The organism is Neolewinella agarilytica, assembly GCF_900110645.1.
GTDB classification, from domain to species: Bacteria; Bacteroidota; Bacteroidia; order Chitinophagales; family Saprospiraceae; genus Neolewinella; species Neolewinella agarilytica.
Genome location: NZ_FOFB01000031.1, coordinates 1 through 57,671 on the forward strand (window position 1 = coordinate 1; position 57,671 = coordinate 57,671).

43 protein-coding genes (1 of these 43 running past the window's edge) are annotated in these 57,671 nt (G+C 52.9%); 23 read left to right on the forward strand and 20 right to left on the reverse strand.

Annotation, left to right across the window (positions count from 1 at the left end):
• The 7 genes from BM123_RS24305 to BM123_RS20625 all read left to right on the forward strand — a co-directional run.
• Positions 1–600 (forward strand): hypothetical protein (locus BM123_RS24305; protein WP_175489491.1); only part of this gene is annotated, 600 nt, incomplete at its 5' end.
• 108 nt (positions 601–708) lie between these two features.
• Entirely contained in the window at positions 709–2,532 is a 1,824-nt protein-coding gene (uvrC, locus tag BM123_RS20600) for an excinuclease ABC subunit UvrC (RefSeq protein WP_090172455.1), read from the forward strand.
• A 404-nt stretch (positions 2,533–2,936) separates the two neighbouring features.
• On the forward strand, positions 2,937–3,944 hold the full coding sequence (locus BM123_RS20605; protein ID WP_090172457.1) for a DUF4249 family protein: 1,008 nt from the start codon (positions 2,937–2,939) through the stop codon (positions 3,942–3,944).
• 468 nt (positions 3,945–4,412) lie between these two features.
• On the forward strand, positions 4,413–6,326 hold the full coding sequence (gene dnaK / locus BM123_RS20610; RefSeq protein ID WP_090172459.1) for a molecular chaperone DnaK: 1,914 nt from the start codon (positions 4,413–4,415) through the stop codon (positions 6,324–6,326).
• 748 nt (positions 6,327–7,074) lie between these two features.
• The gene (locus BM123_RS20615) at positions 7,075–9,972 is read left to right on the forward strand and encodes a sensor histidine kinase (RefSeq protein WP_175489492.1); all 2,898 of its coding nucleotides are present in this window, start codon (positions 7,075–7,077) and stop codon (positions 9,970–9,972) included.
• Entirely contained in the window at positions 9,953–10,702 is a 750-nt protein-coding gene (locus tag BM123_RS20620; protein ID WP_090172462.1) for a LytR/AlgR family response regulator transcription factor, read from the forward strand. Before BM123_RS20615 ends, BM123_RS20620 begins: the two co-directional genes overlap by 20 nt.
• A gap of 212 nt (positions 10,703–10,914) precedes the next feature.
• Positions 10,915–11,220, forward strand: a complete 306-nt coding sequence (locus tag BM123_RS20625) for a response regulator transcription factor (RefSeq protein WP_090172464.1) — start codon at positions 10,915–10,917, stop codon at positions 11,218–11,220.
• A gap of 192 nt (positions 11,221–11,412) precedes the next feature.
• On the opposite strand, the gene BM123_RS20630 is transcribed toward BM123_RS20625, so the two are convergent.
• The 3 genes from BM123_RS20630 to BM123_RS20640 form a co-directional block, all read right to left on the reverse strand.
• The gene (locus tag BM123_RS20630; protein ID WP_090172467.1) at positions 11,413–13,305 is read right to left on the reverse strand and encodes a peptidoglycan-binding domain-containing protein; all 1,893 of its coding nucleotides are present in this window, start codon (positions 13,303–13,305) and stop codon (positions 11,413–11,415) included.
• A 3-nt stretch (positions 13,306–13,308) separates the two neighbouring features.
• Entirely contained in the window at positions 13,309–13,680 is a 372-nt protein-coding gene (locus BM123_RS20635) for a hypothetical protein (protein WP_090172469.1), read from the reverse strand.
• A gap of 146 nt (positions 13,681–13,826) precedes the next feature.
• Positions 13,827–14,663 carry an aminotransferase class IV gene (locus BM123_RS20640; protein ID WP_090172472.1) on the reverse strand — a complete coding sequence of 279 codons (837 nt, stop codon included), beginning with the start codon at positions 14,661–14,663 and terminating at the stop codon, positions 13,827–13,829.
• Between the two features lie 252 nt (positions 14,664–14,915).
• Between BM123_RS20640 and BM123_RS20645 the strand changes: the two genes are divergently transcribed.
• Complete coding sequence (locus BM123_RS20645; protein WP_175489493.1) at positions 14,916–16,136, forward strand: LysM peptidoglycan-binding domain-containing protein; 1,221 nt, start codon at positions 14,916–14,918, stop codon at positions 16,134–16,136.
• 5 nt (positions 16,137–16,141) lie between these two features.
• Here the strand turns inward: BM123_RS20645 and BM123_RS20650 are convergent, their stop codons facing one another.
• Both BM123_RS20650 and BM123_RS20655 read right to left on the reverse strand, forming a co-directional pair.
• The gene (locus BM123_RS20650) at positions 16,142–16,681 is read right to left on the reverse strand and encodes a TPM domain-containing protein (protein ID WP_090172475.1); all 540 of its coding nucleotides are present in this window, start codon (positions 16,679–16,681) and stop codon (positions 16,142–16,144) included.
• 75 nt (positions 16,682–16,756) lie between these two features.
• Positions 16,757–18,004 carry a 1-acyl-sn-glycerol-3-phosphate acyltransferase gene (locus BM123_RS20655; RefSeq protein ID WP_090172477.1) on the reverse strand — a complete coding sequence of 416 codons (1,248 nt, stop codon included), beginning with the start codon at positions 18,002–18,004 and terminating at the stop codon, positions 16,757–16,759.
• Between the two features lie 86 nt (positions 18,005–18,090).
• Here BM123_RS20655 and BM123_RS20660 point away from each other — a divergent pair, with 86 nt between their 5' ends.
• From BM123_RS20660 to BM123_RS20670, 3 genes are all read left to right on the forward strand, one after another.
• Positions 18,091–18,870: a HipA family kinase gene (locus BM123_RS20660; protein ID WP_090172479.1), complete on the forward strand. Its 780-nt coding sequence runs from the start codon at positions 18,091–18,093 to the stop codon at positions 18,868–18,870.
• The gene (locus tag BM123_RS20665; protein WP_090172481.1) at positions 18,860–19,243 is read left to right on the forward strand and encodes a DUF3037 domain-containing protein; all 384 of its coding nucleotides are present in this window, start codon (positions 18,860–18,862) and stop codon (positions 19,241–19,243) included. Before BM123_RS20660 ends, BM123_RS20665 begins: the two co-directional genes overlap by 11 nt.
• A 77-nt stretch (positions 19,244–19,320) precedes the next feature.
• Complete coding sequence (locus tag BM123_RS20670) at positions 19,321–20,472, forward strand: hypothetical protein (RefSeq protein ID WP_090172483.1); 1,152 nt, start codon at positions 19,321–19,323, stop codon at positions 20,470–20,472.
• Between the two features lie 61 nt (positions 20,473–20,533).
• On the opposite strand, the gene BM123_RS20675 is transcribed toward BM123_RS20670, so the two are convergent.
• The 3 genes from BM123_RS20675 to pyrR all read right to left on the reverse strand — a co-directional run bounded on the left by BM123_RS20675 (position 20,534) and on the right by pyrR (position 23,923).
• Positions 20,534–22,303 (reverse strand): glycosyltransferase family protein, encoded by a 1,770-nt coding sequence (locus tag BM123_RS20675; RefSeq protein WP_090172485.1) that lies wholly within the window; start codon positions 22,301–22,303, stop codon positions 20,534–20,536.
• A gap of 75 nt (positions 22,304–22,378) precedes the next feature.
• Positions 22,379–23,323, reverse strand: a complete 945-nt coding sequence (locus tag BM123_RS20680; RefSeq protein ID WP_090172487.1) for an aspartate carbamoyltransferase catalytic subunit — start codon at positions 23,321–23,323, stop codon at positions 22,379–22,381.
• 57 nt (positions 23,324–23,380) lie between these two features.
• A complete protein-coding gene (gene pyrR / locus BM123_RS20685; RefSeq protein WP_090172489.1) occupies positions 23,381–23,923 on the reverse strand; it encodes a bifunctional pyr operon transcriptional regulator/uracil phosphoribosyltransferase PyrR in 543 nt (180 codons plus the stop codon).
• Positions 23,924–24,278: 355 nt separating this feature from the next.
• Here pyrR and BM123_RS20690 point away from each other — a divergent pair, with 355 nt between their 5' ends.
• Complete coding sequence (locus tag BM123_RS20690; protein WP_090172491.1) at positions 24,279–26,411, forward strand: GNAT family N-acetyltransferase; 2,133 nt, start codon at positions 24,279–24,281, stop codon at positions 26,409–26,411.
• A gap of 96 nt (positions 26,412–26,507) precedes the next feature.
• Here BM123_RS20690 and BM123_RS20695 read toward each other — a convergent pair whose 3' ends face one another.
• From BM123_RS20695 to BM123_RS20705, 3 genes are all read right to left on the reverse strand, one after another.
• On the reverse strand, positions 26,508–27,305 hold the full coding sequence (locus BM123_RS20695) for a shikimate dehydrogenase family protein (RefSeq protein WP_217642199.1): 798 nt from the start codon (positions 27,303–27,305) through the stop codon (positions 26,508–26,510).
• Between the two features lie 154 nt (positions 27,306–27,459).
• Entirely contained in the window at positions 27,460–28,413 is a 954-nt protein-coding gene (locus BM123_RS20700) for a DUF368 domain-containing protein (protein WP_090172494.1), read from the reverse strand.
• A gap of 1 nt (position 28,414) precedes the next feature.
• Positions 28,415–28,897, reverse strand: a complete 483-nt coding sequence (locus tag BM123_RS20705) for a hypothetical protein (RefSeq protein WP_090172496.1) — start codon at positions 28,895–28,897, stop codon at positions 28,415–28,417.
• A 312-nt stretch (positions 28,898–29,209) separates the two neighbouring features.
• Between BM123_RS20705 and recN the strand changes: the two genes are divergently transcribed.
• The 5 genes from recN (at position 29,210) to BM123_RS20730 (ending at position 36,771) form a co-directional block, all read left to right on the forward strand.
• On the forward strand, positions 29,210–30,871 hold the full coding sequence (gene recN / locus BM123_RS20710) for a DNA repair protein RecN (RefSeq protein WP_090172498.1): 1,662 nt from the start codon (positions 29,210–29,212) through the stop codon (positions 30,869–30,871).
• A gap of 148 nt (positions 30,872–31,019) precedes the next feature.
• Positions 31,020–34,121, forward strand: a complete 3,102-nt coding sequence (locus BM123_RS20715) for a VPS10 domain-containing protein (RefSeq protein WP_090172500.1) — start codon at positions 31,020–31,022, stop codon at positions 34,119–34,121.
• Between the two features lie 599 nt (positions 34,122–34,720).
• A complete protein-coding gene (locus BM123_RS20720) occupies positions 34,721–35,605 on the forward strand; it encodes a hypothetical protein (RefSeq protein WP_090172502.1) in 885 nt (294 codons plus the stop codon).
• A gap of 154 nt (positions 35,606–35,759) precedes the next feature.
• The gene (locus BM123_RS20725) at positions 35,760–36,020 is read left to right on the forward strand and encodes a hypothetical protein (protein ID WP_090172504.1); all 261 of its coding nucleotides are present in this window, start codon (positions 35,760–35,762) and stop codon (positions 36,018–36,020) included.
• 151 nt (positions 36,021–36,171) lie between these two features.
• Positions 36,172–36,771, forward strand: a complete 600-nt coding sequence (locus tag BM123_RS20730; protein ID WP_090172505.1) for a dioxygenase family protein — start codon at positions 36,172–36,174, stop codon at positions 36,769–36,771.
• A 4-nt stretch (positions 36,772–36,775) separates the two neighbouring features.
• Here the strand turns inward: BM123_RS20730 and BM123_RS20735 are convergent, their stop codons facing one another.
• From BM123_RS20735 to BM123_RS20755, 5 genes are all read right to left on the reverse strand, one after another.
• On the reverse strand, positions 36,776–37,603 hold the full coding sequence (locus tag BM123_RS20735; protein WP_090172507.1) for a DUF2306 domain-containing protein: 828 nt from the start codon (positions 37,601–37,603) through the stop codon (positions 36,776–36,778).
• A 366-nt stretch (positions 37,604–37,969) separates the two neighbouring features.
• Positions 37,970–41,929, reverse strand: a complete 3,960-nt coding sequence (locus BM123_RS20740; RefSeq protein WP_090172509.1) for a caspase family protein — start codon at positions 41,927–41,929, stop codon at positions 37,970–37,972.
• A gap of 53 nt (positions 41,930–41,982) precedes the next feature.
• Positions 41,983–42,873 carry a 5-oxoprolinase subunit C family protein gene (locus BM123_RS20745; RefSeq protein ID WP_090172511.1) on the reverse strand — a complete coding sequence of 297 codons (891 nt, stop codon included), beginning with the start codon at positions 42,871–42,873 and terminating at the stop codon, positions 41,983–41,985.
• Entirely contained in the window at positions 42,858–43,547 is a 690-nt protein-coding gene (gene pxpB / locus BM123_RS20750; RefSeq protein WP_175489494.1) for a 5-oxoprolinase subunit PxpB, read from the reverse strand. Before pxpB ends, BM123_RS20745 begins: the two co-directional genes overlap by 16 nt.
• A 14-nt stretch (positions 43,548–43,561) precedes the next feature.
• Entirely contained in the window at positions 43,562–44,707 is a 1,146-nt protein-coding gene (locus tag BM123_RS20755; protein WP_139212008.1) for a glycosyltransferase, read from the reverse strand.
• A gap of 64 nt (positions 44,708–44,771) precedes the next feature.
• Between BM123_RS20755 and BM123_RS20760 the strand changes: the two genes are divergently transcribed.
• The gene (locus BM123_RS20760) at positions 44,772–45,668 is read left to right on the forward strand and encodes a glycoside hydrolase family 16 protein (RefSeq protein WP_175489495.1); all 897 of its coding nucleotides are present in this window, start codon (positions 44,772–44,774) and stop codon (positions 45,666–45,668) included.
• Positions 45,669–45,677: 9 nt separating this feature from the next.
• Here the strand turns inward: BM123_RS20760 and rfbC are convergent, their stop codons facing one another.
• Together rfbC and BM123_RS20770 are read right to left on the reverse strand one after the other, a co-directional pair.
• Positions 45,678–46,208 carry a dTDP-4-dehydrorhamnose 3,5-epimerase gene (gene rfbC / locus BM123_RS20765; RefSeq protein WP_090172518.1) on the reverse strand — a complete coding sequence of 177 codons (531 nt, stop codon included), beginning with the start codon at positions 46,206–46,208 and terminating at the stop codon, positions 45,678–45,680.
• A gap of 58 nt (positions 46,209–46,266) precedes the next feature.
• Complete coding sequence (locus tag BM123_RS20770) at positions 46,267–46,836, reverse strand: DinB family protein (RefSeq protein ID WP_090172520.1); 570 nt, start codon at positions 46,834–46,836, stop codon at positions 46,267–46,269.
• 88 nt (positions 46,837–46,924) lie between these two features.
• On the opposite strand from BM123_RS20770, the gene BM123_RS20775 reads away from it, so the two are divergent.
• Positions 46,925–47,779 carry a hypothetical protein gene (locus BM123_RS20775; protein WP_090172522.1) on the forward strand — a complete coding sequence of 285 codons (855 nt, stop codon included), beginning with the start codon at positions 46,925–46,927 and terminating at the stop codon, positions 47,777–47,779.
• A 93-nt stretch (positions 47,780–47,872) separates the two neighbouring features.
• Complete coding sequence (locus tag BM123_RS20780; RefSeq protein ID WP_090172524.1) at positions 47,873–48,571, forward strand: M48 family metalloprotease; 699 nt, start codon at positions 47,873–47,875, stop codon at positions 48,569–48,571.
• Positions 48,572–48,658: 87 nt separating this feature from the next.
• On the opposite strand, the gene BM123_RS20785 is transcribed toward BM123_RS20780, so the two are convergent.
• Positions 48,659–49,621 carry a hydrogen peroxide-inducible genes activator gene (locus BM123_RS20785; RefSeq protein ID WP_090172526.1) on the reverse strand — a complete coding sequence of 321 codons (963 nt, stop codon included), beginning with the start codon at positions 49,619–49,621 and terminating at the stop codon, positions 48,659–48,661.
• A gap of 169 nt (positions 49,622–49,790) precedes the next feature.
• Between BM123_RS20785 and katG the strand changes: the two genes are divergently transcribed.
• Entirely contained in the window at positions 49,791–52,022 is a 2,232-nt protein-coding gene (gene katG, locus BM123_RS20790; protein ID WP_090172528.1) for a catalase/peroxidase HPI, read from the forward strand.
• A 164-nt stretch (positions 52,023–52,186) separates the two neighbouring features.
• On the opposite strand, the gene BM123_RS20795 is transcribed toward katG, so the two are convergent.
• Positions 52,187–53,455: a glycosyltransferase gene (locus BM123_RS20795; protein WP_090172530.1), complete on the reverse strand. Its 1,269-nt coding sequence runs from the start codon at positions 53,453–53,455 to the stop codon at positions 52,187–52,189.
• Between the two features lie 399 nt (positions 53,456–53,854).
• Here BM123_RS20795 and BM123_RS20800 point away from each other — a divergent pair, with 399 nt between their 5' ends.
• Together BM123_RS20800 and BM123_RS20805 are read left to right on the forward strand one after the other, a co-directional pair.
• Positions 53,855–54,667 carry a hypothetical protein gene (locus tag BM123_RS20800; protein WP_139212010.1) on the forward strand — a complete coding sequence of 271 codons (813 nt, stop codon included), beginning with the start codon at positions 53,855–53,857 and terminating at the stop codon, positions 54,665–54,667.
• Between the two features lie 59 nt (positions 54,668–54,726).
• Positions 54,727–57,671: the 5' portion of a VCBS repeat-containing protein gene (locus tag BM123_RS20805; protein ID WP_090172535.1), read on the forward strand. It continues 430 nt past the right edge of the window; the window shows 2,945 of its 3,375 coding nt (coding positions 1–2,945); the start codon lies at positions 54,727–54,729; its stop codon lies off the right edge, out of view.

The following is a 57,671-nucleotide window of genomic DNA, read 5'->3' on the forward strand; positions in this document are numbered from 1 at the left end:
GTCGAGGCCGGCGGCCCGGACAACCTTTGTCAGACAGACAGCCCGCAAGCACTCACGCTGAGTGGCGCCAGCATTGGCGGCGGTGCGAGCACGGCAGCCTGGAGCATTGTCTCCGGCGGCGGCACCCTGAGCAGCACGGCACAGACGGCTACTCCTCAGGCGGTGACTTACACTCCGGCAGCAAACTTCAGCGGTACGGTGGAACTGCTGCTGACGACGAATGATCCCATGGGGGCCTGCCCTGCCGTAACGGCTACCCGCACGATTACGGTCGACGAGGCGGCGACGGTGGAAGCCGGTGGCCCGGAAACTGTCTGTCAGAACAGTAGTCCGTTCGTTGTGCCGCTTACAGGAGCATCGGTTGGCGGGAGCGTAAGCCTTGCCTCCTGGAGTATTATTTCCGGCGGTGGTACTCTGAGTAATACCGGGTTGACAAGCGATCCGGCATCCGTTTCTTATTCACCTGAAGCAAACTTTACGGGGACGGTTACTTTACAACTCACTTCAGCCACTCCGCCGGGCGTTTGTCCTGCCGTAATAGATGTCCGCATTCTTGAAGTACTAAACGTAGGTTGCGGAACCTTTCCCTGGAACAGATAATGATGGGTGGGTTCACTGCTTTACTAAGAAACACTGCACCCGCGGCCGCGCCCAAAAAAAGCCCGGATTTCCACCCAACGATTTGTTGGTAAATGTGTTTCCTTGTCAATGACCACCGACGACTTTAAGAAAATTGCCGATACCATCCCGAAACAACCCGGGGTGTACCGCTTCATTACCGCTGACGACACGATCATCTACGTTGGAAAGGCAAAGGTTTTGCGAAACCGCGTGGCCAGTTACTTTGGCGAACGGAAAGGCCGGCTGAACCGTACCCGCGTAATGGTTAAAAACGCTGCGCGAATTGAGTTTACCATTGTCGAAACGGAAGCCGATGCGCTACTACTGGAAAACGCCCTGATTAAAACCAATCAGCCGCGCTATAACATTAACCTGAAGGACGATAAGAACTACAGTTACATCTGCATCAAAAAAGAGCGTTTCCCCCGGGTATTCATCACCCGGCAGGTCCGCCGGGACGGAAGCTATTACTTCGGTCCCTTTACCAGTAAAGGCCGACTGAAGATCATCCTCGACCTCATCAAACAACTCTTCCCGTTACGGACTTGTAACCTGAACCTGAATCAGGCAGATATTGAGGCCGGGAAATACAAGGTCTGCCTTGAATACCACATCAAAAACTGCGAAGGCCCCTGCGTCGGAGAGGAGGCCGTAGAGCACTACGATGAGAAGATCGCTCAGGTGAAAAACATCCTGAAGGGAAATTTTGCAGAGGTGAAGCGTCACTTCCAGGGAGAGATGGAGCGACTGGCCGCCAACATGGAATTCGAGCGTGCCCAACAGATTAAAGAGAAGCTAACGGCTTTTCAGAATTACCAGAGTAAGTCGCAGATCGTATCGACTACCATTCGGGATGTTGACGTTTTTGGTCTCGCCATTGCGGAAAAGGAGGCGTTCCTGAATTACATGAAGATCGTCAACGGAGCCATCATCCATACCCATACGCAGGAGATCACGATGAACCTCGACGATGATGCCGAGAGCCTGCTGACTTACGCTATCCCGGAATTGCGTGACCGCTTCAACAGTATTGCCGGCGAAATTATTCTCGACGAGGAAATTGCCCTGGCAGGCGTGGATGCGGAAATCGTTGTGCCTAAAATCGGTGACAAGCGAAAGCTGCTCGACCTCAGCGTCAAGAACGCCAAATACATGCTGCTCCAACGCAAAAAACAGCGGATCAACAACGCCAACCGGCAGACGCCCGCCGAGCGCATTTTGCGGACGCTGCAGTCTGACCTGCAGATGGACGAGCTGCCCATGCACATCGAATGTTTCGATAATTCCAATATTCAGGGAACCAACCCCGCCAGCGCCTGTGTCGTTTTTAAGAACGCCAAGCCCAGCAAGAAGGACTACCGCCATTACAACATCAAAACGGTCGTTGGGCCGGATGACTTTGCCAGCATGACGGAGGTTGTCTTCCGGCGCTACCGCCGGCTGCGGGACGAGAATGAGCCCCTGCCACAGCTCGTCATTATTGACGGAGGTAAGGGTCAGCTCAGCCATGCCATGGAGAGCATCGATCAGCTGGGGTTGCGTGGTAAGATGGTGGTGGTGGGCATCGCCAAGCGTCTGGAAGAAATTTACTTCCCTGACGATGCCGTTCCTCTCCACATCAACAAGAAATCGGAGTCGCTGAAACTCATTCAGCAGTGCCGGGATGAAGCTCACCGTTTTAGTTTGCGTCATCACCGCAACAAGCGGAGCCTGGGTATGGTCGGTACCGAGCTGCACACCATTCCCGGTATTGGAGATAAGACGGTGCAAAAGTTAATGGCACACTTCGGCAGCCCCAAAAAGGTGAAGAATGCCCTGGCCTCTGAAATTGCTGAGGTAACCAACCTGAGTGTAGCGAAGAAAATTCAGGACTTTTACCGGCAGAAGGATAACCTGAAAGGGGAGGACTGAATCCACAATAGCCTTGTGGCTATGCAATAGTCGATGGCTTACTTTTCCGGAGGAGCAGGAGGAGAGACTCCCCAATCGCCAAAAACCTTGTCTTCCTACCCGAGATGCAAATGCTGAGTGAGCGTAACAAGCTGAATTGAACGTGCAGTAAGCTCAGTGCCCCCCGCGCCGACGGTGTTTGCAGCTCCTGATTCGGGCTAAAAGCCTACTGGATTAACGGAACGGTCAGGAAAGGTGCACCTTGTTGCCAACCTGCAACCTGCAACCCGCAACCTGCAACCCGTAACCTGCAACCCGCAACCTGCAACCTGCCCCATTTCGTCCTCCAACCACCAATTCTGTAATTAGACCAGCTTTCCTACGGATAGCCATTTATCTTTGTGCCTTCAAAATATACCACCAGTATGCTGCTTCGAATTTCTGCTTTTATTTTACTGACGATTGCTCTCCTTTCCTGTCGTGATGACTTCAGCCTGGAAGGGGATTATCAGGACATTCCGGTAGCCTACGGCTTTCTGAACGCTGATGATGACCGTCACTTCATACGGGTGGAGAAAGCCTTTCTGGAGTCTGGTGGAAATGCAAACGCTAATGCGGGTATTGCGGACTCCATATACTACGGAGATAATGAAGCCACCGTTATTCTGCAGAACAAGACAACGCTGGAAGACATCGAGCTGGAGCGCGTAAATGCAGAACAATTTGGTCTTGATCGGGAGGACGGCGTTTTTGCTGAAAGCCCCAACATCCTGTACACCTTCCGGGATAGTGAACTGCGGCTTAGCGCAGGTAACGAGGTGATGCTTTCCATCCAGCGCCCCGGCCAGGAAGATGCCGTTGCGGAAACGGTGCTGCTTCGCGAAATTGAGATTAACCGACCCGCCGAAACGGTTCGGGTAGACGATTACCGCCGGCCATTAGTGATGAGCTGGACGAAAGGTGATAACGCAAGGGTTTATGATGTGCGGATCATCTTTAATATCCGGGAACTGTTCCCGTCAGACGCTTCGCGCAACCGGGATATTTCCCTGGAGTGGGTTTTATCCAATGCTTACGTGCCTTCTGGCGATCAGGAGAGTGGAAACCTGGTGCGCTTTGAGGTTGATCCCGAAGGGTTCTACTCCTTTTTGGGGGCAAATCTGGAACGTGATGACGATATCGTTCGCCGCTTCGTCGACTTCGATGTACGCATTTCCGCTGCCGGGCAGGAAGTTCTCGATCGCCGAAATCTTGAAAATGCCAATTCCGGTATCACCAGCTCGCAAAGTCTGCCGCGGTACACCAACCTGAGCGGCGGAATCGGGATGGTTACCAGTAACACGACAACGCTAAAGACCGGTGTTGACTTTGACAACAACAGCCGGGACAGCCTTGTTAACGGTAGTTATACCAGAGATCTAGGCTTTCTGTAGCTGGTAATTTTAAGATCAGTTTTCCAGTTGCCAGCTTTTTTTGGCGCGGCCGCAGGTGCAAGGGAAGGCTTTCAAAGAGCAAAGGAAGTAAAGGGTAGGGTGTTCTGTATTGCTGTAACCCTTTGCAACAGTTTCTGTTCTCCTAGCTCGCAGAGCTTCGTAGCGCAGGCTGCGGCTTCAGCCGTAGTAAGGCCAGCCCCAAAACGCCGTGCCCTTAGGCCTGTAAACCGAACATTCTAAGGTGAAGGGTTACGCTTGGCATAAATGCCTGGCTGGCGACACCGGTATGAACGCCAATACTCCAAACTGACATTTTGTCTTTTTTTACCGATCCGACTGACACCAATTGTGCCACTTTCACGTAACGACTGACCAAAAGACATCCGGCCGGCCTTCAGTTGTTCTGGCATACCAATTGCTTATGTGAGTTGACAATTACAACTTACAACCATTAAAATATACTGACACATGAGTAAGATTATAGGTATCGACCTCGGTACAACCAACTCTTGCGTGGCGGTGATGGAGGGCAACGAGCCCACCGTGATCTATAACGAAGAAGGCCGCAATACCACGCCTTCTATCGTAGCGTTTCTGGACGGCGGCGAGCGTAAAATCGGTGAGCCAGCCAAACGCCAGGCCATCACTAACCCAACGCGTACTGTAGCCTCCATTAAGCGATTTATGGGGATGCGCTATGACGAAGCTAAAAACGATGTTGGCCGCGCTGCATATCAGGTAGTGAAGGGAGACAACGGACTGGCTAAAGTCGACATTGACGGCCGTCAATACACCCCACAGGAAATTTCTGCCATGATTCTTCAGAAGATGAAGAAGACGGCCGAAGACTTCCTGGGCACGGAAGTAACGGAAGCCGTAGTAACGGTTCCTGCTTATTTCAATGACTCTCAGCGTCAGGCTACCAAGGAAGCCGGCGAAGTCGCCGGGCTTAAAGTGCGCCGGATTATTAACGAGCCTACCGCGGCTGCTTTGGCCTACGGCCTGGATAAGCGCAGTAAGGACATGACGATCGCCGTGTATGACCTCGGTGGTGGTACTTTCGATATTTCTATTCTTGACCTCGGTGACGGTGTCTTTGAAGTTAAATCAACCAACGGTGATACCCACCTCGGTGGTGATGATTTCGACCGGGTATTGATTGATTTTCTTGCCAACGAATTCAAGAGCCAGGAAAATATTGATCTCACCAAGGATCCCATGGCTCTGCAGCGCCTGAAAGAAGCCGCTGAGAAAGCTAAAATTGAACTCTCCTCCAGCCAGGAAACGGAAGTTAACCTTCCTTACATCACGGCCGTTGATGGTGTGCCTAAGCACCTTGTAGTAAAAATCAGCCGTGCCAAGTTCGAGCAACTCGCCGATGAATTGGTGCAGCGTACGCTCGCTCCCTGTAGAGAGGCCCTGAAAGATGCCGGATTGGACAAAGACGAAATCGACGAGGTAATTCTCGTAGGTGGTTCCACCCGTATCCCACGTATCCAGCAGGCGGTCGAAGAGTTCTTCGGCAAGAAGCCTAACAAGGGCGTAAACCCCGATGAAGTAGTGGCCGTTGGTGCCGCCATTCAGGGTGGTGTTCTTTCCGGCGACGTACAGGACGTACTGCTGCTGGACGTTACTCCCCTCAGCCTCGGTATCGAAGTTATGGGTGGTATGATGGACAAGGTGATCGAAGCCAACACGACGATCCCCGCCAAGAAGTCTAAAGTATACTCTACCGCTACGGACAACCAACCCAGCGTTGAAATCCACGTACTGCAGGGTGAGCGCTCCATGAGTAAGGACAACCGTCCCATCGGGCGTTTCGTACTCGGAGACATTCCACCCGCGCCACGCGGTGTGCCTCAAATCGAGGTTACCTTCAACCTGAACGCTGACGGTCTGCTGGAAGTCTCCGCAAAAGACAAAGGCACCGGTAAGGAGCAGACGATCAAGATTGAGGCCGGTACCGGTCTTAGTTCCGACGATATCGCCCGCATGAAGGCTGAAGCGGAAGCTAACGCTGACGAGGACGCTAAGTCCCGCGAGCGCGTTGAAAAGATCAACGGTGCTGATCAGCTGGTCTTCCAGACGGAGAAGCAACTCAAGGAATTCGGCGAGAAACTGCCCGAAGACAAGAAGTCCGCCATCGAAGCCGGCCTCAATGACCTTCGCGAAGCGCACAAAGCCGAAGACATCGAGAAGATTGATGCCGCGACCGAAGTATTGACGGCAGCGTGGAACGCTGCCAGCCAGGACATCTACCAGGCCCAGCAGGGTGAGGGTGGCCCCGAAGCCACTGCCGACGCCGGAGGCGCCGACGCTTCTTCAGGAGACTCCGCCGCTGATGTGGAGGACGTTGAGTTCGAAGAGGTGGATGGGAAGTAATTCCCGGTCTGCTTAGACTAACTGATTAAAACGGGAAAGCCCGCTGATCCTCGTATGAGGGTTGGCGGGTTTTCTGGTTTTAAGAATACGCTTGATGGCGTAATAACTATGGCTTTACCCATTAATTCGCTCAAAATCAGTAATGATAGTTTTTGTGACGAGATTCTTAAGTATATATTAGCAATACACTTTGCACTTGAACTCAACTCGTTTGTAAGCACTTAAACCTTACTGATACTATGCCACTATTCCCTTGTGACAGTTCCTACAATAGTGATCTCAAGGGCTCCATGTCAACGACATATGGAGGAAAGGATGAAAAAAAAACATTCTACTCACCTAGCCTGAGCAAGTTCGTAGGAGGAGATTTCTTTTACATGCCTTCCCCTCAGTTTCTGTTAAAACATAGCGCCTTACTCCCCTCGTGAATGAAACTGGACACATAAACTGAGGTATGAAAAAAGCAACGACAAAGCATCGAAAACCTGTAATTCAACAATTGGTAATAACGTTTTTGTTGTTGACTTTGTCATCTCAATTTATAGTGGCTCAAGTTTCTTCGCCCGTTTATTCTTTTCATCATCTGGGCAGTTCTGATGGGTTAAGTTCATCGCAGTACAACTATCATGTCTTTCAGGACTCCGTAGGGTTTGCCTGGATCTCTTCGCTTGTCGGGTTAAATCGCTTTGACGGATATCGTGTGAAACAATACCGACCCGATACGACCCAGTCAGGCTCACTACTTAATTTGCAGGCCTCACAAAGTGCTTTTGGTGAGGTCAGCGGCGGTGGCATGTGGTTTACCAATGATGTAGCCCTGACGCGCTACTGGCAAAAACAAGATATATTTGAACACTTCCAGTTTGACTTGCCCGACGGTGAGAAGGCAACCAATACCTACTGGTGGTGCTACGTGGACAGTCAAAATGACCGTGTATTTACCAGTGGTAACCGGCATTTATTTTTTCTTGATGTAACGCCGCCTGGCCGTCAGAGCCTGCTCGACACAATTCATGTAGGTGTGCGGGACCGAATGCAGATTACCGGGAAGGGCGAGTATATATTATTAAGGAACTTCTTCGGTTCGCCCCGATTAGAAATCCGATACTACTCAGTGGATGGACTTTTGCGGGAGCCCCTGGAGTTTAACGGGCCAAAGGAGCGAGGTATCAGGGATGCTTATTACTTCAGCGACTCTTTGATATGGGTAGCCACTCGTAACGGGCTATATAAACTGAACACAATTACCGGACAATGGTCCGATGAGATAACCAATAACGGCCGTTCGTTTGGGTACCTGGAAAGCATCTGTGTTGACCGGGAGGGAAATCTTATTCTCGGCACGGCTACTGAAGGGATTTACCGTTATAACCCCGTAGCGAACCGCTCAGAAGGCCCTTTTATGACTAATCTGGGAGGAAACCTGCAGCCGTTTACACCGAGCATTGTTCGAATGTACCTAAATGAGGACGAGACCCTCTGGGTGTCCGTCAAGGATGACGGCGTGTACTATGCAAACATCGGTATGGATAAGACCAGCACGCTGCGTATACGGGCGCACGGGGACAACCAGAATATCGTCCGCTTTGCCCTGGGGGAGGGTGGGGATATGTGGCTGGCTGGCCCGAAAATGGTCACGCACATTACTGACCGGGACACTACGCAGTATGCATTAGATATCTCGGGGCAGGAACTGGAGCAGGTTAAGTCATTCCTGGTGGATAGATCAGGCACTGTCTGGCTCGGCACCCTCAAGATGTTGCTTCATTTACCCCCCGGAGAAAAAACTTTCAGACAGTATGCTTTGCCCTACGACGGGATGGTCTACCCGGGGTATAACGACCTGAAGGAACTACCGAATGGAGAGCTACTGGTTGCCACCAATCGGGAGTCACTGCTTAGAATCAGCGCTGATCGTACACATTGCTTCAAGGATCCGACGTCGTGTATTCGCCCAAGGATATTGGGAGGGACCGGGAATGACCTGCTGGTCACCACGCTCCGGGACAGTTTTTTCGTAGGTAAGCTCATCGGGGCAGATGCTGTCTTCCGGGTCGATACGGTATTCTTGGGTTTACCCTACGTAACTGCAATCGTTGCTGATGAGGCAGGAGATAAATACTGGATCGGTACCCACGCGGGCCTGTTTCAAATCACGCGCAGTGGTGCCCGAAGATATACCCTGAGCTCCGTATTTGACGGGACGGACCAACCCGTAGTTCATGCCATGGATATACTCGATGACAGGCTGGTGATGTCCCTGACGACTGGATTGGAAAGCTACCAGTCATCAACGGGAATCCGGCAAAAACTTCAACTGTCCGATGGCTTGCAAGGAAACGAATTCACCCTGCGCTCCGTGTTAACGGACACTTTGCAACAAACCATTTTCTTTGGCGGTAAAAATGGAGTAGACGTATTGACTCAACGATCATTTATTTCCACAGCACCGCCCCCTCGACCAACCATCACCGATATTCTAATTAACTATGAATCCGAGGTCGCCACTGACTACAGTCCCAACAAGGTGAGTAATGTGGCGTTTATCGAACACCTTCGGTTACCCTATAATAAGAATTCAATAGAGCTGCACGTTTCGGCATTCGACTTCTCTGACCCCGCAAACTGTCAGTACCGGTTTGAGGTATTGGGAAGTGAAAACAATACGGAGCGTCCGGTAACTGACCAACCGTTTGCTATTCTGACTGACCTGCGGGAAGGCGAATACAAGATTAACATTTACGCTACTAACTCCGATAATCAATGGTCAGGGCCAAGAAGTCTAACCATAATCATCCTTCCTCCATGGTATCGAACCTGGTGGGCTTATACCCTGTACGCATTATTGGTCGCTGCTGCCGGCTGGGGCGTTAATTGGTATCGCTTGCGGAATATACGAGAAATTGAAAAAGAACAACTTCGCACGGCGCAAGCAGAAGCACTTGCCGCCGAAACAGAAACCTCCGTCCTCCGCCTGCAGATGAACCCGCATTTCATTTTCAACAGTCTCAATTCGATCAATTCGTTCATTATGACGGGGCGGAAGCTGGAGGCGCACGAATACCTGATGAAGTTTGCCGATGTGATCCGGGACATCCTGAACCGGTCGACGCAGCCGCTGACGCGGCTGGATCAAGCCATTGACCTGCTGCGTGACTACATGGAGGCGGAGCAGATGCGGATGGGGGATAAACTGCGCTTTCACATCGAAGAAGACCCCGAACTGGATACCTTCTCTTACTATCTGCCGACGATGATCGTGCAGCCCTTTATTGAGAATTCCATAAAGCATGGGATTGGTGGCTTGCCGCAGGGAGGATTGATCACCCTGCGATTTAAGATGGACGAAGAACAAGAATTGTTGCTGGTGGAGGTAGAAGACGACGGGCGCGGACGCAGGATGCAGGGTGGGAGAACCGGGAAGCATGCCTCGAAGGCACTGGGAATTACCAATAAGCGCATGGACCAGCTGAATGCGGTTTATGCCACTGCTTCTTCAACCTCCTCTGCACCCGCGTCCGCGCCCAAAAAGTACCGCTACGAAATCAAAGACCTGAAGCATCCCGACGGAAGTCCACGAGGAACCTTAGTCTTATTATATTTGCCGTTGACCTATCCCCGGCAACATGAGAGCAGTCGCAGTTGATGATGATGAGAACATGCATAGCCTTTTGGCCAGCCTGTTGGAACACTTGAACGCAGAAGTAGACCTGGTGGGAACCGCGACGACCGTAAAGGATGGTGTACGGGTAATTCAGGAACAAAAACCAGACCTGCTGTTTCTGGACATTGAGCTGCCGGATGGAACGGGCTTCGACCTGCTGGATTTGCTCCATGCGTCGGATTACATGATCGTATTTATCTCGGGCCACGGTCAATACGGCAGGGCTGCACTGGACTTTCAGGCCCTGATATATATCGACAAGCCGTTGCGTGCTTCTTACCTTAAAGAAGCACTGGATCGGGCAAGGCAGCAGTTTCGCCTGCGTAATCCCCAGGAACGAACGGATGATATTGAGGAAGCCGGTAAGAACTTCCGCTCGGGTGACCTGCCCACCATGTATTCTGTGTCGAATAGTGATGGGTTTTACTTCGTCCCCGTCAAGGACATTCTTTATTTCTGCAGTGCCAACGATGTCGTTTCTCTTTATTGGAAAGGCGGAAAGCCAATCCATAAATCCGGCAGACTTAAACGGTTTGTCGAGCAATTTGAATCCTACCCAGAGTTTATGCAGGTGAATCGGTCTTTTTTGGTCAACCTGAAGGAGGTCCGGCAGATTAGCTCCGGCCCCAATCTAGTGATGTCCGATGGGGAAATCATTCCCGTCAGTAGCCAGACGGCGCAGGAAGTACGGCATCGGCTAGAACAGCTATAGAAAGGTCCACGGGATAATATGACCTTTTCTCGGGAGGAGAGGGGGCGTTTGCGGGATGCCGCCCCACAGCATGGCGCCCGGCGATACTTTTATATCGTATTCAGTTAAACATTACTTGTGAACAGCGCCAGATTATTTGGTGCTTCCCGCTGAACCCGTCGTATGGTGCAGTGGCGGAGCTTTGTCACTGGCGATCTACTCCAGAAATTGCTATGAACAACCCAACAGACATTTCCCTTGCGGCGGATCACCTCCAACTTTCCCCTCGTACCCTCGAGCGGCTGGAACGCTTGCAGCAATTCGCCCGGCAGAACCAGGGCCGGTTTAGCCAACTCTCCAGGCGAGAAAAAGAAATCCTCTCCCTCATCTGCCGCGACTTCAAAAACGAAGACATAGCGCGTTTGCTCTTTATCTCCGTTCACACCGTCCGGACCCACCGTAATAATATCTGGCGGACGCTGGGGATTAGCTCGGTGGTGGAGGCGATGCGGTGGGCGCAGGCCTTTGATTTGGTTTAAAGAGAATTGCCATATTCAGGCAGTCGTATAGAATACGCTCTTTAGCGTATTGCTCACCAAAAGAATGTATCTGATTTTTGAGCAGCCGTTAGTCTGTTTTCCCTTGAAACACTCTATTCCCATTAATTCACAACATCTGAAACCTTGTTACTTAGCCCGGGGACTGTCTGTAAAGGCAGTCTCCGTGGTTATTTACACTACCACCTTCGAGATTGGCACCACCGCCCGCACAATCTGCCAACCCAGCCAGACCCAGCCCCCTGGCTGAGATAATTTACCAATGGCCTTGATGATCCAGATGACGGAGTCGATGAAGTAGGCCATGTTCTGCTGCATCCGCTTTATGTGGCTACTGTGCTGCAGGGCTTCTCCCTCAAGAAAGGTGTCCGGAGCGAAGTTGACGGAGTCGAAGTCCAGCTCAAATTTGGTGGCAAAGAGCCTGGCTGGAGCCTCGGCCGTAGCCGGGGCAACTTCTGTAATCAGCGGCTTGCCAAAAACGAAATTCGCCAGATATTTAAAACCGGAAAAAAAGCGCTGGACAGCACTCCGAATCGGGCGTAGGAGGGTTTTGACAAAGTCAAAGACGGGGCCGAGTAGTTCGGTGATCTTCTCCTTGACCTTGTTGAGCTTGCTCTTCAGCCAGCGGAAAATCTTTTTGAAGCCCAACCTGATGCGGGCGAGTAAAGGCACACGGGGATAGTAAACCCGTCGTTCCGGATGGGTGACATTGTCAGGGTAGAGAGTGCTAATACCGTCTTCGGAGAGAATTTTTTCGTCAAACTTATCAACAGAAATGCCCGCTTGCCGGTGGATGTCCTTCAGGGCATCGTCGTTAGTATACAGGTTGCTCAGCGCTGCCGGATCATCCTGGCTTACGCCCCAATCAAAGTGTCGGATGATGCCCCGGAAATTGACGACATAAACTTTTTCTTCCCGGTTAGCGGGCATGAGGTAGGTGCGTACCCGGCGAGATTGTTTCAGGGCCTTATTGCGCTGCCCCGCCCGCCGTAGCTTCCCCGCGTCTTCTGCGAGCCGATCCGCCTCATCATTCAACAGGGTAATCAGGGCCTGGTGACTGATTTTTCCCCAGCGGCCGTCGATCTTGCCACGGTAATAACTGGCCTGCCAGAGCTTGATCTGTAATAGGCGGACGTCCAAACCTTCGGGACGGGCGTTTTTCTGCCGGCGGGCTTGCCGCAGCATTTTATTCGCGGTCGGCTGATCGTAGAGAGTAGGTTCTAATTTTGGTTTGTCCCGGGTCGCGAAGATGAGTTCGTCAGGGGCAGCGGGGGCTTCATCTATATTCCGAAGTTGGTACAAGACGGCACTTTCTTCCCGATTCTTCGTGTGTTGGCGATAAGAAGCGATGAGGAGGTCAACATCCGTCAGCTGGGCCCAATGCTCCAGGCTAATGGCCCCTTCGGCGGAAAAGGTCGTTTCCAGCCCCAGTCCCTCCCGGAAGAGTTTCGCCAGGGTGGGGGAATCCGTTGCTGCGAAGACATCATCTTCACCCGAAAACCTGAACTCGTCTGATGAAAGCGTTCTGGCGCGGTAGGCGAGTGAGCGACCGTGGCAGCCTGCTCCTCCGGCACGGAAACCTGGTTTTAGCGGTAAACCCCCATCCCAGCTGGTGTATAGACCAATGCGGTCGGTAATTGCACCGAGGTGCTTACTCACCCAATAATGATCCACCTGCGTACCCGCTGGCAACATGGCTGCCAGCTCCGGCCAGTCTTCTTCTTCCGCTACGTACCGGCTTACGGCATCAACGAGTGGCAGCAGCAGACTGGGTTTGTCCAGGATGTCGTGCTTATGCTGGTGGTAAGCGATGAAATCTGCCTCGGAGAGATAGCGCAAGTCCGTCAAATGCTGGGCCAGCTCATGCCAGAGACCACGCAGATGTCTGGCTTTTTGTTTTTCGTCTGGCGCCCTTACCAATTCCCGTTCCGGAAAGGGCATTCGGTAATGTTCCGGCATTTCCTGCTCAGTTACCTGGCGTAGGTGGGCAATATCTGTTGCAGAAGCATCACCATCGGAAAAGCTCCGGCAAGAGGCGACGAAGTTAGAAACAGTTGAAGAGGGCATCCCTTATTCGTTCCCTCCTTCAACCCGTCTGAAGTTGGGCTTCAGCCGGGCAATGATCTCTGCACGGGCTGTGGAAGCAGCATTGACGGCGTCAACATGCATGTGCAGTAGTTCCCGGTCGTTTTCAGAAAGGTTATCCGCCACAAAAGTGAAGGTGTCTTTATCTATTTCTATGTGTGTGGCGGCGACGACGCGCATGTCGCCGTCAATTTCCAGCTTTCCGTCACTGCGGCTGAATAGCGTATTGAAATCAATGATTTGCCGACCCTCCAGGCTGTCATCATTTGCGTTTCCGGAGGAGACGTCCTTTCTAACTTTAAGTTGGCCGGTGATGGTGATAACGTCGAGGGTGACGAGGTCAGAGATAAAAGACATGGGTAAGGAAATGTTTTGCTAAAGATAAGTGTAATGTAATTAGATTGGGGTAGGATGCCTCAAACGTAAGGTGTTCAACCGGGTAGCCATTGTGATTCCTCCGGAATCACTGACTGAACACCCTATACTTTAGCCCTATTTCCTGCTCACCCTTCATGCCGTGCTGCATACTCCGGCCAGGCTTGCATTAACTTTCGGGTGATTGGGCCAGGTTTCCCATCGCCGATGGCGATGTCGTCAGCATAGGTAATCGGCATCGCCCCTTTGACTGAGCTACAGATGATCGCCTCTTCGGCGTTCATGAATTCGGCAACACTAACCGTGCGTTCCTCTACCGGAATATCCAGCTCGGCGGCCAGCTTTATCAAATGAAGACGAGTGATGCCGTGGAGGATATTGTCTGTTGGGGTGACGAGTTTCCCATCCCGTACGATCAGGAAGTTAGACCGGTCACTTTCCCGGATGTTTTCTTCCCGGTCTACGTACAGGGCATATTGAGCGCCTCGCTGGCGGATCATCGGTTGAATACGGATCCCTTCCAGGTAGTTGATTGTTTTGACTTCCGGGAGCTCCCGCTCATACCGATGCAGGATAACGCGAATACCGGTTTCATACTGCTCTGGTGGTGGCCCTTGAAAAGGGTCGGCCATACCCACTAAATTGGGCCGGGTGGGGGTGTAGCCATCCGGCGCGTAGCCGCCGGTGAGTACAAAACGAATGCCACCATCACCACCACCATTACGCTGAATCAACTGGTGAACGGCCTCGCGCAGCGCTTCGCGGTCGGCAGGCATATCCAACGATAGCAGTTTAGCGCTACGCAGAAAACGATCAAGATGATCTTCAATAAAACGTGGCCGTCCTTGTGTATAGCGGAAGTAATCAAAGATGCCAAACCCTCGGAGAATAGCGAGGTCAGCGACGTTTAGTGCGGCTTCTTCTTTAGGTACATATTGGCCGTTGAGGTAGACGATGGGGAGCATGCTAAGTGTTGATCGGGGTGGATAATAATCTCGCTAAAGTAGTCAATTGATGCAGGTGATACTACCTGTTTCTGCCGGCATTTAGCGATTTGAGATCGGTTTTTTAGTCCTTACACGAAAGCAGCCCTATTTTAGGGTAACCTTTTTATGGAAAGGCAAATACACGCTTTGACACTTTTTATTCCATTTTTTGCCATTTGCCTAAGAGTTCAGGTTTGGATACTTAGGCGTTTTGCTGCCAACTTTTTTAGAATGCTTTCCAATACACAACGCTACACGACAAACACTGTATTCCTTTTTTTAACGGTTCTTCTTTCCTTTGGCGGGCCTGATCTTCAGGCACAATGCCCGCCATTTCAAAAAGAGGGAATCCATGTTTTTCAGGCCGATGATCGCCTGGAAGACCTGGCAGAACGATATGGGATTAGCCAGGAAAAAATCTTACAATGGAACAAACTGCAAAAGGGACAAAAGATTCCTGACTGTAAGAGGCTGATCGTCTCCTCAGAATGGGTTGTTGATAATACTCAGGAGGAGGATAGCCCGGCTTCGAAGGAGGAAGTAGCTGATAAGGAAGGCTTTCAGCAAGGCGTTTTTCATAAAGTAATGCCAGGCGAATCATTGCTAAATATCGCAGATATTTACGGGCTAAGCCTGGAAGAGCTTCGGACGATGAACGATATTCCTTCCGGGGCCATCATCCAGGCAGGCTCCGTCATCCGTAAATCATGGGAAAACACCAGCCCCGAAAGAGTAGCCGTTCCGGAAATGGTCGTTCGGGAAGTTAAGCCCGCGCCAGCGGAAGGGCAGACCGCTAAGGGTGGAGGAATAATAATGAAGGAAAAGCCGGAGGTTTCCGCTACGCCTGCTTCGTCAGCCGCAGCTGCGAAGAAACCAGCAGAGGAATCTTTTCGCACGGAAATGAGCTTGCAGGAGTCGGCACTCTTGGCCGAAGTCAACCTGATGAGGTCTGACCCCCGGCGCTATTCAAAGTTTGTAAAAGACTATGTAAAGAGCCGCCGGAAGGACAAAATGAATAAGTATAAGGTCAATCCCCGTGACGTCAAAAGCGTGATGGATCGCCTGAAAAATACGCCGGCATTACCCCTCCTGGTTAGTAATGAATGTTTGTATTGGTCAGCCCAAAAACATGGTGCTTATTTGCTTAAGAATAACCGCTTTTCGCACCAGGGAATTGGTCGATTAGAACCACATGAGCGGACGGCAGCAGACTGCCGGGAGGTAAAACTCAGCACAGAAAGAGATGAGGAGGGCAGAATCATTGGTAACGAAAACCTGGGCGTTGGCGCGGATGCCCGTCAGGCCATTATCCGTCTGCTGATCGATGAAGGGAGTGACGTTGCCGGCCACCGGAATACCTTGCTCGGCAAAGAATGGCGCTACATGGTCGCACATTATTTCGGTTCGGTAAAGGGCTATCAGGATTGCTTTGTGCAGGTGTTTGGGAAGTGAGGGTTTCAATGACAGCAACCCGCAGGTACTCCTTCATCTGCGGTACATAGTCTTCCTTTTGTCGTGTTTTTGTACCAACGGCAGCTACTTGTGTGCCGCTTGTTGCCATTCAGGTTAAGCCAGAACTCCCCTCTTCCCGTTACTGGCTGAGTGTTTGTTGCGGGATGAACCCCGGGGAAGTCGTCTGGCCAAAGCCATACCGTGATGCTGTTGTTCAATCCGGAGTGTTCCAGCGCGGAACCCAACTGGATCGCATATTTACGTTGTGCCGGGGATTCGATCAGCAAGACGATTCCTGGCTTTTTGTTGAGCTGCATACCATACCAAAGTGCCTGGCCGATGCTGTTCTTCCATTTTTGCGCACGCTCAACTTCGATGGCATGAGTGGTCGTTTCGAGATCCACTCGTCCTCCGGTTACAGATACTTCCTGATTGGCCTCAAGGTGGGCTGCCAGGGCTTTAATGTATTGAGATTCGGTCTGGGCCGAAAGGCAGGCGAAGCTGCTGAGGAGCAGGCAGACCAGGGAGCATCTAAGCGTGTACATAGCAAGTTGTAGGTAGAGAATACAGTTGTTGACAAAAGGGGGCTGCAACTCAGGCAATTTAGAAGGCGTTTTGACTCAGGCCGATACTTCTTGTTTTTCTTTCAACCATTCCCGCTCCTGATCCACCAGTCGCCGCCAGCGGCGGCTTTGCCGCTGCCGGGCCAGCGTCTCCCACTGCCGGATGGACCAGTTGACGGACAAAAGGGCGAGGACCAGCCAGATTTTTAGCGGCCAGGGCAGAAAAAATAACCCCAGAGGAACAAGTACGAAGGTGCCGATGGCCAGAGCGGCAAAGCGGACGGGGCTGTAGAATTCGACGTGATTGACTTTGTTATCGGCGATATATTCGCCGATGAGCCAGAGGGGGAGGTGGGGGAGCTGCAGGAGAAGTCCGAACGCAGCCCGGAACCAGGTCGCCCTTTGCTTTTTTGTCCCTTTCACTGCACCTGCGACCGCGCCCTCTGCTGAGCCTGCGGAAGGCCCCAGATCATTATGCTGCAAGCGGTTAAAGTAGCGGGTCAGCTCGGGGGCTTCCGCCGGGGTACTGGCGGCGAGGGCCAGCTCGCGGTCCAGCTGCTGCCCGTCGTGCGTAATGCCGTAGATGTTTTGGGTGTTGTGGCGGACCCGATCCAGTTCGAGCCGACTTTCCCCAATACCCGCCCGATCGTGTTCAGGGAACTGCACCACGAGGGAGCTCAGGCGCGCACGCAGGTGCTCAGTAAGGTTTTTAATAGCAGAGGCTTCGCTGCGTCGGTATTCGTCCATGTAAGCGGAAACAGAAATCGGCTCCCCGCAACGTACCATCACCTGGCTCCGTACCCGGTGGGCGTGGGTATAGTTGCAACCGATGGGAACGATGTACACTTCCTTCAACGTTGAGTCGTTTTGCAGGGCTCCCAGGGCAATGCGCGCCGTTCCCTTACGGATGCGGCGCAGGGCTTTCTCGTGGATCGTTCGCCCTTCGGAGAGAATCATGATGGCCCGATGCCGGCTCAGGGCCCGATAGCACTCGGCGAAGGTGTTGAAGTTGTCTTTCAGCTTTTCATAGTCTCCGTCCTGACGGCGGTAAATGGGCAGGATGTTTACGGCGTTGAGCAGCGCCGTAGCGGCCCGGTTTTTGAAGAGGTTGCCCCGGGCCAGAAACCACAGGGTCCGGGGCTGAAAACAGGCCAGTATGCAGGGCTCGATGAAGGCCGTCGGGTGGTTGGCCGCCAGAATGACGGCGGCGTTCTTCGGAATGTTCTCCAGTCCCGTAAGGTCGATGTTCCGGAAATAGTACCGGAGGATGTAGCGGGCGACGGGACGGACAAGATTGTAGATCATTGGGGGCGAAGATAGGGGCTTGGTTTTGTAGCGCCGACTTCAGTCGGCGTAAAAATGAAACCTTTCCTCCGCCGTACCTTCACCCCATGAAAACACCCGACATCAGAACCGTCAACGTCACCCGCTACGTGACCCCGCTGCGGGAGGGCGGCTCGCTGCCCGCCATCGTAGAGGCCGACGACGACTTCCCCTACGTCCTCAAGTTCCGGGGAGCAGGCCAGGGCACCAAGGCCCTGGTAGCAGAGCTCATCTGCGGAGAGCTGGCCCGCGCCATCGGGCTGCGGGTGCCGGAGTTGGTGTTTATGGAACTGGATAATTCCTTCGCCCAAACAGAACCCGACGAGGAAATTCAGGATCTGTTACGGTTCAGCGTCGGTCTGAACCTCGGACTCCATTATTTGTCCGGCGCCATCACTTATGATCCGCTGGTCTCCGTCGCGGAGCCCCTCGAAGCCTCGAAGGTGGTGTTGCTCGATAGCATTATTACCAACATCGACCGGACTCACCGGAATACCAATCTGCTGAACTGGAAGAAAGAACTCTGGCTGATCGACCACGGTGCCGCCCTCTACTTCCACCACAGCTGGAATGGTTGGGAGGCCAGTGCCGCGCGGACCTTCCCGATGATCAAGGATCACGTCCTGCTGGCCAAAGCCAGCCAACTCACCGAAGCCGCTGCCGTCATCAAAGAGGCGCTGACGCCCGACTTCGTCTCCGCCGTGGTGGATCTTGTTCCGGATGATTTTCTCACGGAAGAAGGTAACCCCGTTTCTCCGGCAGAAAAACGGGCCGTTTACAAGACTTACCTCAACACCCGAATCGCTAACCTGGAGGCCCTCCGCAAAGAAGCTGAAGATGCCCGATAAGCAGGTCTACGAATATGCCGTTCTCCGCTACCTGCCGCAGGTCGAGCGGGAGGAATTCCTCAATCTGGGCGTCATTGTCTTTTCCAAAAGGCTACGCTACCTCGGGGTGAAGTATCGGGTCGATGAAGCGCGCATCCGCGCTTTTCATCCCGAGGCAGACCCCGACGAAATTGCCGCCTACCTGAAGGGCTGGGATGAAATATGTGCCGACGGCCCCTCCGGCGGGCGCATTGGTGAGCTGGATCACGCCGGCCGCTTCCGCTGGCTGACGGCTTCGCGGAGTACCGTCATTCAGTGCTCCGCCGTTCACCCCGGCCTGACGGATGATCCGGCAGCAGAATTGGAGCGCTTGTTTGACTTTTATCTGGGGTGAGCGCCCCCGGGTGGCTGCACGCTCTGCGTGCAGAAGTTTTGTCGCGCCCGGGAGGTGCGACGACCCAAAACCATGAAATGATAGCCCAACAAGAAAAGATTAACTCCTGGCTGGCCTTAGGCCCCATCCTGTTCATCAACTTCCTCTTCGTCTGGAAGTATGGTAGCCGGGCGACGGATCGGGCAGTAGTGGCAGCCGCTTTACTGGTGGCCGTACAGGTGGGCTGGGTCTTGCTTTCTGACAGCATAAGCGTCAGTGATAAGTGGACAGGCCGGATAGTGATTGCTGCCGGACTACTGCTGCTGGTCTTTGCCGCGCTTGCCGCCTGGGTCATCCCATTGGAAAGCCTGAATGTAGACCGTTGGAGTGTTATCTCCTCTTTTTGGGAGGCAGCCGCGGAAGGAAAATACCCTTACTTCGCTGAGTCGCATATGGGGAACCCGCCGGGGCCGATGCCTGTATACTTTGTCATCGCCTGGCCTTTCTACGCGCTGGGTGCGCTGGACACACTGGCGGCCGTGGGCTATTTGTTGCTCCTTTTTGGATTGTACCGGACTCCGGCAAAGGCAAAGAGGCTGGTTCCGCTACTATTGACCAGTGTTTTCATGTTTTGGGAGATTGCGGTGCGGAGTAATATTTTCACCTATTCGGTATTGGTGATGTTTGCGCTGGAGTATTTCCGCAGGCGGCAGGATAAGGCGTGGGGAACTAACCTTATGCTACAGGCGATCGTGATCGGCTTATTGCTGTCTACCCGCTCCGTATTCGCGTTGGCTTACGTAAGCTATTTTTTAGCCAGTCTGAAGTTGAAGGAAATGCCCTTTGGACGAATGGTCGCTTTTGGAAGTGTGGCTTTGGTCGCTTTTGGCTTGTCCTTCCTTCCCTTCGTACTTATCTGGCCGGAATCCTTCCGGGAAATGAATCCCTTCCTCGTGCAGTCGTCTTTCCTGCTACCTGCCTGGTTTATCCCGGGCTTTTTCGGATTAGCCGCAGCGTCGGCTCTGCTAATCAAACGATCAGAAGACGTACCGCTGGCCGCTGGCTGGGTGCTGTTTTTGTGTATCCTCCTGTACGCGATCTTCCACGTGTTGACTTCTGGCTTCGAGGAGGCATTTTTCGGAAGTAAGGTGGATCTGTCTTACTTCTTGCTGGCTGTGCCGTTTTTATACGGTACCGCCGGGTTAGGTATGCTGCTGCCTACGGCGATAAGCCGGCGATCGGGCATGTAGGGACCTCGAAGCGTCCTGTAAGGACCTTCGAGCGTCCCGATTCCTGATCAACGGCCAAGAACTACCGCAACATCTCCGCCTCATACCTCCGCACCACCATGCTATCCCGGCTCAAGTTCCAGAGGTATTGCTTAACGATGTCGCCTTGCTGAAGCCCCGGAAGGCTGATGCTGAAGGTCAGACTATCCCGCTCAGGTGTATCCATCGTTGGGGGGATTTTGACTTGTATCCACTTGAGCATCTCGTCGCCGCGACGGTGTTCGGTAACAATGGAGGGGAATTTCCACTTATCGTAAGTCTCCCCGAAGTAGGAGAAGCTAAGGTCCGCCCTCAGCCAGGTCTCCGCCTCCGCATCATGGGCGGCCCGGTATTCCAGCAGGTTGGTGAACTCGCGGCCAGACTTGGGGGGGATGGACAGGAGTGTGTCCAAAGAGAGTAGGGGAGTAGCCCTGAAGGAGCCTTTGGGGAGTTTCTCATCCGTGTCCCGGTAGACATAGTCCTTGCGGTCGAGTTTCGTTTTGCCGAAGACTTGCCAGTAGTAGGTTTTGTTGACAAAGTCGAGCGGAAGAATCCGCTGGTTGTATTGCCAGTGCTGGAAGAGGTTGAGGGTGGTGAAGGCCAGCACCAGCCCCGTTACCAGGTACTTGGGCCACTTTGCTTTGCTTCTTCTACCTTGCCCTGCACCTGCGTCCGCGCCCAAAACCCACGCCACTAAAGCCGCCAGCGGAAAGGCCAAAAGCGCATAGCTCTGCACCACCGGCCGGCTGCCGAAAGTGTTGCCATACCACCAGATATGCCAACTGAAGAGGATATAACTGTTGCCGATCAGGAAGATGACGAATGGTAATCGCCAGGCTTTTGGCAGCCAGAAAACCCCGGCCAGGGCAAAGGCCATCAAAGGAGTGTATACCAACCAACCCCGCCGGTATCCAATAAAACCTTCGTAGAGATGAGGCAAAAGCCAGTCAAAACTCAGCCCCGCGTAGCCGTCCTGAAACCAGCTGCCCGTACCTGTTTTGTAGTAGATTAGCTGAAGGCTGAAAACCGCCAGCGCAATGCCGAAAATGGGAAGGGTACGCCAGAAGTTGCGTTGCAGCGTCGTCCGGTTCTTTAACCCGTAGAAAGCAGGAATGGCAAAAAGAACAATCTCTGAACTCCGGATAAGACACATCAGGCCCGCCAGTAAACCACAGCGGATGATCCACTTGCCCCGTGCAGATTCGTCGGAATCGACCAGGCGGCCGAAAGCATACAAGAATAGGGCGTAGCCCGTAAAGAGGTACATATGCGTGACGTCCGGCCCCTCCGTGGTATAGTAGAAAAGGTTGGTCGCCAGACCGATCCCGAAGAGCACAAGGGCAACCACCTGGTCGGTGTAAAAGCGCAGAAGAAATCGTCGCAGATAAAAGAAGCCCAGAAAGATCACCAACAGAGAGGTGATGACCAACGAAAACTGGTAAGGGAAAGACATCCCATCCGCCGGCGCAATGCCCGTCGCCTTTACCAGACCATGCGCCAGCAGAAAGCCCGGCGTCCAGACCACCGCCATGCCGATATTGTAGATCGGGAAACGGCTGCCGTTGTCGACTTCCATCAGCTGGTAAATCTCGTTGCTGATCTCGTAATTGTCAAAGTGATCTTCGGCGAAAGCGTAAGTCTCCACGTCGCCATAAACGAAGATGGCCGGCAAATAGGCGTAGTAGCCATAGCCGTCCCATTTGACAATGTCGGCCTTGCCTTGAAAAACATCGTTTTGCACCAAAGATGTTATGGCCATGGACGCGAAGACCAGGTAAAGAACCACCCGACTTTCCTTTAATGGCGCAAACATTTTTATGGTTTTAAGACGGATTCGGTGCGCGTTTAAATCGCATATCAAATATCAAATATCGCTTATCGCATATCCTCACCCTTCCTTCCGCCGAGCCGCCAACAAATACAGCACCGCCATTCGCACCGCCACGCCATTTTCCACCTGTTCAAGGATGATGCTATGCTCAGAATCCGCTACGGCGGTATCAATCTCCACACCACGGTTAATGGGGCCGGGGTGCATGATGACAACGGGCTTGTCCAACCGGTCTACCCGCTCCCGGGTAATACCAAAATGACGGTTGTATTCCCGCAGGGAAGGGATGAATTTGGTATCCTGTCGTTCCAGTTGAATGCGAAGCACGTTAGCTACATCGCACCAGGCGAGGCTTTCATCTACGTTGTAACTTACTTCAACGCCCAGGCTTCGCATGTGCTTGGGAATCAGGGTTGGAGGCCCGCACACCCGAACCTTTGCTCCAAGCTTTTGCAGGCAGAAGACATTGGAGAGCGCCACCCGCGAATGTGTAATGTCTCCAAAGATGCAGATTTTCTTTCCCCGCAGGTCTCCGCCCAGGGCATCCCGCATACTGTAGGCATCCAATAGTGCCTGGGTGGGGTGCTCGTGGGTGCCGTCGCCGGCATTAACGATACTGGCGTCAATCTTACTGGCCAGGAAGTGATGAGCGCCCGGGGCGGGGTGACGCATGACGACCATGTCGACCTTCATCGCCAGAATATTATTGACGGTATCGAGCAGGGTTTCTCCTTTTTTGACCGACGAACTGGCAGCACTGAAGTTTACCGTGTCAGCGCTCAAGCGCTTCTCCGCCAATTCAAAACTGATGCGCGTACGGGTAGAGTTTTCGAAGAAGAGGTTGGCCACCGTAGTGTCCCGTAAACTGGGGACTTTCTTAATGGGGCGGTTAATGACTTCCTTGAATTGCAGCGCCGTGTCCAGAATTAACTCCACGTCAGCGGCGGTGAGGTACTTGATGCCGAGAACGTGTTTGGTGGAGAGTTGCTGATCAGAGGCCATGGGGTAGATAGTCGGTAGTCTGTGGTTGAGTAGACGGTAGGTCGAGTTGTTCCGTTATTATTCTGAGCCGGTAAGGATAATCTGGTCTTTGCCGTGTGTTTCTGCCCACTGTACTTCGACGTACTCGTCGTGCAGACTGTCTACGGTGATACCCCGGTAATTGGCCTTTATGGGCAGGCTGCGGCGGAAACGTCGATCCACCATTACCAGCAGCTCCACCTGAGCCGGTCGGCCAAAATGATTAAGTGCCGTGAGGGCACTCAGGGTAGTTCGGCCACTGTACAGTACGTCATCTACCAGAATCACCCGCTTGTTCTCCACGAGGAAATCAATTTCTGTCTGCTGGGGGGTTAGCGGCCCTTTGGCGGTCCGGAAGTCGTCGCGGTAGAAGGTAATGTCCAGCTTGCCGTAGTCATAGTCGGTGACGCCCATCTGAGTGAGTTTGTCCCGCAGACGTTCGGCGAGCTGCACGCCGCCGGTCTGAACACCCACCAGGCAGGTATTGGCAAAGTCGCCATGTTCCTCAATGAGGTGGCGGCAAAGACGCTCAATGGTGAGCGCAAAGCGATCGCAATCGTGGATGACTCGTAGAACGGGCATGGGGCGAAGGTAGTGGATTAGTGTTTTAGAATGTTAATCCATTAGGATTTTAGTTTGTGAAATCAAGTAGGTTCACCGGAACCTTCCGGTAAACTCAGGCGCGGTCGCAGGTGCAAGGGAAGGTTTTGAGGAGCAGTGCCGTCGCCAGCTGAGGGGGGGCTGCTCCTGAAAGAGGAATCCAAAGCAAAACAATAGACCAAATGCAGGAAGCTTTGCTTTTTTATTGTTTTTTATGTGAATAAATAAAACAATTAAGTTTAAATGCTGTATATTTGTAACAATACAGGAAGGGACAGTCGACAGTCCACAGTCTACAGTCTACCTCCCCCCTTCCCCAACAGCAGCCAATTCACTCATGATCCTCCGTCAAGCAAGAGAATCCGATTTTGCCCACCTCGAGACTTTCGTCTGGCAGGCCATCTTCCCGGCTTTTGATCAACCGGGGCTTACCGATGCCCAACGGGCGGAGAACGACGCCATGGTGGAGACTGCCCGTACGGTCGTCATCTCTTCCCTGGGGCAGGAAAGCCACGGTGTTTTTGTAGCACTCGACCCGAAAAGCAAAACGTTGGCGGGCTACATCATCGTGGATGCCAGTCCGCGTGCTTACGCCGAGATTGTCCAGCTTATCGTTAAGCGGGCCTTCTGGGGAAAAGGCGTTGCCGGAGAGCTTCTCGACCTGGCCACCGATTTCATCGGCCGCGATCGTGCCGTCTCCCTTTCTGTCCGCCATTACAACGAGCGTGCCCTGGCTTTTTTTGCAAAACACGACTTTCTCAACACCGGCGAAACCGCCGGTAACCACGCCATCCCCCGCAGCCTCTTATTAAGAGAAGCCTACGAAGAAGTTGTTCCTCCGGTCACCAGCGAGCCCGCTGCCCGGGAGCTGGACAATGCCTGGCTCGATTTTCCTACGGCTTCGGACGAGCCGGTCTTCGAACCACTACCAGATTATAACCTCAGTATTGAAGATGAACCCTTGTTCGAAACCGGAGTAAACTCCCTCAAGGTCGAGGACCCGGATAGCATCATCCCCGAAGAATCCAGCCTGACGGATGCCCAGCTCACCGAATTGGAAGCCTTCATTGCCCGTGCCCGCGCAAAGAAAGGCCGTCCTGCGGAAGTCAACGCCCGCGTAGAACCTTCTTCTCCCGAAAAAACGGTCTCGGCTCCGAAGCAGGCCCCGGAGATGTCTCCTTTCTCAGCCCGTAAGGAAAGTAAGCCCGCCAACAAACACCCCGAAGTCGTCTTTGAGATTGACTACGGAGAAACCAAATCTTCCCAGCCAGAACCCACGACTGCAAAGACAGTTGACAGGGAGGCTTCTGCGCCGGCGGCGAAGAAGTCATTTCCCATCACAGAGCCTTCTTTTGAGTTTGCCTTTAGCGGAAGCGCTTCAAACAAAACAGAAGATCGGCCCACTTCCGGCACGAACACCGCCACAACGCAGCGGCCGACTACGGAATCGCGGGCCGAAGAGAAGCCGGCCACCGCACCCAACAAAAAGCCCGCTCATAAGCATTGCCCCGATTGCGACAGCCGGATACCAGCCGTAGCGCGCTTTTGTTTCAACTGCGGGTACCCGCAGCCTGATGAGCTCCCCCTTGAAACGCCTGCCGGAGGGCAGGCACCGGAGGAAGAAGTGCTGCTGCTGGAAGAACTTCCCAGTGTCAATGACAACCCGGGAGCCGATACAAGTGCTTTCACGGCAAAGCATGAGCCCACTGAGCCGGATCCCGTTCCAGTGGAGACTACTACATCTGCTTCTGACAAAAAGCTCAAAAAGACCGTTACGCCGGCAGAACTGAAAAAGGCTTTCAGGAACCACTTGCAGGATCGAATCCTGGCTTATTTTGGCGAGCGGAAACTGAAGAAGTACCTCTCTCTGCTCGAAGAAAACACGGCTTTTCAGCAGGTCCGGGATGGCAGTCTGACCAATCTGGCCACCTGGCTCAACGAGCGGCAGCCCTCCCGGGCTACCCGGAACCGACGCCGGGATGTGCTGGCTGATTTAGCCGAATACTTCATTGTGGAAACAGCCGCCGAGCTCAGTAACCATGTTTTGCCGCAGCGCCTGCTTCGGTATCAATCCATTGATTGGGACACCGTAGACTTGTTCCGTTTGGTCATGGATTATCTTGACTTTGACAGTGAATCAGAACAGGTATACACCGACTTTGTCGCCATGCCCACCCGGGCGCTGAAAAACGCCAGTCGGTCTTTCCTGCGAGCTGCTAAAGACGAACGCATCTTCTTCATCTGCGATCAAAGCCTGATCAGCTCCGCCAAAAACGGTTTTGCCATAACGGATTCCGGCATCTATTGGAAAAACGTTCTGCAACCCGCCGGCGCTGCTACTTTCACTACCCTGAAAGAAACGCGACTGGACCAGGGCCACGTGATCATCGATGGACAGTTCTTCGATGCCGGTAACCGGCTTAATTTAAAAGTAGCCGTGCTCTTGGATAAGCTGCGGCGGATGCACTAAACCGATCTGGGACGGTCCATCGGATGCATCTTTTGCCTGACGAAGTCGGCAAAAGTCCATCCGATGTCTCGGACCACCCACGAAGGCCAACGGCCTCTACTCATTCCAGATCGCCCAACCGGCTTCCGCCTGATGCAGCAGCATTCCGGTGCCATTGCCGGTGCCTGCGCCCGCTTCGCGGGCGAGGCGAAGGAAGAGGGTCTCCGCCGGATTATACACCAGGTCGTAACAATAGTGTGCAGGCCCCATGGCAGTGTAGGGGAGTTCCGGGCGGGCGTCTACCTTCGGGTACATACCCAGCGGCGTAGTGTTGATGATCAGGTGATAGTCCTGGATTAGCTCGGGCGTGATGTCGGCATAGGTGAGCCGGTCTTCACCGGCCCTGCGGCTGACGGCCATGGTGGTGATGCCCAGTTCCCGGAGGGCTTCGTGAACGGCCAGGGAAGCTCCTCCGGTTCCCAGCACCAGGGCATTGGTTTCTTCCAGGAAGGTCTCTAACAGATCATCATTAGTGGGCAGGCCAAAGGCCCTGGCCGTCCAGTCATGTTCTCGCAGCTGCTGCAGAAAGTCTTGCTGAAAGCCTTTATAGTCGGTGTTGAAGCCAATGGTTTGTCCATTTTCGTCGAAGCGGATGCAGTTCACCGCCCCGATGCGGGCGGCGGTGGGGTCAATCTCATCCAGGTAGGCCATGATGGACTCCTTGTGCGGAATGGTGACGTTGCACCCCTTTAAGTCAGGGTATTTCTCCCGAAGAGAACAAAAGCCGACTGCATCCTCCATCTCAAAATTGAGGTACTGATGGCTGTCTGCCAGCCCCAGTTCAGCAAACTTTTCCGTGAAGTACCCCTTTGAGAAAGAATGGGTGAGGGGGTAGCCGATTAGTCCGTAGGTCACGGTGAGAAATAATTTTGGTTTTAAAAATGTGTCAGGCGGCGTAGGCGGTCGGATCGAGAAACCTGAAGCGATAGCGATGGTTTTTTCGGGCCGGAGGCTCGGAGCCATCCAGCCTTGCTCTTCATCCTCCCCACGGCACCTGCGGTATTGCGCCCTACAAGGTTTCTTCCAGCACGTCCATTTCGTCCTTCTTCGGCGCAAACCGATCCAGTACAAAGACGATTGCCAGTCCTGCCATAAAGGCGATAATAACGGCGGGAACAAAGGTATTCTCCCCCAGGTAGTCGGCTGGCAAAACGGCTTGTTCCAGCATGGGCACTTCCTCTCCCTTGCTGTTCAGCCGGGTGGTCAGGGCATTCCGCCAGGGCCATAGTTTATTAAGGGAGCCGAGCATGAAGCCCGTCAGTAAAGCCAGGGTCTGATTCGGGAAGGTCTTGAAGGTGTAAGAGAGTACCCGGCTGAAAACGGCCAGACCGATCAGGCAACCGAAAGCAAAAGTGGCGACCAGAACCAAAGCTCCGGTGTCACCGGATAGCAGGCTGCGAACGGACTCCATAACAACAGTATACATGCCCAGTAACAGCAAAATGAAGGAACCGGAAATGCCCGGCAAAATCAAGGCCGAGATAGCGATCATACCCGCCAGGAAAACGAAGATGAGGCTGTTGCTGCCGGACATGGGGTTGATCGTCGTGAGGAAGTAAGCACTGGCGGTGCCAAAAATGAGGAGGAGGACGGAGAGAATACTCCACTTGTCGATCTGTCGGGCCACGTAGATGGCCGAGCTGATGATGAGCCCGAAAAAGAAGGCCCAGACGACCGGCGGATACATCTCCAGTAATTCAGTAATGCTGAATACGGCGATGCCCAGCCCAACCACCATGCCGATGCCCAGTTGGAGAATGAAGCCTCCATCAGCAGCTGTCCAGGCAGAAGCAATACCTTCTGTGCGCCAGGAAGCCACCACCTTTGGGCCTAAAATGCCGCCGATGGCATCGAGCAGCCGCTCGTAGATGCCCGTAATGAAAGCAATGGTGCCTCCGCTGACACCAGGGATAGCCTCAGCAATGCCCATGGCCATACCCTTAAGAATGATCGAGAGATTCATATTATTTCTTTTGCTTAACGGCGGAGTACATGGCTTCAATGGCTTCCAGACCATAGGTGGCATCGAAGCCGTTCTGGAAGACGAATTCCTGGTCGCCCTGGTAAATGATGTAGCGGAAGCCAAAAATAGAGGTGGAGTCAATCTGATTCTCAAAAATGAATCCATTGTCTTCTTCCCGGACGACCTTGCTGAAGTATCGGTTGTCTCTTACCAGTTCCAGCTGCTCGGCTTTCAGGCGAGTCATATCATTAGTACTGGCCTGACTGGCCAGAATCTGAATGGAGTAGTCATCCTCCTCGCTCTTAATCGTAACATCACGCATGATGCTGGACAGATTCGAGGAGATGACTTTGGCACTGTCCGGAGCCATAATCTTCACGGGAAGGTTGTAAGCCGTAAGATCCAACTCAGACCAGTTGCCAGCAGGATCGGTGGCGCAGGACGCGAGGAGCAAAGAAAGAACTAAAAAGCAGAGGGCACGCATAAGCGGATATCATTGTTTTGGTGGTGCAAACTTAGTTATAATAGACTCGGTCATTCTATTTGATTTCAAAAAGTGTGGATAACTAAATGCACTATCTTACTGTAAAATGATGCTGTGACCCTAAATCTGCAATATTTCTGCCGCTGGATTCAGGGAGCAGCGTCTGTTTCTCCGTTCGAAAACCAGCAATAAGAACTTTGATCTGACCGGACACACTGTGGAAGTAGCAGCAACCCACGCACTATTTTTCCCGCAGGAAGCATTTTTCCCGTAACCGTTTGTAAATTTGTGTTTTTCCAACAAAACAATGGCATGATACAGCGCCTCCACATCCGCAACTACGCGATCATCGAGGAATTGCAGCTCGACTTTGCGGAAGGGCTAAGCATCATCACCGGGGAAACCGGTGCGGGTAAGTCCATCGTCCTGGGAGCGCTCAACCTTATTTTGGGCGGCAGGGCGGATTCTAAAACGCTGTTCAACCCGGACGCTAAGTGTATCATTGAAGGTCGTTTCGCCATCAGTGCTTACGAGCTGAAGGCTTTTTTCGAAAAGCATGACCTTGATTATGATGCGGAATTAATCATCCGCCGGGAGATCACCCCTTCCGGAAAGAGCCGCGCCTTCGTCAATGATACGCCCACAAATCTGAAGGTGTTACAGCAGTTAGGCGCTACGCTAATTGATTTGCATCAGCAGTTTGACACGCTCTACATCAATAATGCGGAGTTTCAGCTGGAGTTGCTGGATGCACTGGCTGGCCAGCGTGACGCGATAAAAGCTTACCGCGAAGAATTCAGCCGTTTGCAGGAGGTTCGCCGCCAGCTTCGGCAGCTGAACGAGGAGCAGGCGCAGGCTCGTCGGGAACAGGAATTCCTGGAGTTTCAGGTAAATGAATTCGAGGAAGCAGGCCTCGTTGCCGGAGAGCAATCCGAACTGGAAGGGGAACGTCATCGCCTGAGCAATGCGGATGAGATTAAGCAATTAGCCTCCGGAGCGTTTCACCTGCTCTGTGAAGATGACAACGCCATCACTAATCAACTCATGGCCCTATCCCAGCGGCTGGCGCCGCTGTCTGACGGAGACAGCCACCTGAAGGCCATCTACGATCGGTTCGAGGGTATTCGTCTCGAACTTGACGAGGTTGCCACCGACCTGGAAAGCTTCGGAGATGACGCGGAGTCTAACCCCGAACGCCTCGAAGAGGTGGAAGAGCGGTTGAGCATGATTTACCGTTTGCAGTCGAAGCACGCCGTTACATCCGTAGAAGAACTACTAACGATTCACGAAGAGCTATCGGGGCGCCTGGGGCACTTTGCCGACCTGGGCGGACAATTAGACAAACTAACATCGGAACAGGAAAAGCTAACCGCTGCTTTGTTGAAGCGGGGCAAAACCCTTCGGAAGGGACGACAGAAAGTAGCTCCCGAATTCACCGCCAATGTATGTTCGCAGCTGGCGGACCTGAGCATGGAGAATGCGCAGCTCGTCGTTGACTTTCAGCCACTGGAACAACCGGGGCCGCACGGCCTGGACGAAGTGCAATTCCTTTTCTCCGCCAACAAGGGTGGCCGCCTGCAAACCATCAAATCCGCCGCCTCCGGCGGCGAGATGAGCCGGCTGGCACTGGTCACCAAGTCCCTCGTCGCTTCCGCCATGGAGCTGCCCACGCTGATCTTTGACGAGATTGACTCCGGTGTCTCCGGAGACGTCGCGCAAAAGATGGGCCGTATCCTGACGGACCTGAGCCAACATCATCAGGTTGTCGTTATTACCCACAGCCCACAGGTGGCCAGTCGGGCGGATCGGCATTTCTTTGTCTACAAACAGGACAAAGAAGGCGTAGAGCGCACCATCACCCGCGTCCGTCAGCTCGATCAGGACGAGCGCATTCGCTCCATCGCCGTGATGCTGAGTCAGAACCCGCCGAGTGACTCGGCCTTGAAAAATGCGCGGGAATTGATTGAGGGGTAAAACGTTTACCAGCTCGGAGAGCTTCGTAGGGCAGCACCGACTTTAGTCGGCAAGGAAGAATCCACAACCTTGCCCCTCCACCTTCCCCCCTGCACCCGCGCCCCGTCGCCCAAAAATCCTATATTGGGGCACCCAAACCACACATACCATGAGACTATTAGCTTTTCTGCTTACCCTGGCTTGCTTTTCGTTTGATTTGCAGGCGCAGGACGAAGCCCTTTATTCCTCCCTTGAATTTAGAAATATCGGCCCTTTCCGGGGCGGACGCTCCAGTACCGTAACGGGTGTTCCGGGCAAGCCAATGCTTTATTATTTTGGCAGTTCTGGCGGTGGCGTCTGGAAAACGAAGGACGGCGGTCAGACCTGGACCAATATTTCTGATGGCTTCTTCGGCGGCTCCATCGGTGCCGTTGCCGTCAGCGAAAGTAATAACAACGTAATCTACGTCGGCGGCGGAGAGAAAACCGTACGCGGCAACGTCAGCTATGGCTACGGCGTATGGAAAACCATCGACGGCGGGAAGAGCTGGGAACAAATCGGTCTCAAAAACAGCCGCCATATTTCCCGGATCCGCATCGATAAAACGAACCCGGACATCGTCTATGCCGCCGTGATGGGCGATCTCTTTAAGGACAGTCAGGAACGGGGCATCTATAAATCCACCGACGGCGGTAAGAGCTGGAAGCGCGTCCTCTTCGCCAACGCCGGAGCCGGAGCCGTAGACCTCAGCATCGACCCCGGAAATCCCCGGGTGATGTTCGCCTCCACCTGGAAGATTCGTCGGACACCCTACAGCCTCGAAAGTGGCGGAGAAGGCTCCGCCCTCTGGCGCTCCACCGATGCAGGGGAGACCTGGACCAACATTAGTGAAAACAAGGGCCTCCCTAAAGGCCTCTGGGGCATCAATGCCGTAAGCGTCAGCCCCGTAGACGGCAACCGCGTCTACGCCCTGATCGAAAATGATAAGGGAGGCGTCTACGTCTCCAACGACGGTGGTGACACCTGGAGTGCCCGCTCCGACAGCCGCGCACTGCGTCAGCGCGCCTGGTACTACACCCGGATCTACGCAGACCCGCAGGATATCGATGGCGTTTACGTCGTCAACGTAAGCTACCACCACAGCACCGACGGCGGCCGCAAGTTCGAAAGTAACAATGCTCCGCACGGCGACCACCACGATCTGTGGATTGCCCCGGAGGACAATGAGCGAATGATCATTGGCGACGACGGTGGTGCCCAGGTAAGTTTTGACCAGGGAGAAAACTGGTCTACCTACCACAACCAACCCACCAGCCAGTTTTACCGCGTAACGACCGACAATGCTTTCCCTTACCGTATATATGGTGCTCAACAGGATAATTCAACCGTCCGCATTTACCACCGTACTGACGGTGGTACTATCGGTGAATCCGATTGGGAAAGTACGGCAGGCGGTGAATCCGCTCACATTGCACCGGACCCCAAGAACCCGGACATCGTTTATGGCGGTAGCTACGGCGGTTTCCTGACGCGCTACGATCATGAGACTAATCAGGTGCGCGCCGTCAACGTCTGGCCCGATAACCCGATGGGTTATGGAGCGGAAGGCATGAAGTACCGCTTCCAGTGGAACTTCCCGATCTTCTTCAGCCCCAATGATCAGGATGTGCTGTACACGACGAGCCAGCACCTGCACCGGAGTACCGACGAAGGCGAGACCTGGGAAATCATCAGTCCCGACCTGACGCGCAACGAAGCCGATAAACTCGTCTCCTCCGGCGGCCCGATCACGAAGGATAACACGGGCGTTGAGTACTACGCGACCATCTTCGCCGCCTGCGAAAGCCATAAAGAAAAGGGCCTCCTCTGGGCAGCTTCAGATGACGGACTCGTGCATGTTTCTAAAGACAATGGCGCTAACTGGGATAACGTAACCCCCAAGGGCGCGCCTAAATACATTATGTGGAACTCCGTGGAAGTGGATAATGCTACTACGGGAGGTCTTTTCATCGCCGGGACGAGTTATAAGTCTGGCGATTACACCCCCTACCTCTACCACACCAAAGATTACGGCAAGACCTGGAACCGGATTGATTCGGGCATTCCCCGCGATCACTTCACCCGCGTAGTCCGCCAGTACCCCGGCGCGCCAAATATTCTCTTTGCGGGTACGGAGTCTGGTCTTTACGTCAGCTTTGACAGTGGCTCAAGCTGGCGCCCCTTCCAGCAAAATGTACCGATGGTGCCAATTACGGACATCACCATTAAGGACGATAACCTCATCCTCGCCACCCAGGGGCGGAGCTTCTGGATTCTGGATGATATGACGGTGCTCAAGCAGCTTAGCGAGGTAGACGCTTCTGCGGGCTTTCACCTTTACGACCCGGTTGACGCCTGGCGGATGGGCGGCAGCAGTCGGGAAAGTCGTACTGCGGGTAAGAACCACCCTGGTGGAGTGAACTTTCATATCTGGCTTAGCGAGGAGGCCGCAAAAGACACCGTACCGTTCACGCTAAGCGTAATGGAATACGGAGAAGGCGGAGATGAGATTCGCAGCTGGTCTTCTGACGATAAAGAAAACATGCTGGAACTCAAAGCGGGCGGCCAAACCATCAACTGGAACCTTTCTTATCCGGATGGCGTGAAAGTTCCGGGCATGGTACTTTGGTGGGCCGGTTCCGGCGGGCCGATGGCTCTTCCCGGGGAGTATAGAGTGACGCTTAAACATGGGGATGAGGTGCAGTTTCAGGATTTCGTCGTTAAGGCCGATCCTCGGGTGACGGCCAGTGATGAAGATCGGGAGGCACAGTTCAGCTTCATGAAAGAAGTACAGGACAAAACTTCCGAAGCCCACCAGACAATCCTCGACTTACGGGGCGTACGGGATCAGATCAAAACTTTCCAGGGGCGCTTACCGCAGGATGCAGACGAAGCTCTTAAGGAGCAAGGTAAGCTGATTATCGACGGACTCACTAAAGTCGAGGAGGCGCTCTACCAAACGAAGAACCGTAGCCGGCAGGACCCCCTCAACTATCCGATTCGACTGACGAACAAGCTCGCCCACCTCAACAGCCTCACCGGCATTGGCACTTACAAACCAACGGCAGCCGCTTACGCCGTCAAGGCGGAGCTCACCGAGGCCATCGACAAAGAACTGGAAAGCTACCGCCGTATCCTCTCCGAGGAAGTACCTAAGTACAACAAGATGATCCTGGAGCAGGGCGTGAAGGTGATCGCCGTGCCGGAAGCTAAGAAGGATGCACGGAAGTAAGTCCACTGTCCCTGGATGAGGAGCTCTGCTCCGAAAGTTGTCTGCGAAGCAGACCGCTGTTGTATTGTTAGCACTGCGCATGCCGGCAATCGGCTGTAGCTGATGCCACAGTAGTCGCGGCTTCAGCGGCTGACTGGTGCCACGGTCAAATACCAGGATAATCGCTATGCTTCCCAAGTGCAATCGCAAGCTTGGGTAACGCGGACGCTCGAAGGTCCCGCAATACTGCGGGACGCTTCGAGGTCCGCTTTGCCTTGCTTAAGGGACCTTTAGCGTCTTGGCGGAGAGCTTGCAATTGCCCTGTATGCTTCCCCCGTTGCCCATGGGCATTGCGGTCCTGGTGGTTAACATGCTGCTGGTATACCGTGGAGTAGCGGGTAAGGGAAAGACGGAGTCCGTAAAATAGGTTCTAAGCATAGGGTGTACTCTGTGTCTGGTCTGAGGCACGCCAGGTTTTGACTACAAACGCGGAGTGTTTTCATAAGCCCCTGCCCGCGGGGAGTGGGATTTCTACCGGTAAATAGCGTCAAATAAGTGACATGAACTTCAGCCCACACACGGATCAGTCTGGTTTTTAATACATATAATTCTCACGTAAAATGATGATTGCCGAAAAATGGAATAATATTGGTTTGCTTCAAGAAGGAAGCGGAGCCTTTGTTGCTTTAGTGGTTAATTACGATCGTTATGTTAGTGCGGAGGAATTGCTTGAAGACATTATTGAATCGTTGACTATTCTTCTGGTGCCAGCGGCTGCTAGTTATTTCAGTAAAACCCTTGCTGTTTTTAAAGGTAATGAGTCTCAGTTACTGCTCGAAGACGTACACGTTGAGAAAATAAGGGGAGCTATCAAGGCTTCATCAGGTGATTATCCTGCCGAAATGGGCGTTTCTCAGATAGCAGTAAAATTGATTGACCCTACAGTGAAATTCATTAAAAATGATGAATCTTCGATCGAGTATATGTTTTATGATCATAATCTTAAGCCTGATTATGGCATTTTTAAAAGACTTGAGTCGGAGCAGGTATTGAACGAAAATCAAGACTCTGGAGATAATAGTAAAGAGGACAATCAGATGAGTATTGACGAAATTTTAGGTAGGGAATACTTAGTTGTCCGTGAAGATGCAGAGCATTTTTGGGATGCCAAATGCTACCTGGATTTTTTGAAAAAGATAGCATCAGTATTCGAAAAAACATTAGACTTGATTGTCAAAGAACAATTTTTTGAGGACGGATATGAGTGTTTCGCCATAGAAAGTAAAGGGGTAAGGAAAGTCGTTAAACTGAAAATCACTTCTGACTGGATAGATACTACTATTTTACTCGAAACCAATAAGTTACTTGAAGAAGTGAATAGTGAAGTATTCCTTTACATGGTGGATATTTTTAAAGACCCAGACCAAACATTCTACCTTGTCGCCACGACTAAAGAAAAGTATGAGCTTTTAAGAAAGAGTGGATACGTACTACAAGGGATGTGAGACTGACGTGAAGGCAAGAGCATGGAGTAATCCATTATTGGGCTAAAAGCGATCCCAGCTCCTTCGAAATTGTCGGGCTGCTAGATTCGGAAATGAGATTGGGTGGAAGGGCTTTCAACATTGTACAAGAGCGTAGCTCAGAAAATTGGCTTTAATGATAAAAACCATCCTCATCTACCTGGCTATCTTCTTATTCAGCATCGGACCGCTGCTTCTGGCTATCTCCGCCGGTGCCGTCGGCAAATGGCTTGGCTGCCGCGTAGATGAAGGGAACGCTCATCCCTGCAACTGCTTTGGGCGGGACATCGGCGGCCTGCTTTACGCCTGTTTTGTAATGGGCTGGTTAACATTACTTACGGGACCGGTGGGCGTGTTACTGGCTATTGGGTATTCGGTTTGGCTGGGGTGGGGGTGATAGATAGCAAATTGAAGAGCTACGAGAGTTCCCGTCCCGGACTTAATGAGGGCTTCCGGAAACCACTACTGCTGAATGTTAAATCCACCGACCTGGCAATATCCGCTTAGGGTAGAAGTTACCTCTTCAGAGACCCACAACGCCACCCGCCATGAAAAGATCAAGCTTTATTAAAGTACTCGGCCTCAGTGCCTTTGCGGTCTCTGCAGCCGGGTTTAAATTAGTAAAAGAAGACGGAAAATTCACTACGGACTGTGCTACGAGCAGTGATATGCTGGGCCCTTTTTTTCGGGAAGGAGCTCCCCGCAGGCATGACCTGACTTATTCGGGAAACGATAAGGAGATGCCGCTCAGGGTAGTTGGACAGGTTTTTGGTGCCGACTGCAAATCTCCGCTGAAAAACGTGGACATCGATCTGTGGCACTGTGACCACAAGAAAAACTACGACATGGTGTCAGCCGATTTTCGCTGCCGGGGTAAAATCACAACGGACGAAAACGGTGCCTATTGGTTTAAAACCTTCGTGCCGCCGCCCTACGGCGGCCGCCCCAAACACATTCACTACCTCGTGGACAATGTAGCGGGCTATGAGCGACTCGCTACTCAGCTATACTTCAAGGGCGATAGCAAAATTAAACCCAATAACTGGATCAAATACCGCTGGGATGAACGTCGCATTCTGGATATTTACCGGAACGAAGAGGGGCTTTCGGAGGTCCGGCTGGATCTGTACTTAATGCCGGTCGGATAGGTGCTTAGCTCAAGCCATTCATAATCGCCGGCCCCCAATAGTCCGATATAAAAATATAACTGGCGAAGAGCAAAAAACATCCCGCCAGGAAAATTGCTCCGGCTCCGATTACCCGCACCGCCGGCCGCTTAAAGAAGTCGTATTGGCCGATAACAATTTCGGCCACTACGAGATTAGGCAGATAGAACCAGAAATCCATGAAGTAATCGAACCAACCCCGGAAAAATTCGGTGTGCCCCTCCCGGCCGCCGAAGCCGATGTAAAAGCCGTAATCCATCCGGTAAAGCCAGGAGCCAATGGCCAGGGCAAACAGACGCAGGGCCCAGGCGCGGTGACGGTCGAACTGCTGCTGCCGGGCGTAGCGGATGGTTTGCACGGCGGCCAGAAGCATGAGCAGACCATAGCCGGCAAAGCCGACGTTCATCACGCTGCCGCCGATGGTACCTTTGAGGACAATGAACGTGAGCCCGCCCAGGGCGGCAAAAATGGAGGCCAGCACGTACACGCGGCCCGCCACCCGATGGATAAGCGGATACCGCTTTCGGACGCCCTCCATCAGCTGTAAGCAGCCTAACATCAGAATGATACCTCCGGAGATAAAATGGATGGCAATGCCGGCCGTAGAGCCGGGGTTTTCGGGGTCGTAAAGGCCCGGAAGGGTACTGTTCCACTGGGCCGTGTTCCCGTTAAAATACGCCAGGGCATAAAAAATCAAAATGTAAACTCCGAACACGAGTGTACTGGCCCAGACGGTAGTAACCAGAAAAACGCTCGCATAGTGAAGCAGATTCTCTGGCAGGCTTCTTTTGATTTTCTCGGTAGAGCTTAGCATAAAAGGAGACTTGGGTTACCAAAAGTACATAATCCCGGCAGGCAAAGCGGTGCAGCCGATGGGATGGGGCGATGGAGAATACGCATTGCTGCACTTTGGGCCAATGACTAATCTTAGAGGGAAAGGCTTCCTCGATTAATGAATGCCTTGATCATGATTGGGTTTTTATTGCTGGTCTTTCTTCCGGGCGCTACCGCAGGATGCAGTGATGGGTAGTGGAGCAAAGTGGGTACACTGATTCCCTGGGCGCAAACCAAATTATCGCGGTCCTGGACATTGGATGAGCGGAGACTTACGATGACCTGCCCTGACCGGTCAGTCCACACCGCGCTCATTAACCTTTCCCTTGCACCCACGCGCCGCGCCCTAATATACCAATGCTTTTTCCACCGCCCGCTTCAGGTATCTCACCAGCTTTTTGGCTGAATCCATGGTTGGAACTTCCAGGTCTGTGATCAGCTCCTCGTCTTTAAAAAGCTTGGCGGAGAGGGTAATCATGCCCGTATCGGACACTTCATAGATCCCACTAATGGAATACGCCCCGGGATAAACGCTGGTGTTGACGTACAACAGGTCGGCTTTATAGCCTTTCTCGGACTCTTTGCGGAACTCGTCCTCCAGTAAGGTGGCCAGCTGCTGGTCGTCGCGGTAGCTACTGCCGTTGAGGAAGGTGCTGCGAATCATCACCGGTTTAATCTTACTGATCGGGATGTCCAGCGCCTGATCCGCAATGCCAATATCAAAACTGGCGGCGTTGGCCGGAATGCCCAGTCGCGGCGTCTGAATGCCGTTGATCGTGGCCGCCAGCCGGGGGACTTCGTCCGTCGCATACTGCAAGAGCGTCATCACATCGATGTATTTGCGGGTGCCTCCGCTGGCGATGATCCCTTGCAAGAGGGCGTAGGTGAGTAGCCCCTGACCGTATTCGCTGGCTTCGTAGCTCACCTTGTCGGAGGCACTGCCCGAAATGACGAACATCCCCGTCCGGTCTTTCATACGCTCTAATGCCCGTAATTGATCGGAGTTAAGGTCCTTCGTGCCGCCTGTGGTCACTTCATCCACCAGCGTTCCTGAATTACAGGCATCGACGATCAGGACTTGCTTCAGGGCGGGAATGGTATTGAGCCAGTCCGTAATCTCATTGGTGGAAATGGCAAATTGTTGACGAAGGGCATTGTCTGACAGGTTCCCATTCGCCACGTCCCGGGTCAGGTAATAAAATTGCGCCTGATCCGCCGTTCCGTAGGCCATCCCGTGCCCGGAAAAATAAACGAGGATAACGTCTTCGGCCTTGGCTCGACTGCCAATGTCCCGAAAGACTTTCTCAATATTCTTTTTGCTGGAGAGGTTCCAGGAAATACCACGCCCCTGGAGCTCTTCGGCGTCCAGGGGGCTGGTAGAAAGGCAGTGTACTTCAAGGCTGTCTCCGCTACCCATATCGTCCCGGTCGTTGAACAGCGCAGCTGCGGTTTCCCGGATCGCAATGGCCATGGCCAGAGCGTCTTTATCCGGGTAGGCCAGGTCGAGGTCTTCGCCTTTGTAATCCCGGGTCCCGATGGTGATGGCATACATTTTGGGGCGGTATTGACCGACGAAGCCGGTCGATCCGGTCCGGTTGCCAGACGTCCCCTTGCTGGAAGGCGGGCGGTAGGGTAATTGAAAAGGCTTGCTTTTGAGCCACCCCTCTTCGTTGTAGGCCCGGATGGATATTACGTTGGTGGAATCCGGATGACTAATAAAATAGCGGCGAAACTGCCCGAGAGGAATATCCATTTTTACCGGACGTACGCCGTCACCTGAACCTGGAAATGGGTTGGCCTCTTCAACCACCTCCTTACCGTTGATGAACACGCTTGTTTTGCCAATGCCACCGTTGCGTTCCTTTAGCTCAATGTGGAGACTCCCCTTGTCGATGTTGGCGATGATCTCCGGAAAAAGGTCGACCTCATCAAAGCCCTCTACCGGGCGAATGCTCTCGTTGGAATAGCCCAGCAGCTTCTGGAGTAAACCCGGTTCGTAGTAGCGTTCTTTCAACTGATTGAGCTGCAAGAGTTCCAGCCCAATGGAATAGTACATACTGTTCATGGCATTGGGCGAAGCATCAAAAAGACCGTTGGGGCTAGTGATGATCCAGTCATTGTCGTTGAGGAAGAACAAAGTCGCCAGAGGGCTTCTACTTCCGGCACTCCAGAGGATTACCGTATGATCTTCTGACCAGCTGATGATGAAACGATCATCGAGTATATACTTTGCTCCGATTACCCCAAGTGAATGACCGAGGAGGGAGTCCAGCCCGGACCCATCGAGATTACTCCGGTAAAGCCGGTTCCCTTGTGAGAAGAGGACCTCGCCATGAGTAGTGGAAGTTGCTTGGAAACGAGACTGAACCGGTACGTTAATGGTGCTGATCAGGCAGGACGCTGCCAGATTACGATGTTCTTCGATCTTTTCATTTGATCTATAGTCGTAGCTCCTTTCACGGGTACTGACTTTCTTACCAGCTTCATCCGTCTGGCTGGATATCTCACCCCAAAAAAACTCCTGTGCTCCTTCGAGCTCAGCCGCCAGACAGGCCAATTCCCAAACTTCAGGTTGACGGTAGGAATTGGAAACAATGAGAAGCTCCTGATCGTCGCTTAGACCAACATCAGAGACGGATAGGTCCGGTAAAAAAATAAATGGGCGAGCTCCGCCAACGGTTACCTCACCAACGCCGTAAGTCCAATAAGAGCCAGGATTAATGTTTTTCTTTTGAATCTCAATGTTGGGGTCTTCGATGGCGTAGACAGAGAGTAGTCCGTTTTCATCCTGATTGCTGGCCTGGGCATTAATTTGGAAATCATTTTCATTGCTATTGAAAAGGGTAGAGTCTACGCCCGTTGGCTTAAGGCTGGCGTTGCGAATATCCAGTGTAGCGGTGGGGAGCGGGTAAAGGGTATCCTTCATGTCCTGCCAATCGAGCAGGTCCATGGATATGGAGTCCCACTGCCGGTGAAAGTAGGCTTCCGCGACACCATCGTTAATTAGTAGTTGGAGCAGATTGTCTTTTGTAGAGTCTTCAGCTATCCATTCCACTTTTTTGAAGGCTCCTTGCTCAAAAGATTTGAGTTGCTTTCCATCGAAGCCAACAATCCGCAGGCTGCCATCCTGCTTACCCACCACTACTTCTTCAGCTACGGGAGAAAAGTTAATGGAAGAGGAGGAGAAAGTAAGAAAGCTGGCAGGACCAGTATAGGTGAAGGGAACACCCAGGCCATGGAAACGGCTGAGTACACTTCCAGTTTCCAGGTCCATGATGATGGCTTCCGTATTGGCTTGGGTTCTCACTAACAGATAGCGACCGTCAGGGGAAAAAGCGTAAGGGTGGGCGAAGTTCTGCGAGTTCAGGGCTTGCATTCCTTCAGGGGTGGGAGCGGAAGAACTGGCTTTGCCCGGAAAGGGTAGGGGCTTCAGCTTACCTTCAGCTGGGGCGTACAATAAATTTTCGTTGGAGGTGGAAAGCATCACCTTGCGACCGTTTGGTGTACTGAGCCATTTACTCCAGATGATTTGCTGGGTCATGGCCTGGTAGGTATACCAATATCCTATATCACCGAGGGCACCTAAACGCTCAGGCTTTTGCTTTCCTCTGCGGATATCTACGGCAGTGACACCGCCGTTGGGCAGGAGGAAATAGGCTGTGTTTTCTTCCGGAGAAAGAAAAAAGTCTATTCCCCCAAAATCCTTGGATTTACCCATCCGGGCAATTTTTTCTGCTTTCCCGGAGCGTAAATCGATCTTCTTCAAAATGCCCCCCTGAAAGCCAAAAAGGCTGTTTCCGTCTTTAGAGAATTGGTAATGCCCCGGGCGGCTGCCTTCGATTTTTAGAGGAGATGCTTTCTGCTCTAATAGGTTATAAAGCACTAAGCCTTCCGTACCGTAGACAATTAACCAATCGCCCCGTGGGGAGAAAGCCGGAGAGAAAGAATCGGGAGAGAAAAAATCTCCTTTCTGTGTTCTGAAGTCATCTTTCAATACCTGGCCGTCCATATCCCAGAGAATACCCTGCTTGAGCGTGCTGGTGAAAAAGTATTTCCCGTCGGGAGAAATGACCAGATCTCTGATGGCCTCCTGGTGGTGATTTAGCGTTCGGACGAGCTCACCACTCCGTTTCCAGATTTTGACCTTTTTATCCGCGCTTACCGAGATAAGATGCTTGCCATCGGGGGTGAAGTCTACTCCTGTGACGGCTTCCGTGTGGCCAATGGGAATGACAAGCTGTGGCTTTTGTGCCTGTAGGGGAGCAAGCAGTGAAAATAGCAGAAGAAAAAAGACAGATGATTTCATATGGGAAATAGTCAGTTAGGCTAAAGGAGGGCCAACGGGGCGATTTCAGTAGATCAATTTGATGAAGTAAAAGAAAGGTACCCTGCTGCAACCAAATTAAAACGTATTTCCTCATCAATCCCCTGCTGAAAAGCAGCCGAGAGCGCATCAGAATCCGCCACCAATAGCGCGCGCGGGTAACCGCCTACGGTCTGCGCATTGGGTCCCAAAAGGATCGGCCCCACGGGGGAGAGTTGAACCGTACCGGGCAACACGGGCGAACTGATCAGGCTGGGAATAGCTTCAGGGGGCAAGCTTCCCGCCTTCAGTCGAATGCCCTGCCGGTTACTGTCCCGATCCACCAGGAATGGCGTCTTCAGCAGCCATTTCCGTACTTCTGCGGAAAGTAACGCAAACTCCGGGCCGGGAATGGCGGGTAAGACAGTAACCTCCTCCGGCCAGAAGCGATTAGTTTCTAAATCGGACTGAAAAGGGGCTTCTCCCTGGGCGCTTATGCGGGCGGACCAACCCTGGCTGACGGCCGGAATACCGGGCAGCCCCGTTTCCCGGCTGCCCAGCCGGGTGGGTAAATCCCAGTCTCCACGGATGGCCAGATAGCTGCGCATCCCCCGGCGGGTGGTGGTGCCGGTCAGCAGCGCATCCCCGTCGATGTACAACACACTGTGGGGGTAGATCAGCTGGCCGTTCAGTCGCCAGTTCATGTCGGCACCGGTCATGGCGATTTGCCCTTTGCCCGACAGGAGCCATTCCCCGGCGGCGAGCGTCATTTCCAGGCAGGTAGCGGTAGCGGAGCGGTTGAGGAGGTGGTTAGCTGCCCGCATGGCCCGGCCATCGGCCGGGCCGCCGGAGGTGACGCCGAGATGCCGGCTCTCCGGCCGGCCGCCATCCACTACGTAGGCACCGCCTCCCGGCCGGATGCACTGAATCGTTAGCGTACTGGCCATGGGGCTGCTGTTTTTTGAAGTTGATGAAATTCGTCCGGCCCGATGGCGTAGAAACAAACCTGATCACCGGCCTGCAGGCGCGACCAATCGTCTCCGTCCCCTAACATGGGCCAGGGGCAGCGACCGATGATTTGCCATCCACCGGGTCCGGCAGTGGGGTAGATGCCCGTTTGGCGACCCGCCAGCCCAACAGATCCCTCAGGAATGGAACGGCGGGGGCTTGCCCTGCGATCAATGGCTAAGCGCTCGTCCGTTTCTCCCAGAAAAGCAAAGCCCGGCTGGTAGCCAAGTTGATAAACCAGGTAGTCCTTATTCGTATGCAGGCCAATAAGCTCATCCGTCGACAGCTCCAGCGTCTCTGCCGCCGTGAGCAGGTCAGGCGCTAAGGAAGGTTCGTAGCAAACGGGGATTTCATGTCGGATGCCTGTGGCCTCCACTTCTTCCGGCTGTAAGGTGAAAATGATCTCTTTCAGCTGGTAGGGAGTGATCTGTTGGGCATCAAAACAAACGAGCAACGAAGCATAGGCCGGGATGCATTCCTGAACACCCCGAACCTGCTCTATAGCTGCGGTATAGCGGTGTACAGCCGAGCTTATGGCGGGAGAAATGAGCTGTTCCCAATTAAGGAGCAGTGCCGTCGGACCGTAGGAAATTATTTCACGTGGGAGTCGCAAAGGATAAGTTTTGGTTATTGATCAGCAGTACTGAAAAGGCTCTGATAAATTTCCTGAAGACTGGCTTGCGTATGCTTCAGGCCATACCGTTCCAGCGCCATTTGCTGGCGGTTTTGCCGGTCAGCAAGGTCCGGCCGGCCAGTGTCGAATAATTGTTTCATGGCCCAATATAGCTGCTGCACATCCCTTTTTGGAATAAGTATCCCCAGTTTGTCTGTCGTCAGTATGTCTTCGGGGCCACCACAGCGGGTGCTTATGCAGGGGAGTCCGCTGATGATGGCTTCGAGTAGCACGACACTTTGGGTTTCAACGTCAGAGTTGAGCACGAAGGCATCTGCCCGTCGCATCAAGGCGGCAATTTCTTCGATGGGCTGGTAGCCAGGGAAGCTTATCTGGCGCGGACGCAGGTGCAGAGAATGGACCAGCGCCAGCAGCGTCTCATCCGGGGGATGCCCCGCTAAAACCAGGTGAACATTCTCTTCCTCATTGGCCAGTTTTTTGAAAGCATGGAGAATGCCCTCCACGTTTTTGTTAGCTGAAAAGCAGGAAACGTGGAGGAAAGTATGGGGCCTCTCACTGTCCACGGGGCCAGGCCGGAACACCGTCTCGTCCACAATGTTAGCCAGGGTGCGATATCTACCGCTAATTCCGTTTTGTTCCATGCCGCGTTGCAGGCTTGGACTTACGGGTAGCAGCCAGTCGGCCCGCCGGGCCGCCCGCCGGGCGATGACCAGCTCTGGTAATCGTAGTTTCGGCCAGGGTTGGAGAAAGCGGGAGGCGTGTTCCGTCAGTACCCACGGAATATTCCATTTTCGGGCCAGACGATCAGCCACGATGCCACCGTCAATCAATACATGAGCATGGATCAGGTCCGGCACACTCTTAAGCTCACCGATTGCCTGCCGCCAGGCTCTGCTCCTCATCCAGATTCTTTGCACCCGCGCGCCGTCGCCCCCGTAATACACGATTACCAGACGACCATAGGCCTCCTCATGAATCACCAATTCCGTACGACCGTTTTCAATGTCAGGATCTGCTACTACACAAACAACCTCGACATCATACTCCTGGGACGTTATGGCCGCAAACTGTTGCACAAAATTCCCGTCCTGCGGATGAACGCGGTTCGGGAACCAGGGACTGATGATGAGTATTTTCATGTTGACGATCAATGATAGGCAAAAAATGTAAATGCTACCTTTGTCCTCCCAAAATATTCAATCCATGAAGCTTAGCACCATTCTCTTTTTGTCTTCTATTTGTTGTCTGCTACTCGTTGGTTGTAAAGCGGATGGCAGCGATGTGGATGCCTCGCCAGCCACTCCATCTACCTCTTCTTCGGCTACCGCTGCTTCTACAAGCGTTACGCCAGCGGATACTAAAGGCTACGCTCCGGCCGGCTATTCATTAGTCTGGAGTGATGAATTCAACGAAGGCACCATGCCCAGCGAGAAAAACTGGGGCTACCAGAGCGGCGGTCATGGCTGGACGGCCAAAGAGCTGCAGCTCTATCAGGACGCTGACCCGGATAACGTTGGTGTGGCGGATGGCCTGCTGAGAATTACTGCTTTGGTGGAAAAGACCAAAAGAAATGCTTTTACCAGTACCCGTTTGGTGAGTAAGGGAAAAGCTATGTTTGAAGAAGGTTACTTTGAGGTAAGAGCTAAGTTTCCTTCGGGGGAAGGAATGCGCTCAGCTTTCTGGATGGTAGGTGATACGGTTTCTAAAATCGGCTGGCCTAAAGCAGGTGAAATTGATCTGGTCGAGCACTACGGTAAGTTTCCAACCGTTGTCGGTTGTGCGGTACAGACACCCTTGAATTACTGGTCAAAGAAATCTCAATTGGGCGGTTCAAAAATTGTAAAGACAGCCGAGTCTGATTTCCATGTATACGGCTGTCTCTGGACGCCTGAAAGGCTGGAGTTTAGTGTCGACGGAGAGGTATACTGGACCTACGATGCTGTCTCGTTGACCGGCGGGTTAAGCTATCCCTTCAAATGGCCATTTTATATGGTAGCCAACGTTTCTGTAGGAGGTGTGCGTGGTCCGGGAGGGGAACTGAAGCCTGAGAATTTTCCCGCAAGTATGTACATCGATTACGTAAGGGTGTTTCAGAAGTAAAAACTGAAGTTAGCCCAGCAGGGGCCACTCCAGATCTCTTTCCGCTACCAGGAAATCGACTTCCAGTTCAGGCCACTCAATGCCAAGGGCAGGGTCGTCATAACGAAGGCCCCCCTCGGCTGCAGGGTTGTAGTAATTATCACATTTGTAGGCAAATAAAGCCGTGTCTGACAAGACCAGGTAGCCGTGTGCGAATCCCGCAGGAATAAACAGCTGGTGCTGGTTCTCTCCGCTCAATCGTGTGCCGTACCACTGATGAAGGGTAGGGGAGCCGGGGCGCATGTCCACCGCTACATCAAAAACTTCACCGGAAATTACCCGCACGAGCTTTGCCTGCGCACTGTCACCAGTCTGGAAGTGTAATCCCCGCAATATGCCTTTGGGAGAGCGCGCCTGGTTGTCCTGAACGAAAGTGTTGTCGATGCCTGCTTCCGTAAATGTCTTTTGGTTGTAAGACTCGAAAAAGTAACCACGCTTGTCTCCGAAAACTCGGGGTTCAAATAACTGTAAGCCGGAAATAGGGGTAGAATGAAAGGGCACGTTGGATAGTTTGGGATGCAGTTTGAAGGTGGATCTGGGTGAGCCGAAAGCCGTCGGGCTACCAGCCCCGGTAGCGGGGCGGTTTAATGTTCATCATCCGCAGGTACATCAGCAACTGAGCCCGGTGGTGGGTGGCATGGTCCTGCAGCAGGTAAACGATTACTCTTTTACTTCTTGGCCCCGCAAAAAAGTTGGGCACCATCTCTTCCCAGCCTGCCGCTGGCAGGCTCTCAACGGCAGCGGTGCCGAAGGCGTAGGCGTCCGTAATCATAGAGATGAGCTCTTTACGGCTTAGGTCCTCCTCGGCTAAGAGTTCCCGCAGAGCATCTTCGTCAAACCCCTCCGGCTCGTAGCCCAGAAACCGACGGCTAAGCCCGTACACGTTACCCGATATGTGCTGAATCTGCTCCTGCACCGACATCTGATTGGCAGTAGGCCGGTAGTGCAACGAAGAATCAGGAATGGCCGCCAGCGCTTCCAGCGTGTAGGCCAAAGAATTACTCCATTTTTCCTTCCATTCTTTCTGGGCAGGAAAGTCCACTTCCGCCTGAGCCTGTAACGGTGAGGCTGCAATCAATAAGAGAAAGCCCCCCAAAAGGAGGGCAAGGGAGAAAGTAATCGTTTTCATGGAGGCAAATATAACTTGATCGATGCTTAATGCGCTTTCCGATGTATCTTGCCATCGTTTATTTACTGATCCAAATATCCCTGCTCTTTTGAAACGCGTAGTTTTTACCCTGCTTCTGCTGGGACTCGGTTTTTGCGCTCGTGCGCAGCAAACCGGAGACAGCCTGTACTTCCTGCTCCCGAATGACACGATGTTGCTTTACAACGACGTCGCCTCCGGGCAAGTCCTGTTTGACCATTACCTGGCAAACGGGCAAACGCTTTTCGGAGCGGCCAAATTTTATGGCCTGAGTTTGGAAGATGTCTATCACCTTAATCCCAAGCTGCGCGCTAAGTACGAATCGGGTGATAAAGTCAGGGTCCCGATTCCGACGAAGCTGGTGCGGCCACTACCCGCACCAGACAGCCTGGCCTGGTTTGTGCCGGTTAAGTACCGGATGAGTAAAGGAGAGACGCTGTTCGGGCTCACCCGGCGTACGCTGAAACGAGACAACGAAAGCTCGCTGATGGCGCTGAATCCTGGCTTAAATCCACAGGCAATGACCGCCCGGCAGGTAATCATTATCGGTTACCTGAAGCTCGACGGAATTCCCGAACAGGCACAGGGAGAAATTGAAGACCCTTACGTCCGGCGTAACCGGGGACTGCGTAACCTCTGGGAAGCCCGTACGAAAGGAAAGAAAATGATCTCCGAAAATGGGAAAGCCGCCTGGACCCGAAAAGGAGACGCCAATAAATGGATGGCGCTTCACCGAACGGCACCGGTGAATAGTATCATCGAAATTGAAGATCCCCGCAGTCGTAAGATTATCTATGCCCGCGTGGTCGCTCCCATCCCGGATCAGATTTACCCGCGGGACGTGATTGTAGTTGTTAGCCCGCTTCTCGTTAAGGCATTTGGTGTCAGGGATAAACAGTTTTACGTCCGCACCCGTCACTTTTAAGTTCTCTTAACGGCTAAGCCGCAATTTTTAAGAGTGATGCATCGGTTTTAGGGTCATACTTTATTCCTGTCTACGCCCCTAAACCGAAACCTGATGAGAGCTTTGATTTTTCACCACCTGATCAAGGTGGCCTCCGTACTATTTCTTTTAACAGTTGCGGACCATCCGCCGTCGATAAAGCAGCTCGCTGGCTACGGTGAGCTGCATACCGAAGAATCCTACGGCGGCTGTGCCCTCGACCCGGAGTATGAACTCGTTCACCATACAGCCCGTCGCCATTTACTGTACCTCTTTGAAGATATTGCAGAAGCTGCCGGACAGGCTCCGGACACCTATTCTGTCGAGTTAATTCGTAACCGGGGAGGAGAATCCTACATTAATGCCATGACCTGTAGCTCGAGCCGCCTGATTTGGGTAAGCGTTAAGGCCTGGGAGGAACTACATGATTACGAACCAGCCCTGGCATTACTGATCGCTCATGAACTTGCCCACGGTGATCTCCGAAGCCCGTTTTTACTGCGGACTGACCCCATGCAGGAAACCGAGCGTCATCTGTTTCAGTCCCTTACTTACCGCCAGCAGTGGGAAGTTTCGGCTGATCAGCGAGCAGCTGAATTTATGCTCAAAGCGGGGTATCAACCAGCTCAGATTCGGGCTGCGGCTCGCTATATACTGCAGCAGGAAGGGGCTACACACCTGATTCCCGCCAGTTTTTCTCATCCGTCCGGCTGGGACCGGGTAGCCCTACTGGGGTACTATTTGCAACGTGGCGAAAGCGTATTTGCTAAGTAATGTTTTGGGCCCTTAATCAAACTCAGCAGGGCCGCTGCCGCAGGGTGCAAAGAACAGTTTTTAAAGCAATGTAGCCATTCAGTTCTTTCATCGCCATGCCACTCCTACGTAGCGCTCGTTCTTCCGGAAATCTTCCGGGACAACCTTCAGGATTGCTCTTCGGAGCTCCACCAAAAGCTTCTCGCGGGTGAATGATTTGCTGACAACCAGGCTCACCTCCCGGGCCGGCTGGGGTGGGGCAAAGCGTTTGATGTGGTTTTTATCGGTAACGGGGTGGACGCTCATTTCAGGAATGATGGTGTAGCCGGCATTATTACGAACCATATTCTTCAACGTTTCAATGGAGCCGGCCTGAAAGGTGAAACTGCCAACATCCGGTCCGGAGCCATTCTCCCCCACGGTTCCGGAGGAGGAAGGTGCCGCGTTGCAAATATTAAGCATCTGATTGCGAAAGCAATGCCCCTGTTGCAAAATCCACAAGCTTTTGGGGTCTACGTGCTTGGGCAGTAGCGGGCTTCGTTGCAAAATCTGCTCTTCGGGTGAGGCATAAATAAGAAAGGGCTCGTAGTAAAGTGGTATCTCTCTTAGTTGTTTATCCTCAAGTGGTGTGACGAGCAGGCCCACGTCCAATTGCTTTCGTTTTAGCCCTTCCATAATTTGTTCAGACTGCATCTCCCGGACAATGAGATGAACATCAGGGAAATCAGCCGTGAAGGACCGAATGAATAAGGGGAGAAGGTAGGGGGCAAGGGTGGGAATAATCCCCATCACATAGGTGCCGGTAATGCTGCTGCTTTCATCTTCCAACATAGAATACAAGCCCGCAACATCATCCATCACCAGGCGGGCCTGGGCAATTACCTTTTCTCCGATACGGGTAGGCCGGATGGGGTTGGCCTGCCGATCCATCAACTGGATGCCAAGCTCTTCTTCCAGTTTTTTGAACTGGGTGGTCAGGGTAGGTTGAGCCACATAACAACTCTTGGCCGCCAGCCCGAAATGGCGGTGATCATCGAGGGCAATGAGGTACTTTAATTGTTGGATAGACATAAGGATAGCAGCACTTGATCAGCGCAAAAGTAGTAGAATTGACTGATAGTTAATATCTATCAATAAAGAATTTAATCAATTTCTACAATCGGCATAAGTGCCTTAATTTTGTAGGGTAATCGGGGAACAGCACTTCCTCACCAACTCAAAAAAATTAAACGATACTATCATGGATCACATGAAAAATGGCAACAGTGATGTTTTTGACATCAACGATTCCAGCAAATGCCCTTTTCTGGGAGGCATTGAACAACAGAAAAGCGCTGCGGCGGGTACCTCTAACAAAGATTGGTGGCCTAATGCACTCAAGGTCAGCATTCTTCGTCAGCACTCCAGCCTGTCTAACCCGATGGGCGAAGACTTTGACTACGCTGAAGCATTCAAGAGCCTTGATCTGGACGCTGTAAAGAAAGATCTGGCTGATCTGATGACGGACTCTCAGGAATGGTGGCCCGCTGACTTTGGTCACTATGGTCCTTTTATGATTCGTATGGCCTGGCATAGTGCCGGCACTTACCGGATTGCTGACGGCCGTGGTGGTGCCGGCTCTGGCACCCAGCGTTTTGCTCCGCTCAACAGCTGGCCGGATAATGGTAACCTGGATAAAGCACGCCTCTTACTCTGGCCGATCAAGCAGAAGTATGGCCGCAAAATTTCCTGGGCTGACCTGATGATCCTTGCCGGTAATGTAGCGCTGGAAACAATGGACTTTAAAACCTTTGGCTTCGCCGGCGGACGTGAAGACGTATGGGAACCCGAAGAAGAAATTTACTGGGGCTCCGAGACAGAATGGCTCGACGATGTTCGCTACTCTGAAGACCGCAAGTTGGAAAACCCGCTTGCCGCTGTACAGATGGGCCTTATCTACGTCAACCCCGAAGGACCAAACGGAAACCCTGACCCACAACTGTCTGCTAATGACATCCGCGAGACTTTCGGCCGCATGGCTATGAACGACGAGGAAACCGTTGCACTGATTGCAGGTGGTCACACTTTTGGTAAAACGCACGGTGCGGCTGACCCCTCAAAGTACGTTGCTGCTGAACCTGCCGGTGCACCCATCGAGGCGCAAAGCCAGGGCTGGCTCAACTCCTACGGAACGGGTAATGGTGCCGATACCATTACCTCTGGCCTGGAAGGTACCTGGACGACAACCCCCGCAAAGTGGTCCGGTGATTACTTTGATCACCTCTTTGGCTACGAGTGGGAGCTCTTCAAAAGCCCTGCGGGAGCCCACCAGTGGCGGCCCGTTAACGGTGGAGGAGAAGGTACCGTTCCCCATGCTCATGACCCGAGCAAAACCACTCATCCCGTAATGCTCACCTCTGATCTGGCACTTCGCGTTGACCCGATCTACCGTGAAATTTCCGAGCGCTTCCACAAAGACCATGAAGCCTTCAAAGATGCTTTCGCCCGTGCCTGGTTCAAACTGACGCACCGTGACATGGGGCCCCGTGAGCGTTACCTCGGCAAAGAAGTTCCCGCCGAAGTTCTGATCTGGCAAGACCCCGTTCCGGCCGTTGATCATGAACTGATCAATGACGCTGACGCAACTGAGCTCAAGCGTCGCATTCTGGCTTCCGGCCTGACGGTTTCTCAGCTGGTATCTACTGCCTGGGCTTCCGCCTCTACTTACCGGGATTCCGACAAGCGTGGTGGTGCTAACGGCGCCCGTATTCGCCTGGCTCCTCAGAAGGATTGGGAGGTGAATAAACCCGCTGAACTCGCTACCGTACTGGATACGCTGGAAGGTGTTCGTCAAGAGTTCAATGATGCTCAGTCTGGCGATAAGAAAATCTCCATCGCTGACATGATCGTTCTCGCTGGTAACGCTGGCGTTGAAAAGGCAGCAAAGAACGCGGGCTATGATGTTAGCGTTCCCTTTACGCCTGGCCGCACGGATGCAACGGATGAGCAGACAGACGTAGAGTCTTTCGCCGCCCTGCAGCCCCGCACGGATGGTTTCCGGAATTACATCGGCAATACGAAGCCAAGCTACACCGAAGAGCTCCTACTCGACCGGGCTAATCTCCTGACCCTCACCGCGCCTGAAATGACCGCAATGGTTGGTGGCCTGCGGGTTCTGGGCACTAACTACGATGGATCTAACCACGGCGTATTTACGGATCGCCCCGGAGCCCTGACCAACGATTTCTTCGTCAACCTGCTCGACCTGCGCACCAAGTGGGCCGCTAAGGATGAAACGGAATACATTTTCGAAGGCCGCGACCGGGCTACGGGCGAAGTAAAGATGACCGGAACCCGGGCTGATCTGATCTTCGGCTCCAACACTGAACTGCGGGCCATCGCTGAAGTGTATGGATGTGCCGACGGGCAGGACCGCTTCGTGAAGGACTTTGTGGCTACCTGGGCTAAAGTGATGGACCTCGGGCGCTTCTAAGTAGAGATTTATTTTATTTGAGACACTATGATTCGAGCCTCGTTACAATCCTGTAACGGGGCTTTTTTTACGCAATTACCAGGGCAGACGTGCAGAGAGAATGTTTTCGGGGCGCACCCGCAGGTGCAGGCAAAGGCTTCTTTAACAGCAGTGAACCACCCGAATCAGCGACTCAGTTCTTCAAGGAGCAATTCCGTCTTTCCTTCAGCAATCATCTTTTCCTGAAAGGATACTGCCCTGATGCGGTAATCTTCATTGCTTCTCAGTTCAAGCAGTAACCGTTCGAATCGCTCTTCGCTCAGGTGTTTGATTTTGACCCCTTTGGGCCCAAGGCCCAAATCTGCCACCCGCTCATTCCAGAAAAACTGATCGACAATATGAGGGATGACCAGACTGGGACAACCGTGTTTGGTAGCAGTATGCGTTGTTCCGGAACCGCCGTGGTGAACGGCACTGTGGACTTTGGGAAAAATCCATTCGTAAGGGATGTTGCTGACGAAGTGGATATGGTCAGCTACCCCTTCTCGTTTCAGTAGTCCGCCAGAGGAGGTGTTTATGATTGCCGGAATCCCCAGCCGGCTAAGCACCTTAATGATGTTGTCGGTGGTGACTTCAGGGCGGGCGTTTATCATGCTGCCAAAGGTGATGAAGGTGATGTTTTCCGCCCGGAAGCGGTCCACAAACTGAATAAGCTCCGAAGCCGGCTGCCAGCTATTCGTTTTAGGGCGTTCGAAATAACCTAATACTTTGGCTTGTTCCGGCCAATAATCCGGCCGGGGGAAGAGGCTGGGGGAAATGAGGTAGAGCATACGCTCCTGTTGCTGCATATAGTGGGTAATGGCCCGTCGGTTTAAAGACGTTCCCGGGAAGTCCTGCCGGAAGGGTTTCACGTACCGGGCAGACATAAAGGCAGTCATCCAATTGATGAATCGATAGCTAAGCAAGTTGCCACGGGTGCCCAGGTTTCGGGAGACGGCGATATGGGGGTATTCCCGAACGGGATGCAACCAGTTGGGAATGGGGCTGATGCCAATGCTCTGTCCTTCATTAGCAATGCCCCAGGCACGAGCCACTAAGCATTTGGGGTGATAAACGACCCGGTCGGGCGTATGCCTGAGCAGCAGATTCCGTTGCTCAAGAATCATATTGTCCTGCACGGACATGGACTGCCGGGACAATCTGAGGAGCTGTATGGCTCTGCTGAAGGCGCTACCTTTTTGGCCCATAAAATTTCTGGCGGTTTCTCCTTCGAGGAGTTCCAGAAATCGCCGGTCGAGGGCTTCGAAACGCAGGCCGGTATCTTCCGCCAGCGGACAAAGCTGCTCTGGCAGTGCAATAATTACCTCATGACCTGCTTTTTGCAGCAGGTCCCCAATGGCGAGGAAGGGTTCCGCATCACCCCGGGTGCCAATCGTTAGCAATAGGTATTTCATTGGGTCTAAGGTAAGGGCATGTTATTGAGTTGCAAAAGAGAGCTGATCAGGTGTTTACCCTGCTCGTTGAAACATTCCCTTGCACCTGCGGCCGCGCCTTATCTTTCCGAAGGCCACCAGCCCGGGCTTGTCAGAGTATCGGATCTCCGTCAAAAAGGATGTGGGAATCAGACCATTAGCTATTCGTCTTACTTGGGGTGTTCTGCCATTGATTCCGGAGGAATCACCGATTTACGGTCTCGATTCCTCCGGAATCATAATAAACACTGGCGGAACACCCTAAGCCTGACGTATGTCGGGAAATAAACACAGGAGAATAATAGCGCCTTCATAATCGCTGCCCGTACAACAAAAGGCCTGTTTTTACTGTCTAAATCCTAATTATCCTATATTGTTCCTATGTTAAGATCTCTTCTTGTCCTTTGCGTTGCTGTTATTCTGTCTCAATCCGTTGAGGCCCAACAGCGCTTGCCGGGGAATCAAAATATTTACGGAGCTACCGGAAAGGGTATCATTTACGATAATGAGATGAACTTCAGCTTCGCTATCTCGACTCCCCGAAATATCTTTCTGGGGGTCCGGTCTGGTAAGTTGGTCAGCTTCGATAAGATGAAATATTGGTCGGCGACCTTCGGCAGTATCCGCCACTCCCGGGAGCGGAAAGAGAACCCCGATCGCATTAACCTACTGACGAATCGCGTCAGCCGCGCCTATACTTTCGCCAAGGAAAATCAGCTCTATGCCTTACGGCTTGGCTTCGGTCAACGCACCTATTTAAGCGAAAAAGCCCGGCAGCGTGGGGTGGCCATTGGCTACTCCTACGAATTTGGCCCAACGCTGGGCCTGCTTAAACCTTATTACCTGGAAATCGATGCCGGAGAGCCCGGTAGCCCCGGCGTCATCATCGACATCCGGCATACGGGAGAAAACACCGCAGAGTTTCTTAACCAGGACCGAATCTTTGGCGCCTCCGCCTGGTCCGTTGGTCTGGACGAAATAAGACTACGCCCCGGTATTCATGCCAAAGCTGCGGCACACTTTGGCTTTGGTGCTTACGATGAGCTGGCCAAATCATTGGAAGTAGGCCTTATGGCAGACTTCTTCCTCGGTAATACTGATCTTCTTATTGAGAGCGATCTGACACCCGGTGTCTCCAACAGCCCGCTATTTCTCAGCCTTTTCATCAATGTGCAAATGGGCAAACGCTGGTAGGGAAGAATTGCCGCCTGATCTTTACGATATTTGCGGCCACCACCAATGTTTGAACCTTCATGAGCCATTTTCGCGTTTTAGCCTGTTTCTTATTTTTATTACTCACTTCATGTGGACAGGATGACCCAATGACCGGCAAGGGCAAAACGGCCGGTGATGCAAGGGCTGCGGATAAGCTATTTGAATTGACCGACCCCTCAGCAACGGGAATCGAGTTTGTCAATGAAATCACAAACGATTTCTCCTTCAATTACACCACCTACGCTTATATCTTCAACGGAGCCGGCGTAGGAGTGATCGACTTTGATCAGGACGGACTGCCAGATTTGTTTTTTGTCAGTAATCAGGGAGCCAATAAGTTATACCGAAACCAGGGAGACTGGACCTTCGAAGACGTCAGTAGTAGTGCAGGCATTGAAGCCCCCGGAGGTTTTACGAATGGCGTAAGCATCGTGGATATTAATGCGGACGGATATCCCGACGTCTATCTTTCCCGAACGGGAATTGATAATAGCCCCGAAGGGCGTGCGGGCCGCCGTAACCTGCTGTTCATCAACCAAAAAAATGGCACTTTCACCGAAAAGGCGGAAGCCTACGGGCTGAACAGCGACCGGCCAGCGATCCAGGCCACCTTCTTTGACTACGATGGCGACGGAGACCTGGATTGCTACCAACTCAACGCCCCTTTAGACTTTGCCTCCGTGAACACCATTCGGGCAACGCAGAATCCCGACGGTAGCCTTTCCAGAGTCATGGGCCCTAAGGAAGACTTCGAATCAGATCAGTTGTTCCGCAATGATGGTGGAAAGTTTACGGACGTTAGCCTGGCCGCTGGCATCAATAACCGCAGCTTCGGTCTCAGCGCAGCCATCCATGATTTTAATGCGGATGGCCGACCGGATATCTACGTTGCCAACGACTACATTGAGCCCGATAACCTGTACATCAATCAGGGGGATGGTACCTTTCGGGATGAAGCTTCCAGCTACTTCCGCCATACCAGCCACAGCTCAATGGGAACGGATATTGCTGACGTGAATAACGATGGTCTGGCGGATGTGCTTACGCTGGATATGCTGGCCGAGGACCCCGTACGCCAAAAAAGTTTGGAGAACGGCATGCGGGCTGATCGCTACAATACCTTAACCCGTATCGGCTATGGCCATCAGTTTATGAGAAACCAATTGCAGCTCAACAACGGTAAAGGCTATGGATTCTCTGATGTGGGAGAGCTGACGGGCATTGCGGCAACAGATTGGAGCTGGGCCCCGCTGTTAGCTGATTATGATAACGATCAGAACGTGGACCTTTTCGTTTCCAACGGATTTCGATACGATGTAGGAGACCTGGATTTCATTTCTTTTACTACGGACTCACTGGAAGCCACCGGGGGAATCAATCCAAAGAGATTCAAAACTTATAAGGAATACCTGGAGCTGATCCCCAGCAAGCCATTACCCAATTACATGTACCGTAATAACGGAGACCTGGATTTCAGCGAAGTAACGACCAAATGGCAGCTCGATGAAGCTTCTTTTTCCAGCAGTGCCGTATACGCTGACCTTGATCAGGATGGTGATCTTGACCTGATCGTCGGGAACCACGAGCGGCCGCCGTTCGTATACCGTAACCAAGGGGTAGAGACGGCACAATCTGGAAATTGGCTGGAAGTGTTGGCGGAAGGCCCGGCTGACAATCCTGCTGGAATTGGGCTTAGTGTTCGGGTCGTAGCGGCAGGGCATCAACTCGTACGGGAGCTTTATCCCGTCCGGGGATTCCTGGGGGCGGTAGAGCCAATCTTACATTTTGGCCTGGGGAATGCGGACGTAGTGGATCGCTTAGAGGTACGCTGGCCGGACGGTAAGACACAGGTGTTAAATAAGGTGCCTGGCAATCAACGACTAACAATTAAGTACAGTGATGCGGGTAGGCAGGCATTGGCGGGCGCGGACGCAGGTGCAAAGTATTTCTCTTACCCGGCTGATCAGCGGGGCCTTAAATTTCTGCACGAAGAAAATGCTTTTGACGATTTCAACCGGCAGTTTTTGCAGCCAAGAATGCTCTCCCGGGAAGGGCCCGCTCTGGCGGCTGGCGATATCAACGGTGACGGCCTTGAGGATCTCTTCTTCGGCGGTGCACTGGGTAAACCTGCCGCTTTCTTTACCCAGCGAAGCAACGGTGCCTTTCAGGAGATGACCAATCCTTTTCCCGCCAAGCATGCGAACCTGGAGGATGTAGCTGCCCTCTTCTTTGACGCTGACGGCGATGGAGACGAGGACCTGTATGTCGCCAGCGGCGGCAACGCCCCGCCGGATCAGTCCGCCTACTACCTGGACCGCCTCTACCTCAACGTCAATGGTCAGCTCGAATACAGCCAGAAGAGCCTCCCCGCCTTACTCTCCAGTACCGGTAGTGTGGCAGCAATTGATTATGATGCCGACGGAGACCTGGATCTGGTGGTTGGCGGGCGTACCGTCCCCGGGCGATACCCGGAGTCTCCACAATCCTACCTGCTGGAGAATAATGGAGGTACTTTTACTGACGTTACGGCGACGGCTTTCCCTGACCTGACGAATGCCGGGATGGTGACCGCCATCGCCACCGGAGACCTGGATGGAGATGATCGAGCTGAAATCGTCATCGCCGGAGAGTGGATGCCCGTAACTGTTTACAGCAGTCAGGACGGCGTTTTTCGCCCTGCTGCCAACACGCCACGGCAAAGCAGCGGAAGCTGGCATAGCCTGCTCATCAAAGACCTGGACGGTGATGGCCAGGCCGAGATCGTTGCGGGCAACGAAGGTCTTAACAGCCGTTTTAAGCCAACGGCAGACCGCCCCGTGATTCTTTACGCCGGAGACTTTGACGATAACGGAGCCATTGACCCCATCGTTACGATGATGGATAAATCCGGACGAATGGTCCCGCTGGCCACGAAGGCTCAAATGATCAAGCAGTTGCCCGGCCTGCGGAAAAAATTCCTCCGGGCCCGGGCCTACGCCCGCGC

Bases quoted from the DNA above. Each gene is read 5' to 3' on its own strand.
- BM123_RS20700 (WP_090172494.1), bottom strand. From the start codon at position 28,413: ATGAATCTCTCGATCATTCTTAAGGGTATGGCCATGGGCATTGCTGAG.
- BM123_RS20625 (WP_090172464.1), top strand. From the start codon at position 10,915: ATGAACAACCCAACAGACATTTCCCTTGCGGCGGATCACCTCCAACTT.
- BM123_RS20640 (WP_090172472.1), bottom strand. From the start codon at position 14,663: ATGCTCCCCATCGTCTACCTCAACGGCCAATATGTACCTAAAGAAGAA.
- BM123_RS20690 (WP_090172491.1), top strand. From the start codon at position 24,279: ATGATCCTCCGTCAAGCAAGAGAATCCGATTTTGCCCACCTCGAGACT.
- BM123_RS20730 (WP_090172505.1), top strand. From the start codon at position 36,172: ATGAAAAGATCAAGCTTTATTAAAGTACTCGGCCTCAGTGCCTTTGCG.
- BM123_RS20795 (WP_090172530.1), bottom strand. From the start codon at position 53,455: ATGAAATACCTATTGCTAACGATTGGCACCCGGGGTGATGCGGAACCC.
- BM123_RS20770 (WP_090172520.1), bottom strand. From the start codon at position 46,836: ATGAAAACGATTACTTTCTCCCTTGCCCTCCTTTTGGGGGGCTTTCTC.
- BM123_RS20620 (WP_090172462.1), top strand. From the start codon at position 9,953: ATGAGAGCAGTCGCAGTTGATGATGATGAGAACATGCATAGCCTTTTG.
- uvrC (WP_090172455.1), top strand. From the start codon at position 709: ATGACCACCGACGACTTTAAGAAAATTGCCGATACCATCCCGAAACAA.
- dnaK (WP_090172459.1), top strand. From the start codon at position 4,413: ATGAGTAAGATTATAGGTATCGACCTCGGTACAACCAACTCTTGCGTG.
- BM123_RS20785 (WP_090172526.1), bottom strand. From the start codon at position 49,621: ATGTCTATCCAACAATTAAAGTACCTCATTGCCCTCGATGATCACCGC.
- recN (WP_090172498.1), top strand. From the start codon at position 29,210: ATGATACAGCGCCTCCACATCCGCAACTACGCGATCATCGAGGAATTG.
- BM123_RS20630 (WP_090172467.1), bottom strand. From the start codon at position 13,305: ATGCCCTCTTCAACTGTTTCTAACTTCGTCGCCTCTTGCCGGAGCTTT.
- BM123_RS20715 (WP_090172500.1), top strand. From the start codon at position 31,020: ATGAGACTATTAGCTTTTCTGCTTACCCTGGCTTGCTTTTCGTTTGAT.
- BM123_RS20755 (WP_139212008.1), bottom strand. From the start codon at position 44,707: ATGAAAATACTCATCATCAGTCCCTGGTTCCCGAACCGCGTTCATCCG.
- BM123_RS20745 (WP_090172511.1), bottom strand. From the start codon at position 42,873: ATGGCCAGTACGCTAACGATTCAGTGCATCCGGCCGGGAGGCGGTGCC.
- BM123_RS20670 (WP_090172483.1), top strand. From the start codon at position 19,321: ATGATAGCCCAACAAGAAAAGATTAACTCCTGGCTGGCCTTAGGCCCC.
- BM123_RS20720 (WP_090172502.1), top strand. From the start codon at position 34,721: ATGATGATTGCCGAAAAATGGAATAATATTGGTTTGCTTCAAGAAGGA.
- BM123_RS20660 (WP_090172479.1), top strand. From the start codon at position 18,091: ATGAAAACACCCGACATCAGAACCGTCAACGTCACCCGCTACGTGACC.
- BM123_RS20605 (WP_090172457.1), top strand. From the start codon at position 2,937: ATGCTGCTTCGAATTTCTGCTTTTATTTTACTGACGATTGCTCTCCTT.
- katG (WP_090172528.1), top strand. From the start codon at position 49,791: ATGGATCACATGAAAAATGGCAACAGTGATGTTTTTGACATCAACGAT.
- BM123_RS20800 (WP_139212010.1), top strand. From the start codon at position 53,855: ATGTTAAGATCTCTTCTTGTCCTTTGCGTTGCTGTTATTCTGTCTCAA.
- BM123_RS20665 (WP_090172481.1), top strand. From the start codon at position 18,860: ATGCCCGATAAGCAGGTCTACGAATATGCCGTTCTCCGCTACCTGCCG.
- BM123_RS20725 (WP_090172504.1), top strand. From the start codon at position 35,760: ATGATAAAAACCATCCTCATCTACCTGGCTATCTTCTTATTCAGCATC.
- BM123_RS20680 (WP_090172487.1), bottom strand. From the start codon at position 23,323: ATGGCCTCTGATCAGCAACTCTCCACCAAACACGTTCTCGGCATCAAG.
- BM123_RS20635 (WP_090172469.1), bottom strand. From the start codon at position 13,680: ATGTCTTTTATCTCTGACCTCGTCACCCTCGACGTTATCACCATCACC.
- BM123_RS20760 (WP_175489495.1), top strand. From the start codon at position 44,772: ATGAAGCTTAGCACCATTCTCTTTTTGTCTTCTATTTGTTGTCTGCTA.
- BM123_RS20780 (WP_090172524.1), top strand. From the start codon at position 47,873: ATGAGAGCTTTGATTTTTCACCACCTGATCAAGGTGGCCTCCGTACTA.
- BM123_RS20735 (WP_090172507.1), bottom strand. From the start codon at position 37,603: ATGCTAAGCTCTACCGAGAAAATCAAAAGAAGCCTGCCAGAGAATCTG.
- BM123_RS20645 (WP_175489493.1), top strand. From the start codon at position 14,916: ATGCTTTCCAATACACAACGCTACACGACAAACACTGTATTCCTTTTT.
- BM123_RS20675 (WP_090172485.1), bottom strand. From the start codon at position 22,303: ATGTTTGCGCCATTAAAGGAAAGTCGGGTGGTTCTTTACCTGGTCTTC.
- BM123_RS20705 (WP_090172496.1), bottom strand. From the start codon at position 28,897: ATGCGTGCCCTCTGCTTTTTAGTTCTTTCTTTGCTCCTCGCGTCCTGC.
- BM123_RS20655 (WP_090172477.1), bottom strand. From the start codon at position 18,004: ATGATCTACAATCTTGTCCGTCCCGTCGCCCGCTACATCCTCCGGTAC.
- pyrR (WP_090172489.1), bottom strand. From the start codon at position 23,923: ATGCCCGTTCTACGAGTCATCCACGATTGCGATCGCTTTGCGCTCACC.
- BM123_RS20740 (WP_090172509.1), bottom strand. From the start codon at position 41,929: ATGAAATCATCTGTCTTTTTTCTTCTGCTATTTTCACTGCTTGCTCCC.
- BM123_RS20650 (WP_090172475.1), bottom strand. From the start codon at position 16,681: ATGTACACGCTTAGATGCTCCCTGGTCTGCCTGCTCCTCAGCAGCTTC.